We start from the raw sequence: 57,671 nt of genomic DNA on the forward strand, positions 1-57,671 counted from the left end.
GCGCCTTCCGCTGCTGGTCGTCGTGGAGAACAACGGCATCGCCCAGTCGACCCCGACCACCGCGCAGATGGCCGGGAGCGTGGCGAGCAGGGCGGCGGCCTTCGGCGTCACCCACCACCTCGTCGTCTCCACCGACGTCAACGAGATCAGGACCTCCCTTGAGGAGCCGGTCGCCGCGGTGCGCGCGGGCAGGCCACTGGTCGTCGAGTTCGCCACCCACCGGCTCGGCCCGCACAGCAAGGGCGACGACATCCGCCCGGCCGACGCCGTACAGGCCGCGCGGGACAACGACTGGTACGTCCGCTACGCCAACGACCACCCCGACCAGTTCCACCGGCTCGACGGGACGATCAGGGCCCGGGTCGAGGCCATCGCCGAGGAGATCGCCGCCCGCCCGCCGTCCCGCTGGGAGGCGTCTTCTTCGTGGGAGGCGTCGTGAGAGTCGCGGAGAACCTCAACGAGGCCCTGCACGGGCTGCTCGACGACGACCCCACCGCCTACGTGATCGGCGAGGACGTCCTCGACCCGTACGGCGGAGCCTTCAAGATCACCAAGGGTCTCTCTGTGCGCTTCCCCGGCAGGGTGATCGGCACCCCGATCAGCGAGGGCGCCCTGACCGGCGTCGCCGCGGGCCTGGCCCTGACCGGCAACACGGCGGTCGCCGAGATCATGTTCGGCGACTTCGTCGCGCTCGCCTTCGACCAGATCTGCAACTTCGCCAGCAAGTCGGTCTCCATGTACGGCAGCCGCCTGCCGCTGCGGATGATCGTGCGCTGCCCCAGCGGCGGCGGCAGGGGCTACGGCCCCACGCACAGCCAGAGCATGCAGAAGCACTTCATCGGCATGCCCGGCCTGTCGCTGTACGAGATGTCGCCCTTCCACGACAACCGCGAGGTCCTCGCCTCGATGCTGGAGCGCGGCGAACCCTGCCTGTTCTTCGAGGACAAGATCCTCTACACCCGGCAGATGGGTCAGACCGACCCGATGTTCCCCGTGCGCCGCGACGGCGAACTCGCCATCGCCGAGGCCGACGACAGACCCGACTGCGTGATCATCGCACCGGGCGGCATGGCGCACCGGGCCCTGGCCGCGATGCGGACCCTGCTGCTGGAAGACGAGATCTCCTGCCGCCTGCTCGTCCCCTCCCGGCTCTACCCGCTGGACGTCGAGGCGCTGCTGCCGTACGTGAACGGCGTCGTCATCGTCGCGGAGGAGAGCACGGCGGGCGGCACCTGGGGCAGCGAGGTCGCCCACCTCCTGCACGGGCGCGTGTGGGACCGCCTGCGCGGCCCCGTCCGCCTCGTCCACTCGCGGGACAGCGTCATCCCCACCGCTGCCCACCTGGAGAGCGAGGTCCTGGCCGGGGAGTCCACGATCCACCACGCCGTACGAGAGGCCCTGCGTGGCTGACATCCGCGTCCCCAAGCTCAACAACAACGACAGCGAGTACCTCGTCGTGGCGTGGCTCGTCGAGGACGGCAAGCCGGTCAGGGCCGGTGAGCCCGTCGTGGTCCTGGAGACCTCCAAGGCGGCCGACGAGCTGGAGGCCGAGGAGTCCGGCTACCTGCACCACGACGCCGCGCTCAACACCTGGGTCACCCCCGGCGCCCTGCTGGCCAGGATCACCGAGGGCCCACAGGCCGCACCCGCACCCGCGCCTGCTCCGGAGGCCGCCCCGGCTGGCACCTCGGCGCCGCGTGACGCCGTCATCACCGAGCCCGCCCGCGCCCTCATCGCCGAACTCGGCATCACCCCCGAGCAGGTCGCCTCCCTGGGCCTGGGCGTCGTCCGGCGCGCAGACGTGGAACGCCTGGCGGGAGCCGTACCGGAGCAGGAGCAGCCGGCCGTACCCCAGGAGACCAACAGGCACGTGCTCTCCCGGGTGCAGCGGGCCGTGGCCAGGGCCGTCACCACCTCGCACAGCACGATCCCCGCCGCCTACACCGTCGTGAAGTTCGACGTCGGCCCCGCCCTGGCACGCACCAAGGACCTGAGCAGACAGGTACGCAGACCGGTCGGCCTCGCCGAACTGTTCGTGCAGGCCGTCGCCACGCTGCACCCCACCTTCCCGCTGTTCTTCGCCGCGGTCGACGGCGACGGCGCCAGGCTCTCCGACGCCCCGCGCGTCGGCGTCACCTTCGACATGGGGGAGGGGCTCTACGTCCCGGTGGTCCGCGAGACCGGGACGCTCAGGGACATCGCCGACACGCTGATGCGCTACCGCCTCGCGGCGGCGGAGGGCGACTTCAGGGAGCGGGACCTCACCGGCGCCAACATCGCCGTCACCCTGCACACCGACGCCGATGTCGTCCTCGCGGTCCCCTTCGTCTTCCCGGGGACGGTCTGCGCGCTCGCGATCACCTCGCCACAGCCCGAGCTCGCCCTCGGGGAGGACGGCGCGGTGACGACGAGGACCGTCGCCAACATCGGCCTCGCCTACGACCACCGACTGATCAACGGCCGGGACGCCGCGCTCTTCCTCGCCGCCCTCCGGATGGAGCTGCAATGACCGAGACAACGCTGTCGGACGCCAAACGGGCACTGCTCGCCCAGCGGCTCCGGCGCCGGGAGGAGTCCCGGACCATCACGGCCCGGGACCCCTCCGTCACCCCGCCCCTGTCCCACGCGCAGGAACGCCTGTGGTTCCTTGAGCAGTACCGCCCGGGAACCACCACCTACACCGTCCCCGTCGCGGTGCGCCTGTACGGCGAGCTGGACGAGGACGCGTTACGCCGCGCCCTCGACGAGATCGTCACCCGGCACGAGGCCCTGCGGATGCGCTTCCTCACCACCGAGGACGGCACCCCGGAGCTGGTCGTCGACGAGCCCCGCCCCGCCGAACTGCGCGTCACCGAGGCCGCCGACCTGGACGCCGCCGTCGAACTCATCGACGAGGAGGTCGCGACGCCGTTCGACCTGGAGACCGGTCCGCTGTTCAGGACCCTCCTGGTACGGCTCGCCCCCGACGACCACGTCCTGCTGCTGGCCGCCCACCACACCGTCGTGGACGGCTGGTCCATCGACCTGATGATCCGCGAGCTGCTCGCGCTGCACGACGGCAAGACCCTCAAGCCCGCCCAGGTCGGCTACGGCGACTACGCCATCTGGCAGCGCGGACGCGACCACCGCCGCGAGGTCGACCACTGGCGCGACAAGCTCGCCGGGCTGCCCGCCATCGAGCTGCCGACCGACAGGCCGCGCCCCGCCGAGCAGGGCTACGAGGGCGCCTCCCTCGACTTCTCCATCGACGCCGACCTCACCGCCCGTCTGGCGGAGCTGGCCAAGTCCTCCGGCGCGACGCCGTACATGACGTTGATGGCGGCCTTCCAGGTGCTGCTGGCGCGCTACTCGGGACAGTCGGACTTCGCGGTCGGCTCCCCGGTCGCCGGGCGGGGGCTGCCCGAGCTCGACGACGTCGTCGGCATGTTCGTCAACACGCTGGTGCTGCGCGCCGACCTGGCCGACGACCCGGCGTTCACCGACTTCCTGGCCCGCACCCGCGAGACGGCGCTCGACGCCTTCGCCCACCAGGAACTGCCGTTCGACCAGCTCGTCAGCGAACTGAACGTCGTTCGCGACGTCAGCAGGTCGCCGCTGGTCCAGGTCACCTTCGCGCTGCAGAACTACAAGGCGGGCGAGGAGGACGGGCGCGTCTCCTACGTCTCGCTGCCCGTCAGGACCACCCGCTACGACCTGGCCCTGTACCTCTTCGAGAGCCCCGACGGCCTGGTCGGCAACTTCACCTACAACACGGCGCTGTTCGACCCGGAGACCGTCGAGCTGCTCGGCTCCCGCTTCGACACCCTGCTGCGCTCCATCGTCGAGTCCCCGGACACCCGGGTCGGCGAGCTGTCGCTGCTGTCGGAGGAGGAGAGGGAACTCGTCCTGGGCTTCGGGTCGAGCACCGACCTCGTCCCCACCGGCCACGACCTGCTGCACGACCTGGTCACCGCGCAGGCCGCGCTCACCCCGGACGCCCCGGCCGTGACCCACGAGGACGACACCTACACCTACGCCCAGCTCGACGAGCGCTCCGCCCGGATCGCCGCCCTGCTGCGCGGCCGGTACGGCATCGGCCCCGACAGCAGGGTCGGCGTGCTGCTCGACCAGTCCGTGGACGTGGCCGCCGCGCTGCTCGGCGTGCTGAAGTCCGGCGGCGCCTACGTGCCCCTCGACCCCAAGCAGCCCCGCGACCGCCTCGCCTACATGCTTGAGGACTCGGGGGCGGCCGTGGTCGTCACCACCGAGGACCTGGCCGACCTGGTCTCCGGCCCCCCGGTCGTCACGCTCGACGCCGAGACGCTCGACGAGACCTCCTTCGAGGACCCCGGCGTCACCCCGGAGAACCTGGCCTACGTCATCTACACCTCCGGCACCACCGGGCGTCCCAAGGGCGTCGGCGTGCAGCACCGGCAGGTGCTGAACTACCTGGCCGGGGTCAGGGAGCGCTTCGCCGTCGAACCGGCGGGCGTCTACACGCTGCTGCAGTCGCTGTCGTTCGACTTCGGTGTGACGATCTTCTACCTGTCGCTCATGACCGGTGGCGAACTGCACCTGGTCGATCCGCAGGCGCCGGTCGAGGAGCTCGCCGAGCAGCTCGGCTGTACCGACTACATCAAGATGACGCCGTCCCACCTCGCGTCGCTGCTCGCCGACCCCGACGTGAGCCCCGCCGAGCTGCTGCCGCGCAAACTGCTCGTCCTCGGCGGCGAGGCCTCCAAGTGGAGCTGGGCCCGCGAGCTGACCGAGCACACCACGGTCATCAACCACTACGGCCCCACCGAGGCCACGGTCGGAATCTCCACCCACGCCGTCACCGACGAGGCCGAGCGCGCGCTGAACCTGCCCATCGGCAGGCCGCTGCCCGGCGCCAGGCTCTACGTGCTCGACGAGCACCTGCGGCTCGTCCCGCCCGGTATGACCGGTGAGATCTATCTCGGTGGCGACCGCCTCGCCCGCGGTTACCTCGGCCAGCCCGGCCTGACCGCCGACAGGTTCCTGCCCGACCCGTACGGCGAGCCGGGCGCCCGCATGTACAAGACCGGTGACCTGGGCCGATGGCTGCCCTCCGGGGACCTGTGCTTCCTGGGCCGCCGCGACCTGCAGGTCAAGGTCCGCGGTTACCGGGTCGAACTGTCGGAGATCGAGTCCGTCCTCACCGACCAGCCCGGCGTTGCCCACGCCGTCGTGGACCTGCGCGACGACCGTCTCATCGCCTACCTTGTTGGGGAGAAGACGACAGTCGGCGAACTGCGCACCGCGCTCGGCGAACGCCTTCCCGAATACATGATCCCGGCACGCTTCGTCTGGCTGGACGAGCTGCCACTGAAGTCGCACGGCAAGGTCGATCGGGCCAGGCTGCCCGAGCCCGACGAGGAACGCCCCGACCAGGAGGCGGGGTTCGTCCCGCCGGAGACACCGGTCGAGGAGGCCATCGCCTCGGTGTGGGCCGCGGTGCTCGGCCTGGTCCAGGTCGGCGTGCTGGACGACTTCTTCGACCTGGGCGGACATTCGCTGCTCGCCGCACAGGTGGTGGCCCGCCTGCGGAAGGCTCTCCCCGCAGGCGGGCGCCAGGTCAGCATCCTGGACCTGTTCAAGTACAGGACCGTGCGTGAGCTGGCCCAGATCGTCGAGTCGGGCGAGAGCGGCCCGCGCATGCTGCTGCACCGCCTCACCCCGGCCCGCACCACCACCTCAACCCTCGTCTGCGTGCCGTACGGCGGCGGCAGCGCGGCCATCTACCAGCCGCTTGCCGACGCGCTGCCCAAGAAGTGGGCGCTGCACGCGGTCGCGGTGCCCGGCCAGGAGATGGGCCTGATCGAGGAGACCCGCCCGGTGGCCGAGGTCGCCGAGGGGTGTGTCGAGGAGATCCTCAAGGGGGTCAAGGGCCCGCTGACGCTCTACGGCCACTGCGGTCTCGGCGTCATGCTGACCGTGGAGATCGCCAGACGCCTTGAGGCGGCGGGCCGCCAGGTCGACGCCATCTACCTCGGCGGTGTCTTCCCCTTCGCCAGGCCGCAGTCGGCGCTGGCGTGGATGGCGAACCTGACCGACAAGCTCCGCAGCGACCAGGTCTGGGCCAACGCCCTGCAGGCCGCCGGTCTCGACGTCGACGACCTCGGCCGCGAGGAGCTGAAGCTGGTCATCGACAACCGCCGCAAGGGCACCAGGGAGGCCGAGCGCTACTTCACCCGCCTGTTCGAGGAGGGGGTCGAGCCGCTCAAGGCGCCGATCATCTCCGTGGCGGGCGAACGCGACCCGGCTACCGAGTTCTACCAGGAGCGCTTCCGCGAGTGGCACCTGCTGACGAACTCGACCGCGGCGGTCGTGCTCGACGAGGCGGGCCACTTCTTCCTCAAGTACCGAGCCCAGGAACTGTCGGTCATCCTCACCGGCACTCACAAGGCCATCGCCTCCGGCGAGACCGAGCCGCTGCGCCGTACGGCACGCTCCACGTGGTGGCTTGAGGGCGTCTCGGACCGGGACCCCTCCGCGCCCGCCTCTCCCGAGGCCGCGGAAAGCGCGGCGCCGAGGACCGGGCCGAAGCCGAGCATGCGGCGCTTCGCCGCGGTGGCGGCGGGCCAGCTCATCTCGATCGTCGGATCGTCCCTTACCGAGTTCGCGATCCCCCTGTGGATCTACATCCACACCGGCTCGCTCGTCAGGTTCGCGCTGTTCGCGGTGCTGGCGCTGGTGCCCGGCATGCTGGTCGCCCCGATCGCGGGCACCCTCGTGGACCGCTACGACCGGCGAACGATCATGCTCATCGGTGACATCGGGGCCTTCGGCACCCAGTTCATCATGGGCGTGCTGTTGTGGACCGGCAATCTGGACGTCTGGCAGATATACCCGCTCCTGGTGGTGCTGTCGGTCGCGCTCACCTTCCAACGGCTCGCCTACAACTCGGCGATTCCACAGTTGGTCCCCAAGCGGTTCCTCGGCCACGCCAACGGCGTCGTCCAGATGATCACCGGTACCGCCCAGCTCATCGTCCCGCTGGTCGCCGTCGGCCTGATGTCGCTGATCGGCCTGGAGGGCATCCTCGCCATCGACGTCGCCTCCTACGTCTTCGCCATCTCGGTCCTGCTGTTCGTCCGCTTCCCCAAGACCATGGCCTGGAAGCGCAGGGAGACGCTGGTCGCGGAGATGGTCGAGGGCTGGAAGTTCTCCTGGGGCATCAAGGGCTTCCGCGCGATGCTGTTCTTCTTCGCCTTCCTCAACGTCTTCCTGTCCCCGCTGTTCCTGCTCATCTCCCCGCTGGTGCTGGGCTTCGCGACCCTTGAGGACGTGGGCCGGGTCTCCTTCTTCGGCGGCCTGGGCGTCTTCCTCGCCGGAATGGCCATGACGATCTGGGGCGGTCCCAGGCGTCAGAGGCTGCGCGGCGTGATGCTCTCCACCCTCGTGCTGTCGGTCTTCTGCCTGATCGTCGGCTTCCAGCGCAACCTGGTCATCGTCTCCATCGGTGTCTTCGGGATGTCGTTCTGGCTGAGCATGCTCAACGGCGTCTACGCCACGATCATCCAGGTCAAGGTGCCGCAGCGCTTCCACGGCCGGGTCATCGCCCTGAACACGCTCATCGCGTGGTCCACGCTGCCCATCGGCTTCGGCCTGGTCGCGCCGTACGGCAGTGCGATCTTCGACCCGCTGATGATGCCGGGCGGCGCGCTCGCCGACACCGTCGGCGCCGTGATCGGCACGGGCCCGGGACGCGGCGTCGGCCTGATGTACGTCCTGTTCGCCTTCGCCATCGCCGCCATCGCGCTGGTCGGGATGCGGACTAGGACGCTGTCCAGGTTCGACGAGGAGGTCCCGGACGCGCTCCCCGACGACCTGGTCGGCTTCCAGACCCTCCAGCGTCGTCAGGAGTCGCTCGCCGAGGTCGTCCCGATCACCACCAAGAAGCAGCCAACCGGAGTGTGACCCTTCCATCTGTTCTGTCTGTTCGACGCTTTTCGACCGGGCTCCGGCGCGTGATCTGGAGCCCTTGATCCGGACTCCCGTCCGCCGCTTCCCCGCGGAAGTACCTCCCCGCAGGGGGCGGCGGACGGGACCTCCCCCACCGAGCGCCCGGTGGGGGGAGGAGCCTCTGCGGACGGCGAGGACGACGCGGTGTGGGGCACCTGCGCTCGTCCCCGCCTCACCCGACGAGGCAAAGACAGGCACGGCGGGGTGAGGACCTCCCCGGACCCCCTTGCCGGGACCCCCACCCCGCCGCGCCCGTCTCACCCGCCGCCGTCACCGAACCAGACGAGGTCGGAGCGAAGCCGCTTCGCGGCACTCTGAGCGCTGTTCCACAGCCCATGCGCCCCACCGTCGGCCCTCACGGTAGCCGCCTGCCCACCCGGCAGGGTCACCCCATAGGCCAACACCTCCCCCCGAACCAGCGCGAACGCCTGGGGAACGTGCTTCTCGTCGGTGTTCTCCATGTCGGTACTCCTCTTCGATGGACTTCCGATGCGTTTCTCCTGCGACACAGGCAGGTCACCATCCCTCGCCTTTCGAGCGAGGTCAGCTCTATAGTGTTCTAGAGCGGTACTGAAGTCAACGGGTGATTCAGAGTGCACTAGAACAGGGGTTTTGTGATGGGTGACGGTTTTGAGGGGCTGGCACCGTACAGGCGGATCGCCGCGCGGATCAGAGTCAGAATCGAGAGCGGTGAGATCCAGCCGGGCGACCGCATCCCCTCGGTGCGGGAGATCGTGCGAGACGAGGGAGTGGCGACGGCTACCGCCACCCGGGTCGCCGCCGTGCTGAGGGCGGAGGGCTACGCCACGTCGGTTCCGGGCATCGGAACGATCGCCGTACTTCCTAGGAAGCTCACCACGGGTCCGGACCGGCTCCAGATGCTGCGGGCCACGGGAAGTGGCTACCGCCCCGGGGAGCAGGCCGAGATCCTGGGCGCCGATCTCGCTCCCGCGTCAGAGGAAGTCGCCGACGCGTTGGGCGTGGAGACCGAAACTCCCGTGATCCGCCGTCGTCGGGCGTACCGGGACGACGCGGGCATCGTGGCGCTGTCGACGTCGTGGCTTCCCGGAGGCCTGGCTGAGGCGGTTCCGGAACTGCTGGTCACCGAACCACTGCCCGCGATGACCTTCGGCCTGGTCGAGGAGCGGACTGGTCGCCGTGCCGTACGACGGCGTGACGTGATCGCCATCAGGCCAGCGCCTGCAGACGTGGCCGAGCTGCTCGGGGTAGGGGAGGACACGCCCGTCCTGACCATGACCAACCACTACTGGGACCAGCATGGGGAGGTGACCGAATACGCCGTGGACTTCCTCGCCCCCGGCCGGGAGCTCTCCGTTGACCACGACCTTGAGTAGGACACGGGGCGTCTGACATCGTGGGCCTTCCACGGACGTGATTCGGGGCTGGAATCATTTATGTACTACGTACTTCATAAACCGAACATCGGGATGTGGCAAGCGGAATGAAGTACGTAGTACAGCGCTGGCTAGGATCGGACGTATGTCCGCTGCCAGCCAGTACCGTGAGATCGCCAATATCGTCCGGATTCGCGTCCAGGACGGGACCTACGCGCGAGGTGGTCAGCTTCCTCGTGAGGAGGACCTGGCCGCCCAGCTCGGGGTCAACCGGGTGACGGTGAACAGGGCGTTGAAGGTCCTCGTCGCCGAAGGGCTTCTGCGCGTTCACCGGGGGAAGGGAACTTTCGTCCGCGACCTTCCTCCGCTTCCTCGGCACGCCGCCGTCAGGCACAGCCGGGAGCACCGGGAACGCGGAGAATCCCGGGGAGCGTTGGCCGCCGAGTTGACGGAGCTGGGCTACGAGCTGCGCTCGGACAACACGGTCGGTCCCGGTAGGCCGCCGGAGCACGTCGCCGAGATCCTCGGTGTGGCCCCCGGGACGGACAGCGTCATCGTGCGCGGGCGTCACATGAAGGTGATCCCTTCCGAGGGCCGCGGAGAGGTGCCCGTCCAGATCGCGACGAGCTACATCCCGCGTGTCATCGCCGACGGCACGCCGATCGCCGAAGACGACTCCGGTGTGGGCGGCATCTCAAGCCGCCTGGCGGAGCTGGGGTACGGCCAGCGGGAGATCGAGGAGCGCATCACGGTCCGGCCGCCGACCGAGGAAGAGTCCAGACTGCTGGAGATGGCCGACGACCAGCGGGTCTACGACATCACCCACATCGGGTGGACTGCCGACGACCGCCCCGTGAAGGTGACGACCTACGTCATGCCCACCCACCAGTGGGACCTGAGATACCGCTATCCGGTGGATCCGACGGACGGCTGACACGAAAACTTCCTTCCAGGGGGCTGGTCGCGCGGCCTCCTGAGGGCTCTCATGGGAAGAACACGGGGGACGGGAAGCTGTCGGTGGGGGTTCCATGATCGGGCGACTGGACCGTTTCGGCTCTCGGCGGCATCTCAGTTCCCAGCGCCCCGAAGGCACCGGTCCGCTCGAAGCCGAGGCCGCCGACCAGGGTGTTCACCGTGAGCTGTCCTCAGAGAGGTCGAGTCGGCCGCTCCTATGCGGGACATCGCGGATCTGCTGAGGATCGCCGTGGACATTCCGCTCGTCGTGCGGCGCCACCTCGTCGTTCTGGACGGCCATCCGGCGGCGACCGCCGACTCCTACATTCCAGCTCATCTGGTCGAGGGAACCCGGATCGCCCGTCCGGAGAAAATCCCCGGGGGCGTGCACGCCGCCCTCGCCGAGATCCTCGGAGCACCACTCACCCGCGCGGTGGAGACACTCGTGGCCCGGATGCCCACCCTGGTCGAGACGGAGACACTGCAACTCCTGCCGGGTACGCCCGTGGTCGAGCTCGTTCGCACGATCCACGCGGGGGATCGGCCGGTCGAGGTGACGGCCTGGTTGTTCGATGCGAGCCGTCACCGGTTCGTCTATGACGTACCGATGGACTGACGCTCTGCAGGGATCTCAACGGAGGGAAGACGTGAAGCCCGATACCCGAGACCAGTCCGAGCGGATCGCCGCTGATCTTCGTGTTCAGATCACGACCGGACAGCTTCCACCCGGCGCGCGGCTTCCGTCCATTCCGGTGTTGGCCGCTGAACGTGGTGTCTCAACGACCGCTGTGCAGGCCGCCTGGGACATTCTCAAGGCGGAGGGCTATCTCGTCAGCGAGACGGGAAAGGGTGTGTCCGTGCGCGACCATCACCAGTTCACGATGGACGTCACCGCGTATTTCGATCCCGCCGAGCGAGGGATCGAATACAGGGTGCTCGTCGTCGCCGAGGTGGAGGCGCCCGTCGATGTAGCCGCTGCCCTTGGTGAGGAACGAGCCGTTCTGCGACACCGACTGATGCTTCATCAGGATGAGCCCGTGGAACTGTCCTGGTCCTACTATCCGGTCAGCCTTGCCGTGGGGACTCCGCTGGCGGAACAGCGGAAACTTCAGGGAGGAGCGCCCAGGGTTCTCCGAGAACTCGGCTATCCCGAACGCGAGTTCGTGGACCGGTTGTCGGCTCGTCTGCCGACGATCGAGGAGGCGGAGGCCCTCGACATCCCCCAAGGGGTTCCCGTTCTCCGGCAGTTCCGCACGGTGTATTCCACCGATGAACGACCGGTGGAAGTAAGCGTGATCATCAAGCCGGGGCACCTCTACGAACTGTCCTATCGCCAGTCGGTCTCCGTGGATGACCAGAGGTAATCATCACTTGGGTCAGGACGAGGACTTGCGGAGTTCTCGGGTGGCGGCTCGGTAGGCGTGGCCTATGTGGGAGAGCAGGCCCAGGAGCACGGGGATCTGTTCCGGCGTGTAGCGCGCGCCGATCGCGTCCAGGTGGCGTCTCGCGGAGTCGCGGGTGGCCTCGTAGTCGCCTAGGCCGTCTTCGAGCAGTTCCACGGTGACCGTACGGCGGTCGCGTTCGCCGCGCACCCGCCGTACGTAACCCGCCTTCTCCAGGCGGTCGATCAGCCGGGTCGTCGAGGCCGACGGCAGCCCGAGTTCCTCGGCGATGGCCCCGACGGCGAGAGGGCCGCGCATCTCCAGCAGGATGACGGCGGCGACGTCGGCCGGTTGCAGGCCGAGCCGGTTGGCCACCGCCTCGTTGTGCTGCACGACCGCGATCAGGAACTCGCGGTAGATGTCATCTTCCGGGTTTTTGTGGGCCACTCGTCCAACCTACTCCAGCTCGGTATATCTTCATATCGGAGATACTCCGATTTGGGGGAAATATGGACATCATTGTCGTTGGCGCCGGAGTGGGTGGTCTGGCTGTGGCGCGTCACCTGCTGGCCGCCGGTCATCGGGTGCGGGTTTTCGAGCGGGCCGCTGCCAGACGGACGGGCGGGGCAGGATTGACCATGTTCAGCAACGGCGTCGCCGTACTGAACGATCTCGGTGTCAGTCTTGACGGCGCCGGAGGGCGCATCGACAGGATCGACGCGCTCACCTCCGACGGCCGGTTGCGCACCACCATGGACCTGGTCCACACCGCCGCCCATTTCGGGTTCGAGAACAAGTCGGTCTCCCGGAACGTCCTGCTGGACCGTCTCGCCGAGGGGTTGCCCGAGGGACTTGTCCACTACAGGACGGGCTTCCGGAGTGTGACGCAGGACGACGACAGGGTCACCGTGACCTTCGACGACGGCTCGACCGCCACCGGAGACCTGCTCATCGGGGCCGACGGTCACCATTCGGAGGTGCGGCGGCAGCTCTGGGGGGAGGACGTCGTCCGTACGGCGACCTTCGGCACCTGGCAGGCGCTCAGCCCGATCGACATCGACCTGACCCACACCCACCTCCACCTGATGATCACCGGGAAGGAGGGGGCGTGCGGGCTGATCCCCGGGGGCGACGGGCTGTTGCAGTGGTGGTTCGACGTGCGCTGGTCGCCCTCCGACCCACGGCCCACCGCGCCGCTGGCCGAGCTGAGGCGCCGCTTCGGACACTGGGCCTCGCCCGTCCCCGAGGTGCTCGCCGCCGCCCGCGAGGAGGATCTCGGCTTCTTCGGCCACCACTGGAACAGGGTCCGTCCCGTCTGGGGACAGGGCCGCGTCACCCTGATCGGCGACGCCGCCCACACCATGCCGCCGACTCTGGGCCAGGGCGCCAACCAGACCCTTGAGGACGTGTGGGTGCTCGGCCGCGAACTCGCCAAGGGCGGAGATCTTCCGGTACGGCTGCGCGCCTACGAGAAGGACCGCTACCCGAAGGTGTCCCTGGTCTCCCGGCTGGCCAGGCGCAGTCCCGCGAACTGGCGCATCCCTCCGGCGATCGGCCGCCTGTTCCCCGAGACCTCCCAGACCACCATGCTCTCCCGCTTCAGCAACCGCCTCACCGCCGTGACGGGGTGACCCGGAGTTCCTCTTCGAGGGCGTCCAGGATCGCTCTCGTCGCCTGGCGGAGCCGTGCACGGCGGGCGATGAGATCCTCGGCGAACGTCCTGGCCTTCGGCCCCACCCATACCGGCTGACCGGTGAACTGCCGGTGGGCCGGGTCGAGCGCGGCCTCAAGGATGGCGATTCGTGCCTTGACCTCCACCAATGTCTGTTCGAGCATCTGACGCCGGGGATTGGGAATCGCGTCCGCCGGTCCAGAGTTCATGTTCTCCCTCTCCGGATGCGGATTCATTGGACATTATTGGATCTACAACATATCGGCCGGTTCCGGAGGAAACAGTGGGGTGTTCTGTACGGCTCGGCGTCGTGGCCTGTGCGACGGTGCTGCTGACGGTGACCGGCTGCGGCGAAAGCGGCCCCACGGCGGCCCAGGCGGGGGAGACCCTGAAGGCCCACATCACCGAGTTGATGAGACAGCGCCACGCCTTGGACGTCCAGATCACCGACCCTGGAGGGCGTGATATCCGCTGTGGTGAAGGCAGGGCCAAGCGAACCTTCGCGGCAGTTGGGAGAGATCCCGCTCCGGAGACCGGGGGAGACTCACTCAATGACCTTCTACTGGGTGCGCTTTCCAGGGTCGCCCCTTATCGGATCACCGAAGACCGTGGTGATGCTCCCATCTGGCTCGCCAACGACGAATACAAGACGACGATCATTCTGGAGTCGCCAGGTAATGGGCGGTACAGAGTCAGAGGAGAGACCGCGTGTCTCTCAATCTCATGAGCTAACTGTCGAATACCAGGGCGCGTTCCCGTCCTCGTTGGTTACGGCTCTCGAATCTGTCTGCGAACCGACTGGACAGTGTTCCCAGTGAGAGCTTGTCATCGCTTCCCATGCCGTTGGCCACCGTCCACTTCTCGAAAGCCTCAAGTCCCTTGTTGCCCTGCTTGATGAGCTCTGGGAACGGTCTGAGGTTTCCATGGACGTCGGCGATGGCCACACCGTGCGGATAGGCGGCCTGGAACTGGGCGGGTGTCACCTTCGGTTTGAAGCCGTTGGCCATGAGGATCTGGGCGTAGGTGTGCTGACGTCCGAGTGTCGCGATGTCGTCCTCCTTGTTGACCCGGTCCATCCGGGTTTCGTCGTCTCCGCCGAAGGCCCCCTCGGCGGAGAGACCGGTGCTCAGCGCCAGCCAACCGAGAGCCAGGGGCATGGTCGTCGCGGTGAGCGTGCTCGTCACCCCGACGCCCGTGTCACGGATGAAAACCAGCAGGTCATCCCGCTGCTTGTCGAGAAGGTCCAGATTTCCCTGAACTTTCTCGACGGCCGCCAGCTCGAAACCGCGCACGTTGCCCAGAGCCGTGAACACCCGGTCCATGTGCTCGACGTTCCCGGTTCTGCGGGTCGTCGCCGAGGCGTCGGTGATCACCTTCTGGGAGAAGCGGCCCATACCCTCGTCGAACGGCGTCAGGTTCTTCGCCGAGTTAGCGAAGGTCTTCAGAAAGCGGTAGGTGTCCTTCGGGCTCAAAGTGAATGCCGACTTCGTGCCGAACGCCGAGGTGGCGGGCTTCAGGGCGCTGTCCTCGATCATGTTCGCATCGCCGATGTTGGCGCCCTCGGTGATTTCGGTGGCGTACGCGCCCGCGATCTCGGCCAGGTGCTTTCTGACCTCCTCGCCGAGTTCGAGGTCGTCGAACGTCGTCATCACGGTGAAGGCGAACGCGGCGGATTTCTTGCTGTGAGCGCCATCTTCTTCGTCGTAGGCGCCGGAGGCTGCGGCGAGTAGCCGGCCGAAGGCGTCATCGTCGAAGGCGTCGGTCCCCGAGGCGTCATACGGGCCATGAACGTGGTCGTTGTGGTTCTTCAGGAACTCCTTCAGTTTCGAAGGATCCTTCTCGTACGGCCCGACCAGCGCCGTGATCGCCTGGCGCGCGGCGGCGGGATTGTTGCCCAGGGCGTACAGGATTCCAGGGCTGGTCTTTCCGGACTTGGAGAACCCCTGGGCCAGTGCTGCTCCGGCCAGCCATTCGGTGGGGAACTTCCCGGCGCTCAGCAGGAGGCTGGCTCCGAACCGGTCCTCACCTGACTGGCCGGGCTGCCGTACCGCGTCCATGACCTTGGCGAATCCGGGGACGCGCGATCCTCCGGTGACGGCCGTGCCGAGAGCCTGGCTCACGGTGCGGAGGGCCTCGTCATCGGGGCGGGGTGGGCCAAGGGTCGCCTGGGGACGGGAACTGTCCAGGTTCCCGCGCAGCAGTACGGGAAGTCCCAGGGTTCCTTTCACGCCGAGGGCGGCGAAGAAGGCCGCGGTGTAGTCGGCGTCGTTCTTGTTGGCGGCCAGTTGGCCGAGGACCTTCTCGTATTCCTCGGACGAGGTACGTCCGAACCAGGGGACGCTGCCGACAGACTCGATGTCCATCAGGCGTTTGGCGAGATCAGTGCCCTTTTTCCTGGCTTCCTCGGGAGAGAGGTGTTTCCCCTCGTCGTAGGCGAGCAGCCCGGCGCCAGGGAGCCAGGTCAGGTCCTCGCCCGCCTGGATCGTTGCCCCGCGTCTGCGCAGTCCTGGCAGCTCATCGTCGATCCACCCCTCGATCTCCTTGACCTGGCGTAGTGCCGTCGCCGGGACCTCGGCTGCGGTGAGGAGTTGGCGGATGCGTTCCGACTGTTCGGCGATGACGTCGCGGCCGTGTTCCAGGGCGGTGATGAAGGTCTTCATCAGGTCGGGGTCGATGCCGTTGAAGTCCGGTGACAGCGGTCCTGTTCCCGACGTCATCGCCCCACCGTTCTTCTCGCCCTGTTTTCAGTTATTTCACCCTAACCAACGAGCTGCGTGGCGAAGAATGCGGATTTATCCCTTAAATCAGCCTCTATGTCAGGGATCGCCGAGGAGAAGGGCCTCTCCTGACATGGCGGAACCCCCGGAGACCGGGGGTTCCGTTTTCTGTCCTGAGCTGGTGGACCCTGGGACCCGCCTCACCGCGGGGTGGACGGGTCAGGCGCAGAGGTTGATGAACCAGACCGCGTCCCAGTTCGTGATGAACTGGGCTCCGGGCGCTATGTACCTGAGGGTGCGGTGATACTCGTCGCGGAGCTCCACGCGGACGTCCTGGTTGTTGAAATAGGGCGTCGTGCCCTCCCATCTCGCCAGCGCGTACTCGCGGCACTGGTAGAACTGGAAAAGCGTGTAGCCGCTGCCGTTCCTGATCCAGGTGCAGAACCTGCCGGACGCGCAGTCGTTGACCCAGTCGGTGGCCTGCTGCTGGGTCCAGGATTTCGTGTCCCAGTACTCCGGGGCCGGGTTGACCGTGGGCCACGCCAGTGCCGATTTCGCCGTCGTGGATACGTTCCCCACGCTCGCGACATCCGCCCCGGCCGGGCTGGTGAGGCCCGCGAGAGTCGCGACGACAAGGGTCAGCGCTGCCAGGACGCGTTTGATAGCTGACACGTGCACTCCATCCTTGGGCGATTACCTCGCCACCGATCAAATCAGAGGCCGGAGAGCGATATAGGCCGATAAAATGCCATTTTTCGCTGGTTTACTGCCAACCTCGGATCGACGAAAGGAAGGCCCTCTCACAACAGGGGTCAGGCCAGGTCCCACAGGAGACGGTAGTAGGCGATGCGCTCACGGTCGGGGGCGACGCCGTACGACTCGTAGACAAGGTGGTCGTAGCCGGGGCCGTGGTTCCACTCGGTGCTCCAGGCGGCGACGGCGAGGTCGGCCCACCGGTCGGCCACCCCGAGCGAGCCGAGATCGACGTGCGCGGCGAACGTGCCGTCGTCGTTCACCAGCGTGTTGGGGGCGCAGGCGTCCCCGTGACAGACGACCAGGCGGTCGATCGGGGGCGGATCGCCGATGGTGGCCCTGGCCCTGGCGAGGTCGAGGTGGCGGTGTTCGGGGGACCAGTTCTTGGGGCCCTCGCCGTCGGCGATGCGTTCGTCGGCGCGGACGAGCCGCCGCTCGACGCTCCAGTCGAACGGGCACTCCTCGACGGGCAGGGCGTCGTGCAGGACGCGCAGCCCACGGCCGATCGCGCGCGCCGCGGTCGTGGAGGCCTCCGGGGTGACGCGCCAGCGGTCGTCCACCGCGGAACGGCCGGGGATCGCCGTCGTGACCAGCCAGGAGCCGTCGGCGTCACTACCGTGTTCGAGGACCGGTGGGACGTTCACCCAGCGCCGTGCCCAGGTCAGGCGCTCCGCCTCGGCGAGCAGGTCGATCTCCGGGGTGCCGGTCGCGATCCACTTGGCGTATCTGACGCCGCCCCGCCCGTCGTCGAGCCGGAAGGTCAGGCCACCCAGCTCGTTGCGCCACACGGGGATGATGTCGTCGTCCCCGGCGAGTCTCGCCACGACGTCGGGTACGGGCACCGGACCGGTCGGGATCTCGTCGATCTCGGGAAGACTCATGGGTCGCGATGCTCCCAGGCATGCCGTACCAGGGACAAAGGGTTTTCCGCCGAGCGGGTCACGTCCCGGCGCGGGCTGGGATTCCCCGGTCCGTGACCACCAGGACCACGCCGAGCACGGCGGTGACGACCATGATCAGGGCGAGGACGTGCAGGCGGCCGTCGTTCACGGTGGTGTGGGAGGCCAGGGAGATCAGCGCGGTCGAGGCGATCGAGCCGAGGAAGCCCGAGGTGCGCAGCAGTCCAGAGGCGGTGCCGAGCTGGGACGGCGGGGCCTGGGCGTACAGGGTGGTCTGGTTGGCGCTGACGGTCGTGCCCAGGGTGATCCCGAAGGCGAGCGTGATGCCCACGACCCAGATGATCGGGGTGCTCTCGGTGAGGAGGAGGACCCCCACCGATCCGGCCAGGCAGGAGAGCGCGGAGACGACGAGCGGGACGCGGATGAGGTTGCGCCGGGAGATGGGCCGTACGAGCAGGGCCGAGAGCGCGCTCATGGGCAGCAGGAGCAGACCCGCCGCCCTCGACGACACGCCCCGCTCCGCCTGCATCCACTGGGTGAGGCCGTACAGGACGGTGTAGACGCACAGGGACGCCACGGCGAAGCGCAGATAGGTGCGGGTGAGCGCCGGGTCAGCACGCAGCAGGCGCATGTCGATGAAGGGACGGCTCGCCCGCAGCTCCCACCACATGAGCCCACCACCGAGCAGTACGGCCAGGCCAAGGGCGATCCAGTCGGGGTTCGGCAGCCCCGTCAGGAACACCAGCAACGCCGCCGTCGCTCCACCGAATCCGGCGATGCCGACCACGTCGATGCGGGCCGCGAGTTGCTTTGGTGTCACCGGTCCCTCGACGGGTGGGTCGGCGGGGATCCACAGCAGGCCCATGACCAGGGCCGCGAGCGCGACGGGCAGGTTGACCAGGAACGTGGTCCGCCACCCCCAGGCGTCGACCAGGATGCCGCCGATGGGAAGGCCGAGGGCGGCGGTCGCGGCACCGGCGATCATCAGGCCGCCGAGCACGCCACCGGGCGGCGCGGTCAGGCCCGCCGTCTCCGCGCGGCGCCGGATGAGCAGCATCGCCGAGGGGTAGACGGCCGAGCTGCCCACGCCGATCAGTGTCCTGGCCACGACCAGGGCGGTCAGGCTCCGTCCGGTCCCGCCCACGATCCCGCCCGCCAGGACGATGAGCAGGCCGGTCAGGAAGACGCGGCGGGCCCCGAACTCCTCGGCGAGCTTCCCGCCGGTCGGCTGGGCGATGGCCCCGGCCAGGTAGAGCGCGGAGACCAGCACCGCGGTCCGGCCGACCGGGACGTGCACGGCGGCGGCGACCGGCACCAGCGCGGTCGCGATGAGGGAGGTGTTGACGGCGTTGATCGCCGATCCGGTGAACAGCGGCGTCACGAACCGCCAGGAGAAGGCGGAGTCCCGCGTCACAGGCTCTCGCCGAGCCGTTCGATCAGGGGCAGCGCCGCCATCAGGGTCGCCAGCTCGGCGGGGGTGAACCCACCACCGGCGAGCGCGCGCTCCAACTGCTCGGCGCGGGCGTCGCGTCTGGCCCGCAGCGCCCGCAGCCCGGCCTCGGTCACCGACATCACCACCCGCCGCCCGTCCGCGGGGTCGGGACGGCGCTCGACCAGGCCACGCCCTTCGAGCCCGGCGAGCGTCACCCCCATCGCCTGCGGGGTGATCTGCTCGCATCTGGCCAGGTCACTCGCCGTGGCGGCTCCGGCCCGCTCCAGGCGCGACAGGGCGGAGACCTCGGGAAGGGTCAGCTCACCCCGGAGCGGCTGCCGGAGCCGCCGCACGAAAAGTCCCAGGCTCGCCTGGACCGCGGAGGCCACCACCCGCACGTCCGGATCATCGACCATGGTCGAGAACCTAGTTTCATCAACCCAGGTTTTCAAGCTGGGTTTCACATCTACGCGGGACGCCGCCCGGAGAACATGACATAGCCACCCAGAAGTACCAGTCCGGTCACCATCTGCGCCGCCAGGAGGGGCAGCGGATCAGCGGGCCGTACGGCCAGCGCGAGGAAGGCGGGCACGCAGCCGAGCAGGGCGAGATCGACGCCGGTCAGCGCCCACAGCAGCGGCCCCGTGGGGATCGCGCCGCCCGGGGTGTCGATGACCGGCATGGAGTTGTCGATCGGGCGCCTCCTGGCCATCCGCAGCGCCCCGACCGCCAGGACGGGACCGCAGGCCGGGCCGAACAGCGACCACCACGCGCCCGCGCCGCTCAGCCAGAGGGCCGCCCCCAGCCAGCAGGCGCCGAGCAGGGCAGGAGGCAGGGCCCGTACGGCCAGCGCGGCACGGGAGCCGACGGCCAGCATCCGCAGCAGGGCGGGATTGTCGCCGTCACGGCGGGCACCGGAGGTGACGGAGACCGAGGCTATGAGCGCGCCCGCGATCACCAGCGCGGCGGCGACCTGGGGGAGTCCGGCGTTCACGGCCAGGGTGGGCAGCGCGGTGGCGCCGGCCAGCACCGCGAGCCGTACCGGACGGCGGGTGATGCGGCGGGCCTCCTGCCAGGCCAGCGTCCAGGCGCCCGACACCGGCCAGCGGCGCGAGCGCAGCGCCCGGCCCCGCCAGTGGTTGTCCTCGACCGCCCAGGTCAGGGCGCCCGGATCCAGCGTCACGGTCGCCTGCGCCACCCTCCCGGAGCGGGCGGAGGCGGCCAGGATCGCGCGGGCGGGGACACGGTCGAGCGCCGTCCAGGCCCGCCGTACCAGAAAGGCGGCCACCGCTGCGGCGCAGCAGGCGAGCGCGCCGGTCAGCCCGGCGGGGAGAGCGGTCAGCGTCCGGCCAGGGCCCGAACCGGACACGGCGAGCAGTACGGCGGCCGCCAGGGTGACGGCGATCAAAGCCTGTAGCCGGGTGTCCCAGGTGGGGAGGGCCTGACCGAGGACACCGAGCGCCATCCCGCCGAGCCCGGCGCCGAGGCCGACCACCAGCGCGGCCGTCAGCCGCAGGGGAAGCAGGTCGGGGGCTCCGAGCACGGAGACCAGCGCGACGCCCAGCACCAGCCCGCCCAGGACGGAGACCACGAGCAGCGCCCGCGCGGTCCTGCCCAGGACGGTACGGCGAGGCAGCGGGGAGAGCAGGCGCCACGAGGCGTCGGCGGCGCCGAGCACCACGGGACCGGCCATCCTGACGAGCGCCAGATAACCCGCGTAGGCCACGGCGACCAGTGCGAGCCCGGACCCGACCCGCCGGGGATCGGCCTGGTGGGCGAGGTCACCGAGCAGGGAGGCGACCGGCTGACCGACGACCGCGAGGACCACGGCGATGGTCAACAGCGTCGTGTACCAGTCCTGCCAGCGCCTCATCGCACGGCCTCAAGCCTGACCAGGCGGGCACCGCAGGCTTCGGCGAGCCCGAGGTCGTGGGTGGCCATGACGACGGCGCCGCCCCGCACCGCGTATTCGCGCAGGATGTCCGCCAGACGGTCGCGGAAGGCGGTGTCCAGCCCGCGCTCCGGCTCGTCGAGCAACAGCAGACGACTCGGCCTGACCAACGCCGTGGCGAGCGAGACCCGCTGACGCTGCCCGGTCGAGAGGGTCAGCGGGTGCAGATCGGCACGTCCTCCGAGGTCGAAGGCGGCAAGAGCCGCCCCGACATCCATCCGCCCGTCACGGTGGGTCGTCGTCACCAGTTCCAGGTGTTCCTGGACGCTCAGACCCGGGTACCAGGCGGGTTCGTCGCCGGTCAGGGCCACCTCGCGCCAGAACGTCGCCGTGTCCGTCGGCGGGTCGCCCAGCACCAGGATCCGGCCGGTCGCGGGGGTCTCCAGGCCTGCCAGGCAGCGCAGCAGGGTTGACTTGCCCGCGCCGTTCTCGCCGATGACGGCCACGATCTCTCCCGGGGCCGCCGTCAGATCCACTTCGCGCAGTACGGCCTGGCCGCCGAGATCCACCTGGATGTCGTGGGCGGCGATCGTCGGTTCCACGGTCACGAACCCAGGGTGGCGTTGACGCCGTGGACGCGGCCGAGGTGGTCGAAGTCGGCGGTCGCGGTGAAGGCCGGGCCGGTGAGGGTCAGCCTGGTGTGGTTCGCGTCGAAGGCCGCGCCCAGGCCGCGCCGTACCGCGTAGCCGTACAGGGCGCGGCGGTGGTCGCTCAGGTGGAGGTCGGTGAGGGCCTGCTGGATGACGCGCACCACGCGGGCGGGCTCCGGAGGCGGCAGCAGGAAGGCGGGGTGTTCGACGAGGAACGCGACGCGGGTGCCGCCGCCCGCGTCGCCGCCGTAGGAGGTCCAGAGTCCGGTCACGGCCTTGGCGGCCTCGGTGAGGACGGCGGCGGCGAGGTACGGCTCGGCGGGGGAGCCGGGCAGCGCGGAGAAGGGCACCTCGGGCGAGGAGAGTTCCGCGATGCCGTACCGGTGGCCGAAGTCGCGCAGCGTCAGGGACGCCTGCGTCACCGGCGCCGGGAAGCCGGACGGGTTGGCCCAGGCCCACAGCCACGAGCCCGTGCTGGGGGCCGCAGTGCCGAGCAGGTGGAACCGGGAGCAGGCGATCGGTCGGCTCCCGGTGAACTCGAACCGCTGTTCGCGCAGGTCGACGTTCCAGTCGTGGTCGCCGAGGACCTCCGCCAGGTGCAGCTGGTGTTCGAGGGAGAGCAGCGCCGCGTCGTCGAGGAGGTTCGCCAAGGTGAGTGATTCCGGCACGCCCGCAGACTAGGGGGTCTCGCTGAGGGAGTCCACTTCGTGTGGATTGTCGGGAATTCTCCCGCCGCTCATGGTGCAGGGGAAGGGACATGCGGTTGGCGGTGGCATGGATGCGTCCCACGGCGCCTGGACACGTTCCACAGAACCCCAGGAGGGGACGCGGTGCGTTCAGTGCGAACGTGCCTCATGGCGCTTGGGTGGGGGTGCGAACGTGTTCCACGGTGTCCGGGAGGGTGGGCGTGCCTCATGGCGCTTGGGTGGGGGTGCGGCGCGTGCGTTTGCGGTTGGTGGGGGTGCGAACGTACTCTTCCGGCAACGCGTTGACGGAGACGAGTAGTCCCCGGGTGAGGACAGGCGGAGAGAGCCGCCGGAAGCTGCGAAGGCGGACCTGTCCCCGGGGGTGAAGACCCTCCCGAGCGCGGGGAGGAACGACGTGCGTCCAAGCGTGCGCCCAATGCCCTGCCGGCCGGCCCCCGTGATCGGGCCTTCGAGGCCGTCGTGACGGCGGCGAAAGTGCGGTGGCACCGCGAGTTCCCTTCTCGCCCGCACTCCCAAGGGATCACCACTCACTGAGCTGAGGTTTGTGATGATCTCCACCTCCACCACCCGTGTCCTGGCCGCGGAACTCCCGCTACGGATCGGCGACCGGGTCACCGTCCAGGGCTGGCTGCACCGGGGACGGCCCCTGAAGTCCGTGGTCTTCCTCGTCCTGAGGGACCGCTCCGGCCTGGCCCAGGCCGTGTTCACCGAGCCGGAGGCCATGGCCGCGGCCTCCGGTCACCCCGAGGAGACGGTTCTGAGCGTCACCGGGACCGTGACCGCCAACCCCCAGGCCCCCGGAGGGGTCGAGCTGACCTCTCCCGAGGTCGTCGCCCTGTCGGGGCCCGCAGAGGCCCCGCCGTTCGACCTGTACCGGCCCGGCGTGCCCGCCACGCTGCCGACCGTCCTGGACCACGCGCCGGTCACCCTGAGGCACCCGCTGCTGCGCGCCCCGCACGTCATCTCCGCCGCCTCGGTGGCGGGGTTCAGGGCGGCGCTGGACGGGCTCGGCTTCACCGAGATCCACACGCCGAAGGTGGTGGCCTCGGCGACCGAGTCCGGCGCCAACGTCTTCGCGATCGACTGGTTCGGCACCCCCTCCTACCTGGCCCAGTCCCCGCAGTTCTTCAAGCAGGCCATGGTCGGCGTCTTCGAGCGGGTCTACGAGACCGGCCCGGTCTTCCGCGCCGAGCCACACGACACCGCGCGGCACCTGGCCCAGTACACCTCGCTGGACGCCGAACTCGGCTTCGTCGGCGACCACCGGGACGTGATGGCCGTGCTGCGCGAGGTGCTCGCGGGCATGACGGAGACCGTCGCGCGCCAGGCGGGCCAGGAGTGCGCGCTGCTCGACGTCACGCTTCCCGAGGTGCCCGAGCGCATCCCGGAGATCCACTTCTCCAGGGCGCAGGAGCTCATCGCCGCAGGCACCGGCGAGGACCCCAGGGGGGAGCCGGACCTCGCCCCGGCGCACGAGCGCTGGCTGTCGGAGTGGGCGCTGCGCGAGCACGGCAGTGAGTTCCTGTTCGTCACCGGCTACCCGATGGTCAAGCGGCCGTTCTACACCCACCCCGAGCCGGGCAGGCCGGAGTACTCCAACAGCTTCGACCTGCTCTTCCGGGGACTTGAGCTGGTCACCGGGGGCCAGCGCCTGCACCGGTACGAGGACTATCTCGCCGCCCTGGCCGCCAGGGGCGAGTCCGCGCGGCCGTACGAGGGCTATCTGTCGGCGTTCCGGCACGGCATGCCGCCGCACGGCGGGTTCGCCTTGGGGCTCGAACGGTGGACGGCCAGGCTGACCGGGGCGGACAACATCCGCCGCGCCACCCTGTTCCCCCGTGACCTGCACCGCCTGACGCCCTGACGCGTGTGGCCCGCCTCTCGTCGGCGAATTTCAGGGGCGGGCCGTACGGCCCTCCGCGGGGGGTTCCCCCGTCACACCGCCGAGCAGGTGTTTCCTGCCCCAGGCGCCGAGCGGGTCCAGGGCCTCGTTGAGGGAGTAGCCCAGCGGGGTCAGGGAGTACTCGACGCGGGGTGGCACCTCGGCGTACACCTCGCGGTGCACGATGCCGTCCCCCTCAAGCTCGCGTAACTGGGAGGCGAGCACCTTCTCGGTCACCCCCGGCACCAGCCTGCGCAGCTCGCCGAAGCGGCACGCCTGTTTGTCGAGTGCCCAGATGATCAGCACCTTCCACTTGCCGCCGATCACGTCCATCGCCGCGTCGATCCCGCAGACGTACGCTCCCGGCCTCGGTACGGTCGCCATCCCACGCCCTCCTGCCTGCTCGCTCACCCCGGGGTAAGCACCCACTTCGAAGTGCGTACTTGTTCGCCAGGGGAACCGTGACCAGCCTGGACGACATGGAAGAGAACATCTCGGGCCTCACCCTTCTCGGACTCGGCACCATGGGCACCGCGCTGGCCCACGCCTGGCTGGCTGCGGGTCACCCGCTGACCGTCTGGAACCGTACCCCAGGCAGAGCGAAACCGCTCGTCGGGCGGGGCGCGCGGATCGCCGCGAGCGCCGCGGAGGCGGTGGCCGCCAACCGTCTCGTGGTCACCTGCCTGCTCGACGACGCCTCGGTCGGCGAGACGCTGGACGGCGTCGACCTGGCGGGCAGGGACCTGGTCAACCTCACCACCGGCACCCCCGCCCAGGGACGCGCCCGCGCCGTGTGGGCGGCGGAGCGCGGCGCCCGCTTCCTGGACGGCGGCATCATGGCGGTCCCGCCGATGATCGGCGTCCAGGAAGCGGGCGCCTTCGTCCTCTACAGCGGCTCACACGACCTCTTCGACGAGCACCGGGACACGCTGGCCGTACCGGCACATCCCGTCCACGTCGGCGAGGACGCCGGATACGCCGCGCTGCACGACGTGGCGCTGCTGAGCGCGATGACCGGGATGTTCGCCGGGATCGCGCACGCCTTCGCGCTGCTGCGCAGGGAGAAGGAGATCTCGCCGAGGGAGTTCGCCCCCATGCTGGCCGGGTGGCTCACCGCCATGACCTCCTCCGCGTACAGCACCGCCGACCAGCTGGAGAGCGGGGACTACACCAGGAACGTGACCTCCAACCTCGCCATGATGGTCGAGGGCAACGCGACGATGCTGCGCACGGCCGAGGAGCAGGGGGTCAGCGCCGAGTTGCTCACCCCGTTCATGACGCTGATGGAACGCCGGCTGGCCGACGGGCACGGCGACGAGGACACCACGGGGGTGATCGACCTGATCCTCCACTGACCCCTGGGTGATTTGTGGGGGTTTGGGTGGGTAATCCTCACGGGACAAAGGGCGAAGGAGGGGACATGTCAGCGACGAAGAAGATCCTGGTCGTCGTCACCAACGTCGGCGAGTACGAGAAGGCGGGCATGCGCACTGGCCTGTGGCTGGGGGAGCTGACGCACTTCTGGGACTACGCCGAGCGGGCAGGGTTCTCCATGGACATCGCGAGCCCGTCCGGCGGCACGATCCCGATCGACCCGGAGAGCCTGGCCCACGACGTGCTGGCCGAGCTGGGTACGGAACGGCGCTATCGGGACAGAAGGTTCATGAACCTCCTCGACGACACTGTGCGGGTGGCCGACGTCGACGTCGAGGACTACGACGCGATCTATCTCACCGGTGGGCACGGCGTCATGTTCGACTTCCCGCGCAGTGACGACCTGGAGTCGCTGGTCGCCAGGTTCCACGAGAGCGGGCGCGTGGTCTCGGCCGTCTGTCACGGTCCCTGCGGGCTGCTGAACGTCACGCTCTCCAACGGGGAGCCACTGGTCAGGGACCGGGACGTCACCGGCTTCTCCTGGCCGGAGGAGGAGGCGGCCGACCGCGAGGACGCCGTCCCCTACAGCCTCCAGGACGAGCTGAAGAAACTCGGGGCCCACTACAGCGTCGCGGACAGGCCGTTCGAGACCCATGTCGTCGAGGACGACCGGCTGATCACCGGCCAGAACCCCGGCAGTGCCAGGGGCGTCGCCGAGGCCGTCGTCAGACGCCTGCAACCCGCCTGAGCACGTCCACGGCGCTCACCAGCGAGCATGCCGTACGGCATCGCGGCCGGGTTCTCACAGCGGCAGCAGCCGGTCGAAGAAGCGGTCGAGTGGTGCCACGTGCCGTTCCCGGTCCTGCCAGCGGGCGGTCACGCTGCCGGGCAGGTGCACCTCGCTCGTCAGCGTGCCATTCCTGAAGACCCGGACCGCCGGGTGGATGGCCCCGCTCTGTCGCAGGCCGACGGTCACCAGGTCCCCGAAGCGCTCGACGGCGTAGTCCTCCGGCAGGTCCTCGTAGCGCTCGATGCCGTGCTCGGTGATCACCAGGGCGTCGACGAGGTAGTCCGCCTGCGCCCACAGCGCCGAACTGCTGTTGACCCGGTCGAGAACCGTCCCGGTCAGCGCGGGCCGGGGAACGTGGGTACGCGGGAGCCGTACCCCGTCGTAGCGTTCGGCGAGCAGGCGGCTGAGCGTCCGCAGGTTGTAGCGGAAGCCGTAGATGAACGCCGAGGAACCCCGCCTGGCGTCACGGGCCTGCATCATGGTGCCCGCGACGTAGAGCCCGGGAAGGCTCTCCGACTCCCAGTCGGAGGTGAGCGCGGGCAGCCTCCCGCCGGGGAGGGTCCGCAGCTCGTCGGCGAAGACCTCGGTGTCCATCCGGAAGCCGGTGCAGCGCAGCACCGCGTCGTACTCCAGCCGCTCGCGCCCGCCGTCCGCGTGGTTGTGGACGATGTCCACGGTGTAGGCCGCGCCGTCGAAGGAGATCCGCTCGACCGCGCAGTCGAGCAACGCGTGCGGCGCGCCGAAGCGGTGGCTGTCGAGCAGCGCGCCGTGGCAGCCCCGCACGTCCCCCGGGTGCCGGGAGTTCCAGGCGAGCCTGACCGGTCTCGGGCTGGCCAGGTGGATCGTCGAGGCGTGGTCGTGCAGGGCGTTCGCCGTCTCGAACGCCGCGTTTCCCTTGCCGAGGATCAGCACCCGCTTCCCGAGGAACCGCTCGGGATCGACCGTCATGTCCTCATACCCCTCGGCGTGCTCGATGCCAGGAATATCCGGAATGTACGGCCCGCCCCACCCGCAGGCCCAGATCAGGCACTCGGCCTGGAACGGGTCCCCGTCCTCGGTCTCCAGCCGGAACCCCTCCTCCTTGCAGGTCACCCGGCTGATCCCGGTGCCGAAGGCGATCCGCAGGTCGTGGGTGGTGTGGAAGTCGGTGAGGTAGCGCCGCAGGTCGTCGGGGGAGGGGAAGGAGTCGTCGCTGTAGGCGGGGAACAGCAGGGATGGGTCGTCGCTCAGCAGCGAGTTCCAGTCCCAGCGGAGCCTGGTCTCCGGATCGCCGGACCAGGTCCGCGCCCTGTTGGGCGAGATCAGCCGCCCGTGCCGGGGGAAACGGGCGAAGAAGCCGCCCGCCGACCGCTCCCGTTCGACGATCACGTAGTCGGCGCCCCGCTCCTGCAGGAAGTGGCCGATCTGCAACCCCGCCGGTCCGGCGCCGACCACGACGTAACGATGTTCCTGGATCACGGAGCCGGCCTTTCCTGAGGTTGCACGGGCCCAAGGGGGATACCCACCTCCGGTGAAGGTCACGTCAGCAGCGCGACCAGGGCCTCCCCCTTCGCGGTCGCCCGGATACGAACGTTGCGGCCGTGGCGTTCACGGTCCAGGAGCCCCGCCGCCTCAAGCTGGGCGCAGTGGTAGGTCGCGGCGGCGGGGGTCGAGCGCAGCAGGGTGGCGACCTCGCTCATGGTCAGCGACGCCGCGGCGGCCCGCAGGATGGCGGCGCGGGCCTGTCCCAGGGTGAGGGCCAGGGAGTCGGGCGAGACCTCGTCCGGGCCGCCGTCGTCCCACAGCACACCGAGCGCGGGCAGCGGGTAGCCGATCCACACCATCCTCGGATCGTCGAAGGCGAAGATGCTCGCGCCGTTGCCGGACACGATCGGCACCAGGGAGAGCCGCCGTCCGCCCAGGTCGAACCGCTTGGCCTGCTGGTCGGGAAGGCCGAGCGTGGTGCCCGAGAAGTGGAAACGCGGGCTGAGATTGCCCATGACCAGCTCAAGACGGTCGGTGACCGCGGCGGCCCCGATCCGCTCCCGCTCCCGTTTGAGCAGGCTGTCCGCCCGGCGCCAGACCGGCCTGAACTCCTTCCACAGCACGCGCATGAGATGCGAGTAGGCCTGGATCCACGCGCCGGGCCGCTCGACGACGGGCCGCCACTGGGCGGGTACGGCGGGCGGGAACTCCGCCTCAAGCTCGGCCAGCAGGGTCTCCGGGGAGAGGTCGGCCAGCCGTTCGAGGTGGCTGTCGGCGTCGGCCTCCGACATCGAGACCGTGGGGCTGACGCAGTCGGGGATGACGGAGAAGGACGGGGCGAACAGCGGGCGCAGCACCTCGGCCGCGTTGCGCGGGGCGGCGGACATGACCGCCCGCTGCCAGTGCCTGGGGACGCCGTGCGGACGGCCGCCCAGGGTCCCGGCCGTCAGCGACAGCAGCGTCGCCCCGGGATGGAGCACGACCGAGACTTTGACCTCGTCCAGGTCCCCAAGCTGGAGTTCGGAGAATCCCTGCATACGGCGCCCCCCTTTCGGTGCTTCCGCGGTGGGTGTCCCCTCCCGCTGAGGCCATAGTTTTGTCCCAATCCCAGGAGTGCGCACCTTTTAAGGATCATTTTAATGATTGTGGTTGATTTCGCTGTTCGCGATGCTTGTTCTGCGTGACCGGAACGGGGGCACGTGGGGGCGCGGAGTAGGGGGAACCATGCGTTTCACGGGGGTACGTACGGTTTCCTGAGCTCCGGGGGCGCTCACCGGGGGATGACGGTGAGTGCCGTCCGATGCCGGAGATGACCGTTCCGCCTGACGTATCAGTACAGCCGTGCCAGGACAGCGATTCCGGTACGGCCATGCCGATGCGACGTGCGGCGGAACGGATGGGCGGGGCGCCGGTCGCCAAGGCCCGGCGAGCGTGCGGCCCCACCGCGCGCCCGATCACGGCACCGGCGCCGCAGGGGACGGCGGATCGCCCGCCCATGAGGGATGCGGCGGGTCCGCTCCGCCGTCCACGGCCGTGTCAGCCGCCTGACGACGTGAGTCCCGAGGGAACCGTCAAGCAGGACACGGCCGAGCGGTACGGCCCCGCGGGGGCGTGGGGGCCGTACCGCCTGAACGGCGCCGCTTCAGCGAGCGGCGCCGTTCAGCTGTCTCCGGGGCCATGCGCCAGGGGCGCCTGTCGGGGCGTCGTGGGGCTGGGGCTCCTTTGGTCGGGGCTCCGAGGACTGGGAAAGCCTGGGGTTTGGGGACGCCGGGCATTCACAACCAGACTTTCAGGGATATATCACGAAATCACGTATTAAAAGCCCTGTCGGGGCGGTGGTGTCCGGGGGCATAAATCCGTGGATAGCGTTTCCTGGGGTACATATCCGAGAAAAGATCACGAATATCCTTACGTCAATATATAAAAGTGATCATGAAGGTTGTGAGCCCGGAGGGGAAGAATGGCCGCGTCAGGCCGTGGACCCCATCACCAGGACGGCATCGTCTCTTCCTGACCGTCCTGCTGGTCGCGGTCGCGCTGCGCGTCCTCACCGTCATGGGCTACCCGCCGGTCGTGTGGTTCGAGGACTCCTTCGACTACGTGGGCGTCGCCGAACGGCCACAGCCCTACGCGGTCCGCCCCAGCGGCTACCCCCTGCTGCTGTGGCTCCTGCGGCCACTGCACAGCTTCGCCGCCGTCGCGATCCTTCAGCACCTGATGGGACTGGCGACCGGGGTGACGGTCTACGCGCTCGTCCGCCGCAGGGCACCCGGGGCGCGGGCCGGATGGGCGGTGCTCGCCGCCGCCCCCGTCCTCCTCGACGCCTACCAGATCTTCTTCGAGCACACCGTGCTGAGTGACGTCCCCTTCACGTTCCTGGTGGTCACCGCCGTGGCGGTCGTGCTCTGGTCGCCCGGGATCACCCCCGGCCGCGCCGCCACGGCCGGACTGCTGCTGGCCGTCGCGACGCTCACCCGCTCCATCGGCCTCGTACTGCTCCCCCTCCTCGCCGCCCACCTCCTACTGACCCGCCCCCACCCCGCCCCTCCCACAACCACCCGCCTCCCGACCACCCGTCCTGGGACCGGACGTTTTCCGAGCGCCCGGCTCCTGGGTGCCCGCCTCGTACCCGCCCGTCTTCTGACCGGCCGCCTCTCGACCACCCACCCCCTGCCCACCGCCCGTCCTGGGACCGGCCGTTTTCCGAGCGTCCGGCTCCTGGCCGATCGTCTTCTGGGCACCCGCGCGGGCGCACAAACCCCGGCCACCCCCCTCCGACCCGCCCCCGCCACCCGTCCAGGCGCGCGAGCCCTGCTCACGACCCTGCTCGCGGTCACGGCCGCGGTGGCGGTCCCGCTCGGCGGCTACGCCGTGTGGTACGGCACCTGGCACGGCACTCCCTCGCTCAACGGTGGCAGCGGGGTGTGGCTGTGGGCCAGGACCATGCCGTTCGCCGACTGCCGGAGGATCAGGCCGCCCGAGGAGGAGGCCGTCCTGTGCCCGCCCCAGCCGGTCGGCTCGCGTCCGGCCTCGCCGTACTTCATCTGGTCGGACTGGTCACCCCTGCGCCGGGTACCCGGGCACCCCGTCGGCACCCGTGCCGACCTGTTCCAGCCGGAGATCGACGGCCTGGCGGGAAGCCTCGCCCGGCGCGCCATCACCGCCCAGCCACTGGACTATCTCCGGTTGGTCGGCACCGACCTGCGCAGAACGCTGAACTGGAGAAGGGGCCCGGTGCCGGGGGCCACGCCGGTTGTCTACAACCGCTACGTCTTTCCCAACGCCGAGGGCCCACTACCCGACGAGGTCAGGATCCCCGGCGGAAGCATCGGGGAGGACCTGCTGTCCTACGGACGTGAACGGCCGACAACCCGGGTCGTCGAGCCCGCGGCGGGAGTGATGCGCGCCTACCAGTCCTTCGGCTTCCTCCCCGGCCCCCTGTTCGGCGCCCTCAGCGCGGTAGCCCTCCTGGTGTGCGCGACCCATCTCATCCCACGCCCCCGAATCCCACGCCAACGAACCTCGGACGCCCGAACCCCGAACCCCGGGACCCCGAACCCCCAGAACTCGGACGCCCGGACCTCGAACTCCGTAGCCCAGCCAACGACCTCCCGATCCTCACCCGCGCAGACCGTGAATCCTCCAGCCCCCGACACCCAGCACACGGACACCCGCCCCCCGGGCGACCGGAGCCCGGATCCCCGGGTCCGGAGGAGAGCCGCTCTGGCCGGGGCGTTGCCGTTGGCCATGGCGTTCGCCCTCATCGTGGGGCCGGTGGCCGTCACCGCCTACGACAGTCGATATTGGCTGCCCGCCATCCCCCTGCTCTGCCTGGCCCCGGCTCTCACCCTCGCCGAGCGCCACTCTCGAACCACCCCCGGCGACAACCCCTGACCCACGCCTCGCCGTACGGGAACTCACCGGACCCCCAGCTCAGGCACGCAGGCGCAGTCCCCGGGGGGTCGGGTGGAATCCGGCGGACTCAAGGGCGGCGCCGAGGGGGGAGCCGTTGATGGCGGTGCCGTCGGCTCGCTCGACGGTCAGCTTGCCGAGGGCCCCGTCGCGTACGGCAAGCGCGAGGGCGTCCACCGCGGGCCGCAGGGCGTCGCCGTCGGTGAAGGACAGCAGGGTCCTGCCGCCGCGCTCCACGTAGAGGATCAGGTGACCGTCGACCAGGACCACCAGGGAGCCCGCCTTCCTGCCCGGCTTGTGGGACACCTCGCCCGGGTGCGCGGGCCACGGCAGGGCGGCGCCGTACGGATTGGCCGGGTCGGTCGCCGCCAGCACGACCGCCCGCCGCGCTCCCTCACGCCGGGCCGTCCCACCCCGCGCCCCCACGCCTCGGACTCCCGAAGCTCCCGGGTGCCGAGTCCCTTCGCCCCATGCACTCTCGTCCCGGACATCCGCACCCTGGGGACCGCTCTGCCACGGGTCCGCGAACGGCTCGGTGGCCGGATCGTCCAGCGGTGGGACGGACGGGGCGGCAGAGGGGACGGGTGCGGTGCCGCGCATCCGGTCGACCGCTCCCGCCAGCGCGAACTGCGCCCCGCCCAGACCCTCGACGAAGTAACCCCTGCGGCAGCGGCCACTCTCCTCGAAGGCCCGCAGCACCGGATAGACCGCCGCGAACCCACCGGGCAGCCGTTCTGCGGCGACCGCGCCGCGGGTCACCACGCCGTGCCGTTCCAGCAGGACCTCCGCCTGGGCGTGCGCCCGCTGGGTCGCGTCCTGCGACGGGGCCGGGAGTGTCCACCAGCGTCCGCCGACGGTCGGTGGGCCACTCCGGCTGGGAAGCACCGCGCGCCGTCTGCGCGAGGGCGCCCTGCGGTGGGCGGGACGCCCGGTGCCGAGGGTGGCGCGCAGCGGCGCGAGCGTGTCGCCGGTGATCCGCCCCGCCCACACCAGGTCCCACAGCGCGGCGGCGAGGGCGCCGTCGTCCGGGACCGCGCCCGGCATCAGGGAACCGACCCGGCCCGCGAGGTCGCGGAAGAACAGCGCGCCACCACCGCCCAGGACGTCGAGCACCCGCTCGTGCACCGGCGTCATCGTGATCTCCACCGGGTCGGGCATCAGCAGCGGGGCGGTGTCGGCGAAGTAGAGCGCGACCCAGCCGTCCCCGCCCGGCAGCGACCCCTGGCCCGCCCAGACGACCTCGCCGGAGGAGGTCAGCTCATCGAGCATCGAGGGGTCGTATCCGGGCACCCGCGAGGGCAGGATCAGCGTCTCCAGCGCGGAGGCGGGCACCGCGGCCCCCTGGAGCTGCTCGATCGCCCCGGTCAGCGCGTCGATGGGCGGTCTGCCCCGCCCCGGGGCGCCGGTGATGCCGTGCCAGGCGGGGGCGAAGGCGGCCAGGGCCTCCGGCGGGACCGGTTCGACCTCCTTGCGGAGCCTGGCCAGCGACCTGCGGCGCAGCATCCGCAGCACCCCGCTGTCACACCACTCCTCGCCACGGCCTCCCGGCCTGAACTCCCCGCTCACCACCCTGCCGGGGACGGTCAGGCGGCGCAGCGCGTCGGTGACGACCGCGGGTCCGAGCCCGAACCTCGCGGCGGCCGTGTCCGCGGCGAACGGCCCGCGTGTGCGGGCGTGTCTGGCGACGAGGTCACCGAGCGGATCCTCGACCGGTTCGAGGAACACATGCGGCACCCCGACGGGCAGCGGCACCCCGAGCGCGTCACGCAGCCGGGCGGCGTCCTCGATCGCCGCCCACTGCTCCTGCCCGGCGATCCGCACCCTGATGGCCCGTCTCGCGGTCTCAAGCGTGCCGAGCCAGGCCGGATCGCCCTCGCGCAGGCTCACGTCCGCCGCGACCAGCGGGCCGTGCGAGCGCAGCAGGTCGGCCAGGTCCTCGGCGTCGCGCAGCGGCCGGTCCAGCCGCGCGAGCTCCCGCTCGGTGTCGGCGATCACGTCGGGGTCGAGCAGCTCCCGCAGGTCGGCCTGGCCGAGCAGCTCGGCCAGCAGGCTCGTGTCGAGGGCGAGCGCCTGGGCGCGGCGCTCCGCGAGGGGAGCGTCTCCCTCGTACATGAACGCGCCGACGTAGTTGAACAGCAGCGACGCCGCGAACGGCGACGCCTGTCCGGTCTCGACCTCGACCAGCCGCACCCGCCTGGCCGCGATGTCGCGCATGAGCGCGGCCAGCCCCGGAACGTCGAACACGTCCTGCAGGCACTCGCGCATCGTCTCGAGCACCACCGGGAAGGAGGCGTATCGCCCCGCGACGTTGAGCAGGTGCGAGGCCCGCTGCCGCTGCTGCCACAGCGGGGTGCGTCTGCCCGGCGTGTGTTTGGGCAGGAGCAGCGATCGGCCAGCGCACTCGCGGAAGCGCGCCGCGAACAGCGCGGAGCCGCCGAGCTCCTCGGTGACGATCCGCTCGATCTCGTCAGCGTCGAAGACCGCGAGGTCCGAGGGCGGTCCGGAGAGCGTGTCGGGGACGCGCAGCACGATGCCGTCGTCGGAGTGCACCGCCTGGACGTCGGTGCCGTAGCGCTCCCGCAGCCGCCGCCCGATCGCCAGGGCCCACGGCGCGTGCACCCTGGCACCGTACGGCGAGTGCACGACGACCCGCCAGTCGCCCAGCTCGTCGTGGAAGCGCTCGACCAGCAGCGTCCGGTCGTCGGGCACGTATCCGGTCGCCTCCCGCTGCTCGGCCAGGTAGGACAGCAGGTTCGCGGAGGCCAGGTCGTCGAGCCCGGCCGCCTTGATGCGGGCCAGGGCCGCCTCGCGCGCCCCGGCGGCCTCCTCCTTCGGCTTCCGCGCGGCACCGGAATCCGCTCCCGCGGTGGACATCTCACGGAGGAACGCGCCGATCGCCCTGCCCAGCTCGGCGGGGCGGCCCGCGCTGTCGCCGTGCCAGAACGGCAGCTTGCCCGGCTGGCCCGGGGCGGGAGAGACCAGGACCCGGTCGGCCGTGATGTCCTCGATCCGCCACGAGGTCGCGCCCAGCACGAACACGTCCCCGGCGCGGGACTCGTAGACCATCTCCTCGTCCAGCTCGCCCACCCGGGAGGACTTCTCCCCGACGAGGAACACGCCGAACAGCCCGCGGTCGGGGATCGTGCCCCCGTTGGTCACCGCGAGACGCTGGGAGCCGGGCCGCCCGCTCAGCGTGCCGGTGACCCGGTCCCACACGACGCGCGGCCGCAGCTCGGCGAACTCCTCGCTGGGGTAGCGCCCTGCGAGCATGTCGAGCGTCGCCTCAAGCGCGCTGCGGGGCAGCCCGTGGTACGGCGCGGCACGCCGTACCACCGTCTCCAGCTCGTCGACCGTCCAGTCTTCGAGCGCGGTCATCGCCACGATCTGCTGGGCCAGCACGTCGAGCGGGTTGCGCGGGTAGCGCAGCTCCTCGATCAGCCCGTCGCGCATCCGCTCGGCCACCACGGCCGTCTGGACCAGGTCGCCACGGTACTTGGGGAAGATCACGCCACGGGAGACCGCTCCGACCTGGTGACCGGCCCTGCCGATGCGCTGCAGGCCGCTGGCCACGCTCGGCGGCGACTCGACGCACGCCACCAGGTCGACGGAGCCCATGTCGATGCCGAGCTCCAGGCTGGAGGTCGCGACGACCGCGGGCAGCCGCCCCGACTTCAGCGCCTCCTCGATCTGGGAACGCTCCTGCTTGGAGACCGATCCGTGGTGGGCCCGGACGATCTCGGGGAGCGCGCCCTTCGAGGCACCGGCCTGCGCCATCATCTCGGCCGGGGTCGCCAGGGAGACCGGGGGAGCGGGTTCCTGCTGGTCCTCCGCGGCGGCGCCGTGCTGCCAGGCCAGCTCGTTGAGGCGGGTGCACAGCCGCTCGGCCAGCCGCCGCGAGTTGGCGAACACGATCGTCGAGCGGTGCCGCCCGATCAGGTCGAACAGCCGCTCCTCGACGTGCGGCCAGATGGAGCGTCTGGGCGCGGGGCCGGTCAGCCACCGCTCCTCGTCGCCGGGCTCGGCGGGCCGTACGGGGGCGTCGAGCTCGGTCATGTCCTCGACGGGCACGACGACCTCGACCTCGATCACCTTGTCCGAGGGCGGCTGGACCACCACGGCGGGTCGCCGGCCGCCGAGGAAGGTCGCGACCTCGCCCACCGGGCGCACGGTCGCCGACAGGCCGACACGCTGGGCGGGCTGGGCGAGCAGGGCGTCGAGCCGTTCGAGACTGAGGGCCAGGTGCGCGCCGCGCTTGGTCGCCGCGACCGCGTGCACCTCGTCGAGGATGACGGTCTCGACGCCGCGCAGCGCCTCGCGGGCTTGGCTGGTCAGCAGCAGGAACAGCGACTCCGGGGTGGTGATGAGGATGTCGGACGGCTTGGCGGCGAAGCGCCTGCGCTCCTCGGCGGAGGTGTCGCCGGAGCGGATCGCCACCGAGATCTCCGGCACCGGCAGCCCGAGCCGCCGCGCGGTCTGCCGCAGCCCGGCCAGCGGCGCCCTGAGGTTGCGCTCGACGTCGACCGCCAGCGCTTTGAGCGGGGACACGTACAGCACCCGGCACCGCCGGGGTGACTCCTCCTCTTCCTCGCGCGCCGCGAGCCGGTCGAGCGACCACAGGAACGCGGCCAGCGTCTTGCCCGACCCGGTCGGGGCGACCACGAGGGTGTTGTCGCCCTTGGCGATCGACGTCCACGCCCCCTCCTGGGCGGCGGTCGGGGCGGAGAAGGCCCCGGTGAACCACTGCCTGGTCACGGGGGTGAAAAGGTCGAGCGCCCCACCCGCGGGATCGCCGGTCTCACACACGTGGATCGCCCCCTCGTCCTCGCCGGACCGGACGGCCCGGCCCACCGCTCCATAGTGCAGGGCCCCACCGACAGAATCCGTCCCCCACCCTCCAGCCCACCGGTGGGGGAAAGATCACCATAAGTCGCCCTTAATGCCTGATGTTCGGTTCTTGAAGGGCAGGAGTAAGAAAAGGTTCATCCATCGCCAAGGCGGAGATAGATCCCGGGTGAGCAACCAAGCCGGTGAGCGTGAGCGATGAGCGTCGACCACCCCGCCATCGAGGCGGCACGTGAGCGGATCAGGGTGGAGCACCTCAGGGAGCACCGCCCGCGGAGCAGCGTCAGGGGAGTGCACCACGTCGCGCTGCTCTGCTCGGACGTCGAGACCACGATCGCCTTCTACCAGGACCTGCTGGAGTTCCCCCTCACCGAGATCGTCGAGAACCGCGACTACCGGGGGTCGAACCACTTCTTCTTCGACGTCGGCAACGGCAATCTGCTGGCCTTCTTCGACTTCCCCGGCCTGGATCTCGGTCCCTACCGGGAGGTGCTCGGCGGCCTGCACCACATCGCGCTGTCCGTCGATCCGGCGACCTGGGAACGGCTGCGCGGCAAGCTGGAGGCGGCGGGCGTGCCGCACCAGATCGAGAGCGGCGCCTCCATCTACTTCCGCGACCCCGACGGCGCCCGTCTGGAGCTGCTCGCCGACCCCCTCGGCGAGATGTACGGCTCCCGCGTCCTATGACCAAATAGGATTTATCCGGTAAATTCCGGGCCGACGTTTACCGTGGGTCGAAGCCGCCCTTATCAAGGGGTATCCCGGAAAGGCATGCTTGGTCCCCCGGAAGTCGATCAAGTGTCGCTATACTGACCCATGCCGGGGGGCCGTTCGTCGCTGAGAGTGCCGTTTCCGGCAGTTTGACGAAGGACGCGGGCCGTACCCACCGGGGCCACGGATATCGGCATGGTCAAGTCTTGATATGTCGTGTGATTTCAGGGTGAGGGAAGCAGGGGAACGGTGAGAACGACCCATCCGGCCGTCCGAGCCGAGACCGACCTGGAACCCTGATGTCCTTCTCGTCCCCGCTGTTCCTGTGGTTCTTCATGCCCGCGACCCTGCTCGCCTACTGGGTGCTGCCAAGGCACTGGCGCAACGGGCTCGTCGCCGTGGTCAGCCTGGTCTTCTACACCTGGGGCGCCGGGCCGTACGTCGTGCTGCTGCTTTCGGCGATCGCCGTCAACTACGGCGCGGGACTGGCGGTCGGCTCGGCGTGGGCGCGCGAGCGGCCACGCGCGCGCAGGGGGCTGCTGGTCGCGGCGGTCGGCTGGGACCTGGCGATCCTGGCCGTGTGGAAGTACGGCGGGTTCGCCAGCAGGCAGGCGGACGCGCTGTCGAGCGCGCTGGGGCTCGGGCACACCCCGATCGTGGAGATCGCCCTGCCGATCGGGATCTCGTTCTTCACCTTCCACCACCTGTCCTACGTGGTGGACGTCTACCGGGGCAGCAGGCCCGCCCAGCGCAGTCCGGTCGGGTTCGTCACCTACATCGCGATGTTCCCCCAGCTCGTCGCCGGGCCGATCGTCCGCTACCACGAGATCTCCGAGCAGCTCACCGAGACGCGGCGCGACCGGTTCGGCGACTTCGCCGCAGGTTTCCCCCGGTTCGCGCTCGGCCTGGTCAAGAAGGTGGTCGTCGCCGACACGATCGCCCCGGTCGCCGACGCCGCGTTCGCCCAGGCGGGCGGCCAGATCACGACCCCGACCGCCTGGCTGGCCGCGCTGTCCTACACCGTCCAGATCTACTTCGACTTCTCCGGCTACTCCGACATGGCCATCGGCCTGGGCACGATGCTCGGCTTCCGGCTCCCGGAGAACTTCAACCGGCCCTACTCCGCCTACTCCGTCACGGACTTCTGGCGGCGCTGGCACATGTCGCTCTCGCGCTGGTTCCGCGACTACGTCTACATCCCGCTGGGCGGCAACCGCGGCGGCACCCTGGCGACCTACCGCAACCTGCTGGTCATCTTCGTGCTCTGCGGCTTCTGGCACGGTGCCGACTGGACCTTCCTGGTCTGGGGGCTCTACCACGGCGCTCTCCTGGTCGTCGAACGGCTGCTCGGCTGGGACCGTCCCCCGGGAACCGCACTGGCCACGCTGGCGCGTCGCGCGGTGACGTTCCTGCTGGTCGTGGTCGGCTGGGTGTTCTTCCGCGCGGAGAGCATGACCGAGGCGGGGGAGGTGCTGCGGGCGATGTTCGTCTGGACGCCGGGTGAGCTGGACGAGTTCGCGGCCTTCGCGCTCACCCACCAGCGGGCGCTCACCCTCGCGCTCGCGCTGACGGTCGTGCTGCTGCCCGCCTCGCTCACGCTCGGCCCGCTGATCGAGTCGGGCAGGGGAGGCGCGGTGCGGGTGGTGCGGGCCGCGATGACCTGGGTAGCTGCCCCCTACGCGGGGGTGCTGGTCGCCGCGGGCACCTTCAGCCCTTTCCTGTACTACCAGTTCTGAGGGGAGACGGAAGATGACCGCCGTCAGGACCGAGGCGACGTCCTCCGAACGGCGTGGCCGTCCCCTCGCGAGGCGGCGGCTGCCGAGACTGCTGGTCGCGGGGCTGTTCTTCTTCGGGCCCGCGCTGGCCTTCGCCCTGGGGGAGCGGGCCGTGGAGATCGAGAACAGGAAGCTGCCCGAGTTCCCCTCGCTGTCGAAGGGCTGGGACTTCATCCCCGAGACCGAGTCATGGGCCGTGGCGCACCTGCCGCTGCGGCAGCACGCCGTACGCGGAAACGTCACCCTGTCCGAGGGGGTGTTCGGCCAGCCGCCGTCGTACAACACCGGTAGGAAACCGACCTATCCCCACGTCGTCGAGGGCCGTGACGGCTGGCTCTACTTCGGCGACGACGTGATCGAGGCGTGCGGGCCGCGCTGGAGCGTCGCCGAGACCCTGGAGCGGACCCGCAGACTGGCCGAGACCGTACGGAGGTCGGGCAGGAGGTTCGTCCTCACCGTCGCCCCCGACAAGACCACGGCCCACCCCGACGAGCTCCCCGGGCGCTTCCTCGGCCAACGGTGCCTGGAAAGGCGCAAACAGGAGTTCTGGACGGCACTCCAGCGGGCCGACCTGCCCGGATACGTGGACCTGCGGGGCCCGCTCGAACGGCTGCGCCGGGAGACCGGCGCGCCGACCTACTGGCGGACCGACAGCCACTGGAACGAGCGCTCTTGCGGACTGTACGGCGCGACCCTGGCACGGGCGCTCGATCCGAAGCTGGAGCGCGGGACCCGCCTGGTGCGGATCGGGCAGGCACCGAGGGTCGGTGACCTGGGGCCGATGCTGGGCACGCCACGCGAGGAGACCATCGACCGATGGTCCCTGGTCAGGCAGGGGGTACGGCGCACCGGACAGGACGACACCCAGCTTCCCACCTCGTTCACCACCGCGAACGCCTCCACCGGGGCGCCGCTCTACAAACCCAGGACTCTCCTCGTGGGTGACTCGTTCACCCGTAACTCGCTGCCGTGGGTCACGCCGTACTTCGCGGACCTGACCTATCTGCGCAGCGACGCCTCCGCCAAGGCGGGGCCCGAGTACGTCGCGGAGAAGGTCGCCGGGAGCGAGACCGTGGTGTTCGAGATGGTCGAGCGCTACTTCGTCGGCGGGCACGGGGAGATGCTGGAGGAGGAGACCCTCGCCGCGATCGAGAGGGCGCTGCGGAGTTAGGGACGTCCGGGGGTGTCCCATACTGGAGTGATGCGCCTGTCGGAGTTTTGGAGCCGGATGAACACGCACTTCGGTGCCGGATACGCCGAGTCGTGGGCCCAGGACTACGTCATCGCGGCCCTGGGCGGCAGGACCGTCAACCAGGCGCTGGCCGACGGTGTCGCGGCCAAGGAGGTCTGGCGGGCCGTGTGCGTCACCGCCGACGTCGCCGCACGGCTGCGTTGAACAACCCTCGACGCCACGGCCCCCGGCGCGAAATGTCGAACGATATGGTCATCCCTTTCCTGGGGCCGATCTTGAACGCCCGCGCCCGGGGGACTTGCCCTCCTTTCCCCGATGCGGCGTTCAGCAGGGTAAACCCGCAAGTCATGTGTCATGCCCTACTCATCGGCGGCGGCCTGTTCCGTTGAGTCCTGTCGGATTCCGTATGGTTCGATACGTTGATCGACTTTTCCCGTAAGGCCGCCACCTGGCCGAATATCGTTCCGGTCGCAAATAGCGAGGGTTAAGTCACAAAAATTGGTAGATACATTGCGATCGCGCTGTTGTATACCCGAGGTATGAGTATCCGGATAGTGGGGGTCTGTCCGCTGTGTCTCTTGTCGACCGCGAGCCGACCCACCCCATGACCCCTGGTTCGCTCGTCAGGGACGGGCCCACCAGGAGGACGGCCCGTCCGGCCCCCGCCGGCGGCGGCCGTACCCCATGCTCTGGAACGTCCGTGACCTCCCGCCGTGTCCCCGGGCGCGCGGGAAAAGAGCCGCCGAAACCGCGATTTCCCAGGCCAGATACGGTGACGATGAAGAATGCCACCCCGAAGAAAACGGTCCTTCTGGCCGAGAGCCGCACGCTTCTCCGGATCGGACTGAGGGAGATCCTCGACGAGACCGGAGACATGGCGGTGACCGGTGAGACGACCGACTCGGCGGACACCATCCGCAGCATCCGCGACCTGTGCCCCGAGGTCGTCGTGATGGGACCGCTCAGCGACTGCGCCGACTCCCTTGAGGCGGCCAGGAAGATCGCGGCCGAGCTGCCCGGCGAGGCCCCCCGCTTCCTCGCGCTCGTCGACGTCTGGGACGCCCGCTCCCTCGACGTGGCCGAACCGGAGGTCGGGGGGCTGCTGTTCACCAACGCCTCCGCCGAGGAACTGCGCGCCGCGATCAGGATGCTGTCGGCCGGATACTCCCTCCTCGCCCCCGAGGCGTGCCAGCGGGCCGTCAGGACCGTGGCGGCCGGGTCGCCGCGGACGCCGCCGGTCGCCGACATGACGAACAGGGAACTGGACGTGCTGCGCCTGCTGGCCCGCGGCTACACCAACGCGGAGATCTCCAGGGACCTGTCACTCAGCGAGAGCACCGTCAAGTCCCACGTCCAGAACGTGCTGCACAAGAAGCATCTGCGCAATCGTGCGGGAGCGGTGATCTACGCCTACGAGACGGGCCTGATGAAGGTGGGGGAGAACCCCGCCCACCTGTCCCGCAGGAGGTATCCACAGGAGGAACGCAGCCGGGCGGCCAACGCGTAACGGGAGGTCAGTCCACTTGTCCGCCCATTGGCACTTCCACAAGATCGCCGTGCTTGCCACGATGGCACTCCGTGACGTTCATACGAGACAAGGCCGACAGGCGGCGCGGCATGATCGGCGCCGCGACCGCGATGTTCTGCGTCGGCACGCTGACGGGGGTCTCTCCTGCGCTTCACGGCTACCCGGTGTACGGCGGGCAGGCGGTGCGCTACGCCGTCGGCGCGGTCCTGCTGTTCGCCGTCGCGAGGGCCAGGCGGCTGCCGCCGGTCAGGCTGAACCGCCGCGAGATCCTCCTCGTCGCGCTCCTGGCCCTGGTCGGGCTCGCGGCGTTCAACGTGTTCATCGTCGAGTCGACCCGCTACGCCGACCCGGCGATGGTCGGCACGATCGTGGCCACCGTCCCCATCGTCTTCGCGGTGGCGACGCCGCTCATGGAGGGCAGGAGACCGACCCCGCACGTCGTGGTCGCGGCGGTCGTGGTCGCCACCGGGGCGGCTGTCACCATCGGCCTCGGCGGCGCGACGCTCGTCGGGGTGCTGCTCGCGCTGGGAGCGCTCGGCGGGGAGGTCGGCTTCTCGCTGCTGGCGATCCCGCTGCTGCCGAAGCTCGGCGCCATCAGGGTCGCCGCCTACTCGGCCGCCGCCGCCGTGCCGCTGCTGCTGGTCGCCGGGGCCGTCGTGGACGGGCCACGGATGCTGCGGATGCCCACGGCCTCCGAGGCCGCGGCGCTGGCCTACCTCGCCGTGGTCGTGACCGCCTTCGCGTTCTTCTGCTGGTACGACGCGCTGCCCCGCCTCGGCGCCGAGCGGGCGGGCCTGTTCTCCGGCTTCCTGCCGCTGGGCACCATCGTCGCCGCCGTCGTCCTGGGCACGGGCCACCCCGGCTGGCCGGAGTTCGCCGGGGCCGCCCTGGTCGTCGTGGGCCTGCTGGTCGGGCTACAGCCGGCGGGCCCCTCCGTCCCGCTGACGGGCCGTCAGACGGCCGAGCAGCGAGAGTAGCGGGGCCGTCGCCGCGGTCGTCACCAGCGCCATGGCGACCAGCACCACGAACAACCGCTCGCTGAGCAGCCCCAGGGCGAGACCGAGGTTGAGCACGACCAGCTCCGTCAGCCCCCTGGCGTTGAGCAGCACGCCAAGAGAGGCGGAGTCCGGCCAGCTCAACCCGGTCGAACGGGCCATCAGCATCGGGCCCGCCAGCTTGCCCAGCATCGCGACCGCCACGACGAGCGCGGTGACGCCCACCAGCGAGGCGTCGAACCCGCTGCGCCAGACGTCGGTGCGCAGCCCCGTGCCAACGAAGAAGAACGGCAGCAGCAGAAGGCCGGAGACGGAGTTGATCCGCTCGGTCAGCCGGGTGAGGGACCCCGCCGGGCAGCACAGGCCGTACAGGAACGCGCCGAAGATCGCGTGGATCCCGATCGCCGACGTCACCGCGGAGGAGGCGAGCAGACCCGCCAGCAGCACCAGCAGGCGGATCTCCGCACGGCCTTCGAGCGCGGTGAGGACCCTGGCCAGCCAGGGCCGGACCAGCCAGGTCATCGCGACGCCGTACACGATCACCAGCGTCACGGTGAGCACCGCCCTGGCCGGGGTGTCCCGGCCGGCCACCGCGGTCATCGCGGCGATCAGGCACCAGGCGACCACGTCGGCGATGGCCGCGCACAGCATGCTCAGCCGCCCCAGCGGGGTGCGGAACATGTTCCGCTCGACCAGGATGCGGGCGAGCACCGGGAAGGCCGTGATCGACAGGGCGGAGCCGAGGAACATCGCGAAGACCACCGGGCTGGCCTGCGGACCCGCCCAGTCGCGGTAGAGCAGGCTCGCCAGGAGCGCGCCGCCGAGGAAGGGACCCGCGATGCCCGCGTGGGCGATCGTCACGGCGGCCCCGCCCTGCCCGCGGAAGGAGGTCTGCTTCGTCTCCTGGCCGACCACGAACATCAGGGCGATCAGCCCCAGGTCGGCCAGTCCCTGCAGGACGGGACGCACCTCCGTGGGGAAGAGCCAGGCGCTCGCGCCGGGCAGGAGCGCGCCGAGCACCGAGGGGCCGAGGCAGAGCCCGGCGAAGATCTCCCCGACGACGGGCGGCTGCCCCACGCTCCTGGCCAGCCGCCCGAAGAGCCTGGCGGCCAGGATGACCACGGCTATCGCGGCGAACAACTGGACGCTGTGGTCGAGGGGACCCGACCCCGGGGGCGTCCGCGCGGAATCGGTGGAGGTCCCCAGCATCACCAGCAGACCGAGGGCCGCCAGCGCGGGCAGGACCGCGGTCAGGACATAGGTGAGGGTGCCCTTCCCGCGACGCGGGGTCTGGGACCCGGACGGGCGGGGATCGAGGTCGACCGTGCCCGTGGGAGTCGGCGTCATCGTGCCTCCGCGGCGAGCAGGCGACGGTGGACCTTGCCGTTCGGCGTCCTGGGCAGCTCCTCGACGTGCCGGACGGCATCGACGATCATGTGCCGGGGCAGTACGGCGGCGCAGTGGCGCTTGATCTCCAGCAGGTTCGGGCGCTCGGTCCCCGAGGGCACCAGATAGGCGACGAGCCTGGCGTCGATCCCGCTGCCGGTCACCACGACGGCCGCGTCGCCGACGGCGGGATGGGCCTGCAGCGCCGCCTCGATCTCCCCGATCTCGACCCGGTACCCCCGGATCTTGACCTGTCCGTCACTCCTGCCGAGGAAGTCGTACTCGCCGTCCTCCCGCAGCACCACCCGGTCTCCCGTCGCGTACGGCCCGGCCTGCGGTGGGGCGCCCCAGTAGCCCAGCATCACCGTCGGCCCCTCGACGACCAGTTCCCCCTCCTCGCCGGGACCGGCAACGCCCCCGTCCTGCCTGACGGCCCACACCCGGTCGCCGGAGCAGGCCCGCCCGATCGGCACCGGCAGCGTCTGGTCCTTGGGAACCTCACCGACCTCGTGGAAGGTGCACACGTTGGTCTCCGTCGGGCCGTACAGATTGAGCATGCGCACCCCGGCCAGGTGCTCGCGCAGCCCGCGCAGATGCGTCACGGGGTACGGCTCGCCCGCGAACAGCAGCGCGCGCAGCGCGGTCGGGCGCGTGTCGAGCAGCCCGCCGTCACGGGCCATCAGGATCAGCGCCGAGGGTACCGAGTACCACACGGTGATCCGGCGGCCGAGCAGGAACTCGACCAGCAGGCGCGGCGCGTAGGCCGTCTCCTGCGGGATCAGGTGCACCGAGGCCCCCGCGTGGAAGGCGACGTACAGGTCGAGCACCGACAGGTCGAAGTGGAAGGGGGCGTGGTTGGCGAACCGGTCGCCGGGGACGGCCTCCAGCTCGGCGGCGGCCCAGCCGACGAAGGCCAGCGCGTTGCGGTGCGACAGGCAGACCCCCTTCGGCACGCCGGTCGAGCCCGAGGTGTAGAGGATGTAGGCCAGGTCGTCGGCCGTCCCCTCCGGCTCGGGCAGCGGCGGTGGCGTCCCCTCGGGCCCCGGACCGGGCGCGGGCACCTCGACGCCGTTGAGTTCGAGCGTCCGCAGCCGCTCGGGCGTGGTGACCACGGCACGCGGCGCGCAGTCACGCACGAGGTGCACGGCCCGCTCGACCGGGCTGAGCGGGTCGACGGGCACGTAGGCGGCCCCAAGGCGCAGCACCGCCTGGGTCGCGACCACGGCCCGCGCCGACTTGTCGAGCCAGAGCGCCACCCGGTCGCCCCGCCGTACACCGGTCGCGGCCAGCGCGTGGGCCAGGCGGTCCGCCTCGGCGTCCAGCTCGCCGTAGGTCAGGGAGGCGTCGGGCCCGGCGACGGCGAGCGCGGTGGGGTCGCGGCGGGCGCTCTCACGGACGAGTTCGTGCAGTCTCACAGCCCCAGCTCCTTGACGATCTGTTCGAGCTGGATCTCCGAGGTGCCGGAGAAGACGGTCGAGGGCAGCGCGTCCCGCAGCGCGCGCTCCACCCCCGCCGCACCGCGGATGCCCGCCCCGCCGAAGATCTGCACGGCGTCGAGACCGGCCCGCACCGCGCCCTCGCTGACCGCCAGCTTGGCCATCGCGACGTCGAGCACGGCCCGCTCACCCCGGTCGAGCCGCCAGCAGGCCCGCCACAGCAGCAGCCGCGCCGCCTCAAGGCGCAGCCGCAGCCGCGCGACGCGGTGGGAGACCGCCTGGTTGTCCGAGATGCGGCGGCCGAACTGCCTGCGTTCCCCGGCGTGCTCGACCACCGCGTCCAGCAGCCGTTCCGTCAGGCCCACGTATCCGGCGAACAGGCAGGTGCGCTCCCAGCGCATCGACGACTGGAAGATCGCCGCCCCCTGCCCCCGCACGCCGAGCATGGCGCTCGCCGGCACCCGGCACCCGTCGAAGGTGACCTCCGCCGCAGGGACGCTCTCCAGCCCCACCTTGCGGAACGGCTCGCCGACGGTCAGTCCCGGCGTACGGCGCGACACGGCGAAGGCGCTCACCCCCATGTGCCCGAAGGCCGGGTCGGTCGAGGCGTAGACCGTGAAGACGTCCGCGATCGGCGCGTTGCTCACGAAGGACTTGACCCCGGTGATGACGTAGTCGTCGCCGTCGGCGACCGCGCGCGTCGTCATCGCGGTGACGTCGGAGCCCGCCCCCTCCTCGGTGATCGCGTTGGCGCCGACGAGGTCGCCGGAGCACAGCCCGGGGAGCGTCGCCGCCCGCAGCTCCTCGCGGCCGTGCTCGGCGACGGGCATCGCGCAGGCGAAAAGGTGCGCCATGGTGGCGAAGACCAGCCCCATGTCCTGGCAGCCCCTGCCGAAGGCCTCGACGGTCAGCGCCGTGTCCAGGAAGCCGAGTCCGCCGCCGCCGTACTCCACGGGCACGGACAGGCCCGTCAGCCCGAGCGCCGCGCACCGCCCCCAGTCCTCACGGGTGAGGAACCCGTTCTCGGTCACCGGCCATGTACGTGTCTTTTCCCGGACCAGCTCGTATCGCTCCCGCTGGTCGGGATCCCAGGCGAAATCCACTCTCGGAAGCTTAGGATCGGCCGCTTTCGGCTGTCCTCATCATTCCAGCGGAAGCCGTACTCAACCCTTCTGTCCCGGAAACCGGGAAACGTGGGGAGGCTCGTCCTTTCCACCCCCTACGAAAGGAGGAGAAACCCTGTCCCCCGGAGGGCTCGCGGAGGGTGAAGTTCAATATTTGTCAGGAGGACAGTCAGAGCGCCGCTTCGTAGTCTCGTGCCGGTGGTCGTGCCCAGATCCACGGCCACGGCGGCGTGACCGCCCGATGGGTCACCCACGAGACGGGAGCTGCTAATGAACGGTTCGGAGGTCTCCGACGTACTCCGCAAATACCTGCAGGAAAGAATCCTTGACACCTCGGACGTGGAGATCGAGCCGGAGACCCCGTTGCTCGAATGGGGAATTCTCAATTCGCTCACGACCACCCGGCTCGTCGGATTCATCAGGGAACAGTACGGGATCGAGATCCCCATGGAGGAGATGGTCGGCGGGAACTTCAAGGACCTGCGGAGCATCAGCGCCCTCGTCGTACGGCTCGGCGGCGAGTGAGCGAGTGAACGTGTACCGGTGTGCCCGTGAACGTGTCCACGAGGGGAAGGCCAATCATGTCTGACGTTGACTTCGACATCGCGATCATCGGGGGCGGTCCCGCGGGATCCACGATGGCCTCCTACCTGTCGCAGGCCGGGCTGTCCTGCGGTGTGTTCGAGAGCGCGATCTTCCCGCGTGAGCACGTGGGGGAGTCCCTGATCCCCGCGACCACCCCCGTGCTGTCCGACATCGGCGCGCTGCCGAAGATCGAGGCCGCGGGCTTCCCCAGGAAGTACGGCGCCGCCTGGACCTCGGCGATCGACTCGAAGATCCCCACCCTGGGCTTCGAGGTCTCCCACGGCTTCGGCACGGCCGAGATCGACTTCAGCGAGCGTGACCAGGCGGGGGTGAACCAGGACTACACCTACCACGTGGACCGCGGGCTGTACGACCTGATCCTGCTGCAGCACGCCGAGTCGCTCGGCGCCAAGGTCTACGAGGGCATCCGCGTGCGCCGGGTCGACTTCTCCGAGCCCGAGCCCAAGCTGGTCTTCAGCATGGGCCGCAGGGAGACCGACATCCGGGCCAGGATGGTGATCGACGCCAGCGGGCGCAACACCTTCCTCGGCAGGCAGCTCAAGCTCAAGGTCTCCGACCCGGTGTTCAACCAGTACGCGGTGCACACCTGGTTCGACGGGCTCGACCGTGGCGCGCTGTCGGTCAGCAAGGAGCAGAGCGACTACATCTTCGTCCACTTCCTGCCCATCACCGACACCTGGGTGTGGCAGATCCCCATCACCGACACGGTCACCAGCATCGGGGTCGTCACCCAGAAGAAGCACTTCAGCGAGTCCGGGTCCGACTGGGAGACCTTCTTCTGGAGGTGCGTGGAGAGCCGCCCCGAGCTGGCCGAGGCGCTGCGCGCGAGCAAGCAGGTCAGGCCGTTCAAGCCCGAGGGCGACTACAGCTACGCCATGCGGGAGATCTGCGGCGACGGCTGGCTGATGATCGGCGACGCCGCCCGCTTCGTCGACCCGATCTTCTCCAGCGGCGTCAGCGTGGCCATGAACAGCGCCAGGATCGCCTCCTACGACATCCTCGCGGCGGCCGAACGGGGCGACTTCACCAAGCCCTCCTTCGCGAACTACGAGGGCAAGCTGCGCAACGCCGTGAGCAACTGGTACGAGTTCATCTCGATCTACTACCGCCTCAACATCCTGTTCACGGCCTTCGTGGCCGACCCGAGATACCGCCTCGACGTGCTGAAGATGCTCCAGGGCGACGTCTACGACGGCGGTGAGCCGGTCGCGTTGACCAAAATGCGAGAGATCACCCGCCAGGTCGAGGAGAATCCTGATCATCTCTGGCACAAGCACCTCGGCACGCTGCGCGCCCCCAGTGCCGCGCCGCAGTTCTAGCCGCAGTTCCGAACGGAAGGACCGGTAGATCCGTGAAGAAGTTCATCCTGGCGGAGAACGACCTGCCCCAGCAGTGGTACAACATCCTGCCCGACCTGCCCACCCCGCTGCCGCCGTACCTCAACCCCGTCACCCACGAGCCGCTGCGCCCCGAGGACCTCGCGCCGCTGCTGCCGCAGGCGGTGATCGAGCAGGAGTTCTCCCCGGAGCGCTGGATCGACATCCCCGAGCAGGTTCGCGACATCTACCGGATGTGGCGGCCGAGCCCCCTGGTGCGGGCCGACCGCCTGGAGAAGGCGCTGGACACCCCGGCGAAGATCTACTTCAAGTACGAGGGCGTCTCGCCCGCGGGCTCGCACAAGCCCAACACCGCGATCCCGCAGGTCTACTACAACGCCAACGAGGGCGTACGGCGTCTCACGACGGAGACCGGCGCCGGGCAGTGGGGCTCGGCGCTGTCCTTCGCGGGCAGCCTGTTCGGCGTCGCCGTCACGGTCTACATGGTGCGTGCCTCCTACCACCAGAAGCCCTACCGCCGCTCGCTCATGCACACCTGGGGCGCCGAGGTCTTCCCGTCCCCGACCGAGCGCACCCAGGCGGGCCGCGACATCCTCGCCAAGGACCCCGAGTCGTCCGGCAGCCTGGGCATCGCCATCAGCGAGGCCGTCGAGGACGCCCTGGCCCACGACGACACCAAGTTCGCCCTCGGCTCGGCCATGAACCACGTGGTGCTGCACCAGACCGTCATCGGTCTTGAGGCCAAGCGCCAGCTGGAGATGGCGGGCGACTACCCCGACGTCGTGGTCGGGTGCGTCGGCGGGGGCTCCAACTTCTCCGGGCTGGTCTTCCCCTTCATGGCCGACCGGCTCTCCGGGGAGCGGCCGCAGACCAGGTTCGTCGCTGCCGAGCCCACCGCCTGCCCGACGCTCACCCGGGGCACCTACACCTACGACTACCCCGACTCCGCGGGGCTCGGGCCGCTGCTGCCCATGCGCACGGTCGGCCACGGCTTCATGCCCGCGCCCATCCACGCGGGCGGGCTGCGCTTCCACGGTGACGCCCCTACCCTGTGCGCGCTGCACGAGCAGGGCTACATCGAGGCCCGCGCCTACGAGCAGGGCGAGGTGTTCGCCGAGGCCGTCCGGTTCGCCAGGAGCGAGGGCTTCGTCATGGCGCCGGAGTCGTCGCATGCGCTGCGCGGCGCCGTGCAGGAGGCACTCGCGGCCAAGGAGGAGGGCCGCGAGCGCACCATCCTGTTCGGTCTGTCCGGGCACGGCCACTTCGACCTGGGCGCCTTCGACGCCTACCTGGCCGGTGAGCTGGAGGACTACACGATCCCCCAGGCCCAGCTCGACGAGGCGCTGAGCCAGCTGCCGAAGATCGCGAAGATCTGAGATGGGCGGCGGCTGGATCGATGTGCACCACCACAGCTACCACCCGCCGCTGATCGCCGAGCTGCGCCGGAGAGGGGTGACGCACATGGCACCGGGCGTCCCCCTCCCCGAGTGGACGGTCGAGGACTCCCTGCGGGTGATGGACGCCAACGGCGTCCGGGCGGCGATCCTGTCGATACTCCTGCCGGACGCCGCGCTCGGCCAGGGCGCTTCCTCTCTGGTACGGCAGGCGAACGAGTGGTCGGCCGAGCTGGTGCGCGACTTCCCCGGCAGGTTCGGCGCCCTGGCCGTCCTGCCCCTGCCCGACGTCGAGGCGGCCCTGGCTGAGATCGAGTACGCGCTCGACGTGCTCGGCCTCGACGGGGTCGTCATGAGCGCGAGCCTGGCCGACGGCCGCTATCTGGGCGACCCGGCGTTCGCCCCGGTCTTCGACGAGCTCGACCGGCGCGGGGCCGTGGTCTTCGTCCACCCGAACCCGGCGTACCGGTGCGACTGCGTCGGCGGGCCGGGATTCGCCGCCAAGGTCCCGCCCCCGCTCGTCGACTTCGTCATGGACACCACGCGGGCGGTCGCCGACCTGCTCTTCGGCGGCACCCTCACCCGCTGCCGCGACATCCGGTTCGTCCTGGCCCACGCGGGCGGCACGGTGCCGTACCTGGCCTGGCGCCTGGAGCTTGCGGCGACCTGGGTGCTGCCCGGGGCGGGCGAGGTGGACGTGGCGGGTGAGCTGCGGCGGCTGTACTACGAGACGGCCCAGGCCGCCTCACCCGCGACGCTGGCCTGCCTGGCGGAGGTGACGGGCAGGGAGAACGTCCTGTTCGGCACGGACTTCCCGTTCATGCGGGACGCGGTCGTCGCCGAGACCCTGCGCCACCTGGCCGAGGCGGGACAGATCCCGTTCGAGGACAACACCCTGGCCCTGTTCCCCCGGCTGGCGGACAGGCTCGCCTCGGCGCGGGAAGGGGCCGCCGATGCCGCGCGCCTTTGAGGACTTCCAGGTCGGGGACGTCTTCGAACTGGGCAGCCAGAAGATCACCCATGAGGAGATCGTCGGGTTCGCCCGGATGTACGACCCGCAGCCCCGCCATCTCGACGACGAGGACCTCATCGCCAGCGGCTGGCACGTGACGGCGCTGTTCATGAGGCTCTACGCGGAGGGGGTCCTGCTGCACGCCGAGGCGGAGGTCTCTCCCGGTGTGGAGGAGCTTCGCTGGCTGCGGCCGGTCAGACCGGGGGACGTCCTGACCGGCAGGGCGACGGTCGTCGGGCTCGCGGCCTCCCTGTCCAGGCCTGACTGCGGCATCCTCCAGCAGCGCGGGGAGTTCCTCGACGCCCAGGACAGACCCGTCATGCGCATCACGTTCTACGGCCTGATGCGCAGGCGGGGGGCCGCAGGGCCGTAGCGGTCCTCACACGACGACCTGTACGGCGGGCGCCGGCCCGTGCCTGGCGATCTCCGACCAGGCACGGGCGAGCCGGTGGACGAGCTCGTCGAGGACCTCGGGGGAGAAGGTGAACGGCAGCCTGATGTGGTTGGCGTGCCCGCCGTCCGGGTCCATCACCGCGCCGGGCACTACGTCCACGCCGTGCCGTACCGCGACCTGGGCGAAGGCCATGGCGTCCACGCCGGGCAGCTCCACCCACAGGGCGCCGCCCCCGTCGGGGCGCTGCCAGCGCCAGCTCGGCAGCCGGTTCCGCAGCAGGGCGTCCATGTGGTCGAGCTGCAGCCCCAGCTCCTTGGACCGATCGGCGAGGATCCGGTCGAGACGGGGCATCAGCCTCGCCGCCAGAGCCTGGTCGATCACCGGGCTGCCGATGTCGGCCAGGACCTTGCGCCGGGAGAGCCGCTGCACGATCTCCGCGGGCCCGCGGACCCACCCGATCCGCAGGCCACCCCAGACGGCCTTGGCGAGCGAGCCGAGCGAGAGCATCTCCGTGCCCGGCGGCGCGTAGGCGGCCAGCGGCGCGGGCACGACCCCCGACTCGGGGTGGTAGGTCATGTAGGCGTTGTCCTCAAGGACGGGCACCTCGTGCTCGGCGGCGAGTTCGGCGATCCTGCGCCTGCGCGCCGCCGACATGAGCACCCCGGTCGGGTTGTGGTAGGTCGGCATCACGTAGAGCAGCGAGGGCTTGCGCTCCCGCAGCACGGTGCCGAGCGTGTGGATCTCCGGGCCCTCCTCGTCGAGCGGCACGGTCACCAGACGCGCCCCCGCGGAGCGGAACACGTCCAGGCAGCCGGGCCAGTTGGGCGTCTCGACGATCACCGTCGCGCCCTGGCTGACGTACAGCTCCGTCGTCAGGACCAGGCCCTGGTGCGCGCCCGTGGTCACCACGACCTCGTCGTGCGCGGTCGGCAGGCCGTTCCTCGTCAGGTAGTCCGCGATGGCCTCACGCAGCTCGGGCAGCCCCGAGGGGTGGTAGCCGGGTCCAGACAACAGCTCGTCCAGGTCGTCGCGGACCAGCTCGCGCAGCGTGACGGCCAGTTCCGGCGCCGCCCCGCCCGCCGCGACCGCGACGGAGATCAGCTCGCCGGGCCCGTCGATCAGCCGCTGGAAGATCGTCATCGCGGTGCCGCCCGGCACCCGCCCGTCGGCGGTCGGCCTGGGCACCTTGACGTCCGAGGCGATCCTGGTGCCGCTTCCCTGACGGCTCGACAGCAGCCCCGCGCCCCGCAGCTCCTGGTAGGCCGCGACCACGGTCGCCCTGCTCACCTGGAGCGCCTCGCCGAGCCCGCGCTCGGAGGGCAGCCGGTCGTCGGGGAGCAGCAGCCCGTCCTCGACGGCCCGCGTCAGCGCGTCCGCCAGCTTGCGGTAGAGGGGCCCCCGGCCCGACGCCCAGTCACCGAGGAGCGCGACGATGTCACGTTCGGTGGAAATACGGTCCATTTGGTCCTCTACTGGATCTGGCCACTTGCCCCAAGCGTGCCAAGAATGGACGCAGTGGGCAATGGAAGTGGACTGGAAAAATGACCAATTTTCTGTTTTTCCTGGCCGCGGCCGTGTTCCTGGCCGTGGTCGTACCGCGCTACGGCGCGGACAGCCGCGACAGCCAGGACTGGCGACCCGCCGATCCCTATCCGCCGGAGCGCGCGGTCACCGCCGCCGTAACCGGCAGGCAGACCGGGCGGGCGCGGGCCGGACGACGTACGCCACGGCGGAGGGCGACGACGGTAAGGGCGTCCGGCCCGCGCGGGACGATCGGGATACGCCACCCCTGAGCTCTCCGGGCTTCCCGTACGGCCGGGCCCTGCCGTGACGGGTCAGTCCGAGAGGGCCGAGGCGTTCAGCAGGCGTTCCAGGGAGTCGGCGACCCGCCGGAGCTCTCCCGCCCTCTCCTGGCCGTCCGGGGACCACAGGAAGAGCCATCCCTCCCTGGCCGGGGTGGCGAAGACGATCGTCTGCCTCAGGCTCTCCGGATGCCACACCCACAGCACCGGGTCGTCCCCGCCGACCATGCGGCTGCCCAGCCCTCGCTGGGACAACTCGGCGGACAGGGACCCAAGGTAGGTCAGGCGTTGCTGGCTGAACGTGCTGGTCACGTCGGCACCTCGGGGTCGGCTGCCTTCAGGATCGCCCCAGGTCAGCCCCCTGACAACAGCCGTAGGGGAATTCTCGGAAATGTCGCCTTCCGGATGGGGTTGGCCGTCTCGACAGGCCCGGGACATGTGTCGTCGTTGAGCCGCGCTCGAACAGTCGTTCGGCTATATTGGACCCCGCCGACGCTGCTCGGCGTGCTCTCCGGAAAATGTCGGTGGCACCCCGTAGCTTTCTGGCAACCGATCCAACCCGCGACCCTCCAGGGGGGCTCCCATGGCAGCTAACGACCGCGAGAAGGCGCTTGAGACCGCCCTCGCCCAGATCGAGCGGCAGTTCGGCAAGGGCTCCGTCATGCGTCTCGGCGACGACGCCCGCGCGCCCATCGAGGTGATCCCGACCAGCTCCATCGCGCTCGATGTGGCCCTGGGCATCGGCGGTTTCCCGAGGGGCCGCATCGTCGAGGTCTACGGTCCCGAGTCCTCCGGCAAGACCACCGTCGCCCTGCACGCCGTGGCCAACGCCCAGCGGGCCGGTGGCATCGCGGCCTTCATCGACGCCGAGCACGCCCTCGACCCCGAGTACGCCAAGAAGCTCGGTGTCGACACCGACGCGCTGCTGGTCTCCCAGCCCGACACCGGTGAGCAGGCGCTTGAGATCGCCGACATGCTGATCCGCTCCGGCGCCGTCGACCTGCTGGTCATCGACTCGGTGGCAGCCCTGGTGCCGAAGGCCGAGATCGAGGGCGAGATGGGCGACAGCCACGTCGGCCTCCAGGCCCGCCTGATGTCCCAGGCGCTGCGCAAGGTGGCGGGCGCGCTCAACAACACCGGCACCACCGCGATCTTCATCAACCAGCTCCGCGAGAAGATCGGCGTCATGTTCGGCTCGCCCGAGACCACGACCGGTGGAAAGGCGCTGAAGTTCTACGCCTCGGTCCGTCTCGACATCCGCCGCATCGAGACGCTGAAGGACGGCACCGAGGCCGTGGGCAACCGCACCCGCGTGAAGGTCGTCAAGAACAAGATGGCCCCGCCCTTCCGCGTGGCCGACTTCGACATCCTCTACGGCGTCGGCATCTCCCGCGAGGGCGGTCTGATCGACATGGGTGTCGAGCACGGCTTCGTCCGCAAGTCCGGCGCCTGGTACACCTACGAGGGCGACCAGCTCGGCCAGGGCAAGGAGAACGCCCGTAACTTCCTGAAGAACCACCCCGACATCGCCAACGAGATCGAGAAGAAGATCAAGGAGAAGCTCGGCATCGGCCCGCGCCTGGACACCCCCGCGACCCCGCCGCCCGCCGCTCCTGCTCCCGCCGCCTCCTCGGGCCGTGGCTCCAAGGCCTCGACTCCCAAGCCGGGTGACGTCTGATCCGGGCTGACCGATGACGACGGGACCCGATTCCGGTCCGGCCGGTGAGGCCGGACCGCGGGACTGGGGTGCCTGGCCCGACTCCGAGGAGACCCGGCGGGGGCGGCGCGGCCGGGGTGCCCGGAGCGGGCGTGCCCGGGGCAGGCGCGCCGGACGCTTCGGAGAAGGGCGCGAAGAAGGCTCGGGGCAGGGGAGCGGCTTCCTGCCCGACGGCCCGGTCGAGGGGTCAGCGGCGGCCAGGGGGCCCGGTGCCGACCCGCAGGCGGTGGCGCGGGCGATCTGCCTGCGGTTGCTGACCATGGCGCCACGGACCCGGGCCCAGCTCGCCGAGGCGCTCCAGCGGCGCGAGGTGCCGCAGGAGGCCGCCGAGGCCGTGCTTGAGCGGTTCTCCGAGGTCGGCCTCATCGACGACGAGGCGTTCGCCGAGGCGTGGGTGACCTCCCGCCACGCGGGCCGGGGGCTGGCCAGGAAGGCCCTCGCCTCCGAGCTGCGCCACCGGGGGGTGGACGAGGACATCGTCAAGGACGCGATCGAGCAGCTCGACCCCGAGCAGGAGGCCGAGACGGCACGCGCGCTGGTCATGCGCAAGCTGTCCTCGACCCGTGGCCTCGACCCGGCGGTCAGGACCAGGAGGCTGGCGGGCATGCTCGCCAGAAAGGGATACGGCCCCGGCCTGGCCTTCCGGGTGATCCGTGAGGCACTGGAGAGCGAGGAGGCGGACAATTTCCCCTCTTCATCCCCTTCCATGGAAGAACGCGATTATCCGGAAGACTGACACGTATCCAGAAGCCCGCCCCGGAGTTTCGTGACCCTCGGTGTCCCTCCGATTTCGTACGGCTGCCGCCCCGGAGTTGACGGACATCGTCGCCGTTGACGGGCCGGGGCGACGAAACCCGGACTGCCAGGTCGGCGCGGTGCCCCGGCCGTGCCGTACGGGAGAAAGAGGAGCCTCTTCACGTTCGGGCGTTTCCCAGCGCCTCTTTGCTTGCCCGTTACCTCTTTGACGCTTAACCTCGACGGCAGTGAGGAGTTACTCCGCGCAGTGCGGATTGTCATAACGGTAAATTGCGGACGAACAAGCTTGATGGATGCGGGCAGGCGACAGGGCCGGTGGGATGGGCTGATGCGGCGTCGCTCCCGGATCAACATATGTCCTGGTGATACCACCATGTGGACTTTCCGTGCCGTGCGTGTGACCCCTCGTGTCTTGCTATTGGCAACGCGAGGAGGGCGGGGCGCGCATGAATTCGGTTGTGGTCGTCACTTTGACGGTCGCGGTCGCGGTTCTCGCCTTGGCGACGATAGCCGCGCTGATCGTGTTGCTACGCCGTACCGGCGGAGCAGTGGGACGGCCAAGCGGCCCCTCGCCCGAACAGCTTGAGGAGATCCAGACGGAGCTCGACGCGGCCAGGCAGGAGGCCGACGAGATCCGCGCCAAGGCGGAGAACGAGGCGGGAGACATCCTGCGCAGGTCCGAGGCCGCCGTGGAGGCCGCCACCGGGCTGCGCAAGGAGGCGGAGGCCGAGAGCAGGCTCCTGAAGCAGGAGCTCAAGGAGTTCCGCTCCGACCTCGAACGCAGGGAGAAGCGGCTCGCCGAGCGGGAACAGCGGCTCGACGAGGAGGCCAGGCGCCAGGCCGAGCGGGCCCGCAAGCTCGCCGAGACGGAGACCGAGCTGGCCGACCGCCGCGAGGACCTCGACCGGGCCGCCCAGGAACGCAGGGCCGTCCTGGAGCGGGTGGCCGGGCTCACCGGCGAGCAGGCCAAGTCCGAGCTGGTCAAGGAGATCGAGAACCAGGCGAAACGCGAGGCGGCCCTGATCGTCAGAGAGATCGAGGGCCAGGCCCGCAAGGAGGGGGAGAAGCGCGCCACCAAGATCGTGACCCTGGCGGTCCAGCGGGTGGCGACCGAGCAGACCGCCGAGTCCGTCGTCAGCGTCCTGCACCTGCCGGGCGACGAGATGAAGGGGCGCATCATCGGCCGTGAGGGCCGCAACATCCGCGCCTTCGAGTCGACCACCGGGGTCAACCTCATCATCGACGACACCCCGGAGGCGGTCCTGCTGTCGTGCTTCGACCCGGTCCGCAGGGAGACCGCCCGGCTGACGCTGGAGAAGCTCGTCCTCGACGGCCGCATCCACCCGCAGCGCATCGAGGAGGCCCACGAGCGCAGCAGGGCCGAGGTCCAGGACCTGTGCGTGCGCGCGGGCGAGGACGCCCTTGTCGAACTGGGCATCACCGACATGCACCCCGAACTGGTCACCCTCCTCGGCCAGCTCCGCTACCGCACCTCCTACGGGCAGAACGTGCTCGGCCACCTGGTCGAGTCGGCCCACATCGCCGGCATCATGGCGGCCGAGCTCCGCCTCGACCCCGTGCTGCTCAAGCGCTGCACGCTCCTGCACGACATCGGCAAGGCGCTCACCCACGAGGTCGAGGGCAGCCACGCGCTCATCGGCGCCGAGATCGCCAGACGGTACGGCGAGCACGAGGACGTGGTCCACGCCATCGAGGCCCACCACAACGAGGTCGAGGTCAGGACCGTCGAGGCCGTGCTCACCCAGGCCGCGGACGCGATCAGCGGCGGCAGACCGGGGGCCCGGCGCGAGTCCCTTGAGGCCTACGTCAAGCGCCTTGAGCGGCTTGAGGAGATCGCCACCTCC

48 protein-coding genes and 1 pseudogene (2 of these 49 only partly in view) are annotated in these 57,671 nt (G+C 70.1%); 29 read left to right on the forward strand and 20 right to left on the reverse strand.

Features of this window, described 5'->3' with window-relative positions:
• The 4 genes in view from FHS44_RS26345 to FHS44_RS26360 are tightly spaced (each overlapping or abutting the next) and all read left to right on the forward strand, a layout consistent with a single transcriptional unit that may run on beyond the window.
• Nucleotides 1-439: the 3' end of a thiamine pyrophosphate-dependent dehydrogenase E1 component subunit alpha gene (locus FHS44_RS26345; RefSeq protein WP_184719320.1), read on the forward strand. The gene continues 497 nt to the left of window position 1, outside the view; only the last 439 of its 936 coding nucleotides appear in the window; its start codon lies beyond the left edge, outside the window; its stop codon occupies nt 437-439.
• The gene (locus FHS44_RS26350) at nt 436-1,410 is read left to right on the forward strand and encodes an alpha-ketoacid dehydrogenase subunit beta (RefSeq protein WP_184719322.1); all 975 of its coding nucleotides are present in this window, start codon (nt 436-438) and stop codon (nt 1,408-1,410) included. The genes FHS44_RS26345 and FHS44_RS26350 overlap by 4 nt, the downstream gene beginning before the upstream one ends.
• A complete protein-coding gene (locus FHS44_RS26355) occupies nt 1,403-2,509 on the forward strand; it encodes a 2-oxo acid dehydrogenase subunit E2 (RefSeq protein ID WP_184719324.1) in 1,107 nt (368 codons plus the stop codon). The genes FHS44_RS26350 and FHS44_RS26355 overlap by 8 nt, the downstream gene beginning before the upstream one ends.
• Nucleotides 2,506-7,920, forward strand: coding sequence for a non-ribosomal peptide synthetase/MFS transporter (locus tag FHS44_RS26360; RefSeq protein WP_184719326.1), 5,415 nt, complete (start codon nt 2,506-2,508; stop codon nt 7,918-7,920). Before FHS44_RS26355 ends, FHS44_RS26360 begins: the two co-directional genes overlap by 4 nt.
• A 302-nt stretch (nt 7,921-8,222) precedes the next feature.
• On the opposite strand, the gene FHS44_RS26365 is transcribed toward FHS44_RS26360, so the two are convergent.
• Nucleotides 8,223-8,426 (reverse strand): hypothetical protein, encoded by a 204-nt coding sequence (locus FHS44_RS26365; protein ID WP_184719329.1) that lies wholly within the window; start codon nt 8,424-8,426, stop codon nt 8,223-8,225.
• 156 nt (nt 8,427-8,582) lie between these two features.
• Between FHS44_RS26365 and FHS44_RS26370 the strand changes: the two genes are divergently transcribed.
• From FHS44_RS26370 to FHS44_RS26385, 4 genes and pseudogenes are all read left to right on the forward strand, one after another.
• Nucleotides 8,583-9,320 carry a GntR family transcriptional regulator gene (locus FHS44_RS26370; protein ID WP_184719331.1) on the forward strand — a complete coding sequence of 246 codons (738 nt, stop codon included), beginning with the start codon at nt 8,583-8,585 and terminating at the stop codon, nt 9,318-9,320.
• A gap of 145 nt (nt 9,321-9,465) precedes the next feature.
• Complete coding sequence (locus FHS44_RS26375) at nt 9,466-10,254, forward strand: GntR family transcriptional regulator (protein ID WP_184719333.1); 789 nt, start codon at nt 9,466-9,468, stop codon at nt 10,252-10,254.
• A gap of 228 nt (nt 10,255-10,482) precedes the next feature.
• Nucleotides 10,483-10,890 (forward strand): annotated as a pseudogene (locus tag FHS44_RS26380) (UTRA domain-containing protein); the annotation flags it as partial.
• 31 nt (nt 10,891-10,921) lie between these two features.
• Nucleotides 10,922-11,638 carry a GntR family transcriptional regulator gene (locus tag FHS44_RS26385; protein WP_312863820.1) on the forward strand — a complete coding sequence of 239 codons (717 nt, stop codon included), beginning with the start codon at nt 10,922-10,924 and terminating at the stop codon, nt 11,636-11,638.
• A 12-nt stretch (nt 11,639-11,650) separates the two neighbouring features.
• On the opposite strand, the gene FHS44_RS26390 is transcribed toward FHS44_RS26385, so the two are convergent.
• Complete coding sequence (locus tag FHS44_RS26390) at nt 11,651-12,103, reverse strand: MarR family winged helix-turn-helix transcriptional regulator (RefSeq protein ID WP_184719339.1); 453 nt, start codon at nt 12,101-12,103, stop codon at nt 11,651-11,653.
• A gap of 62 nt (nt 12,104-12,165) precedes the next feature.
• Between FHS44_RS26390 and FHS44_RS26395 the strand changes: the two genes are divergently transcribed.
• Entirely contained in the window at nt 12,166-13,287 is a 1,122-nt protein-coding gene (locus tag FHS44_RS26395) for an FAD-dependent oxidoreductase (RefSeq protein WP_184719341.1), read from the forward strand.
• Here FHS44_RS26395 and FHS44_RS26400 read toward each other — a convergent pair.
• Nucleotides 13,268-13,537, reverse strand: coding sequence for a hypothetical protein (locus FHS44_RS26400; RefSeq protein WP_184719344.1), 270 nt, complete (start codon nt 13,535-13,537; stop codon nt 13,268-13,270). The genes FHS44_RS26395 and FHS44_RS26400 overlap by 20 nt on opposite strands.
• Nucleotides 13,538-13,653: 116 nt before the next feature.
• Here FHS44_RS26400 and FHS44_RS26405 point away from each other — a divergent pair, with 116 nt between their 5' ends.
• On the forward strand, nt 13,654-14,055 hold the full coding sequence (locus FHS44_RS26405) for a hypothetical protein (RefSeq protein ID WP_184719346.1): 402 nt from the start codon (nt 13,654-13,656) through the stop codon (nt 14,053-14,055).
• A gap of 1 nt (nt 14,056) precedes the next feature.
• On the opposite strand, the gene FHS44_RS26410 is transcribed toward FHS44_RS26405, so the two are convergent.
• The 8 genes from FHS44_RS26410 to FHS44_RS26445 form a co-directional block, all read right to left on the reverse strand.
• Nucleotides 14,057-16,045, reverse strand: coding sequence for a DUF6571 family protein (locus FHS44_RS26410; RefSeq protein WP_184719349.1), 1,989 nt, complete (start codon nt 16,043-16,045; stop codon nt 14,057-14,059).
• 219 nt (nt 16,046-16,264) lie between these two features.
• Entirely contained in the window at nt 16,265-16,717 is a 453-nt protein-coding gene (locus FHS44_RS26415; RefSeq protein ID WP_184719351.1) for a hypothetical protein, read from the reverse strand.
• 140 nt (nt 16,718-16,857) lie between these two features.
• Nucleotides 16,858-17,679, reverse strand: coding sequence for an aminoglycoside 3'-phosphotransferase (locus FHS44_RS26420; RefSeq protein ID WP_184719354.1), 822 nt, complete (start codon nt 17,677-17,679; stop codon nt 16,858-16,860).
• Between the two features lie 58 nt (nt 17,680-17,737).
• Entirely contained in the window at nt 17,738-19,111 is a 1,374-nt protein-coding gene (locus FHS44_RS26425) for an MFS transporter (protein ID WP_221461328.1), read from the reverse strand.
• Nucleotides 19,108-19,545, reverse strand: coding sequence for a MarR family winged helix-turn-helix transcriptional regulator (locus FHS44_RS26430; RefSeq protein ID WP_184719356.1), 438 nt, complete (start codon nt 19,543-19,545; stop codon nt 19,108-19,110). Before FHS44_RS26430 ends, FHS44_RS26425 begins: the two co-directional genes overlap by 4 nt.
• Before the next feature lie 50 nt (nt 19,546-19,595).
• Nucleotides 19,596-21,002 (reverse strand): DUF6297 family protein, encoded by a 1,407-nt coding sequence (locus tag FHS44_RS26435; protein ID WP_184719358.1) that lies wholly within the window; start codon nt 21,000-21,002, stop codon nt 19,596-19,598.
• Nucleotides 20,999-21,628, reverse strand: a complete 630-nt coding sequence (ccmA, locus tag FHS44_RS26440; protein ID WP_312863821.1) for a heme ABC exporter ATP-binding protein CcmA — start codon at nt 21,626-21,628, stop codon at nt 20,999-21,001. Before ccmA ends, FHS44_RS26435 begins: the two co-directional genes overlap by 4 nt.
• On the reverse strand, nt 21,625-22,338 hold the full coding sequence (locus tag FHS44_RS26445; protein ID WP_184719360.1) for a DUF6882 domain-containing protein: 714 nt from the start codon (nt 22,336-22,338) through the stop codon (nt 21,625-21,627). Before FHS44_RS26445 ends, ccmA begins: the two co-directional genes overlap by 4 nt.
• Nucleotides 22,339-22,924: 586 nt before the next feature.
• Here FHS44_RS26445 and aspS point away from each other — a divergent pair.
• Nucleotides 22,925-24,241: an aspartate--tRNA(Asn) ligase gene (gene aspS / locus FHS44_RS26450; protein ID WP_184719362.1), complete on the forward strand. Its 1,317-nt coding sequence runs from the start codon at nt 22,925-22,927 to the stop codon at nt 24,239-24,241.
• 30 nt (nt 24,242-24,271) lie between these two features.
• Here the strand turns inward: aspS and FHS44_RS26455 are convergent, their stop codons facing one another.
• Complete coding sequence (locus FHS44_RS26455) at nt 24,272-24,643, reverse strand: winged helix-turn-helix transcriptional regulator (RefSeq protein ID WP_184719364.1); 372 nt, start codon at nt 24,641-24,643, stop codon at nt 24,272-24,274.
• Nucleotides 24,644-24,738: 95 nt separating this feature from the next.
• On the opposite strand from FHS44_RS26455, the gene FHS44_RS26460 reads away from it, so the two are divergent.
• Together FHS44_RS26460 and FHS44_RS26465 are read left to right on the forward strand one after the other, a co-directional pair.
• Entirely contained in the window at nt 24,739-25,614 is an 876-nt protein-coding gene (locus tag FHS44_RS26460; protein WP_184719366.1) for an NAD(P)-dependent oxidoreductase, read from the forward strand.
• Nucleotides 25,615-25,679: 65 nt separating this feature from the next.
• The gene (locus FHS44_RS26465) at nt 25,680-26,381 is read left to right on the forward strand and encodes a type 1 glutamine amidotransferase domain-containing protein (RefSeq protein WP_184719368.1); all 702 of its coding nucleotides are present in this window, start codon (nt 25,680-25,682) and stop codon (nt 26,379-26,381) included.
• Nucleotides 26,382-26,435: 54 nt separating this feature from the next.
• On the opposite strand, the gene FHS44_RS26470 is transcribed toward FHS44_RS26465, so the two are convergent.
• Nucleotides 26,436-27,881 carry an NAD(P)-binding domain-containing protein gene (locus FHS44_RS26470; RefSeq protein WP_184719370.1) on the reverse strand — a complete coding sequence of 482 codons (1,446 nt, stop codon included), beginning with the start codon at nt 27,879-27,881 and terminating at the stop codon, nt 26,436-26,438.
• Between the two features lie 59 nt (nt 27,882-27,940).
• The gene (locus FHS44_RS26475; protein ID WP_184719372.1) at nt 27,941-28,924 is read right to left on the reverse strand and encodes a helix-turn-helix domain-containing protein; all 984 of its coding nucleotides are present in this window, start codon (nt 28,922-28,924) and stop codon (nt 27,941-27,943) included.
• Between the two features lie 895 nt (nt 28,925-29,819).
• On the opposite strand from FHS44_RS26475, the gene FHS44_RS26480 reads away from it, so the two are divergent.
• Nucleotides 29,820-31,781, forward strand: a complete 1,962-nt coding sequence (locus tag FHS44_RS26480; RefSeq protein WP_184719374.1) for a hypothetical protein — start codon at nt 29,820-29,822, stop codon at nt 31,779-31,781.
• A 39-nt stretch (nt 31,782-31,820) separates the two neighbouring features.
• Here FHS44_RS26480 and FHS44_RS26485 read toward each other — a convergent pair whose 3' ends face one another.
• Nucleotides 31,821-36,602, reverse strand: a complete 4,782-nt coding sequence (locus tag FHS44_RS26485) for an ATP-dependent helicase (protein WP_184719747.1) — start codon at nt 36,600-36,602, stop codon at nt 31,821-31,823.
• 237 nt (nt 36,603-36,839) lie between these two features.
• On the opposite strand from FHS44_RS26485, the gene FHS44_RS26490 reads away from it, so the two are divergent.
• The 6 genes from FHS44_RS26490 (at nt 36,840) to FHS44_RS26515 (ending at nt 42,824) form a co-directional block, all read left to right on the forward strand.
• Complete coding sequence (locus tag FHS44_RS26490) at nt 36,840-37,328, forward strand: VOC family protein (RefSeq protein WP_184719376.1); 489 nt, start codon at nt 36,840-36,842, stop codon at nt 37,326-37,328.
• 323 nt (nt 37,329-37,651) lie between these two features.
• Complete coding sequence (locus tag FHS44_RS26495) at nt 37,652-39,088, forward strand: MBOAT family O-acyltransferase (protein WP_184719378.1); 1,437 nt, start codon at nt 37,652-37,654, stop codon at nt 39,086-39,088.
• A 13-nt stretch (nt 39,089-39,101) separates the two neighbouring features.
• Nucleotides 39,102-40,298 (forward strand): alginate O-acetyltransferase AlgX-related protein, encoded by a 1,197-nt coding sequence (locus tag FHS44_RS26500; protein WP_184719380.1) that lies wholly within the window; start codon nt 39,102-39,104, stop codon nt 40,296-40,298.
• A gap of 30 nt (nt 40,299-40,328) precedes the next feature.
• The gene (locus tag FHS44_RS26505; RefSeq protein ID WP_184719382.1) at nt 40,329-40,523 is read left to right on the forward strand and encodes a DUF3046 domain-containing protein; all 195 of its coding nucleotides are present in this window, start codon (nt 40,329-40,331) and stop codon (nt 40,521-40,523) included.
• Nucleotides 40,524-41,097: 574 nt separating this feature from the next.
• Nucleotides 41,098-41,826 (forward strand): response regulator transcription factor, encoded by a 729-nt coding sequence (locus FHS44_RS26510; RefSeq protein WP_246436105.1) that lies wholly within the window; start codon nt 41,098-41,100, stop codon nt 41,824-41,826.
• A gap of 71 nt (nt 41,827-41,897) precedes the next feature.
• Nucleotides 41,898-42,824: a DMT family transporter gene (locus tag FHS44_RS26515; RefSeq protein WP_312863822.1), complete on the forward strand. Its 927-nt coding sequence runs from the start codon at nt 41,898-41,900 to the stop codon at nt 42,822-42,824.
• Here FHS44_RS26515 and FHS44_RS26520 read toward each other — a convergent pair.
• The 3 genes from FHS44_RS26520 to FHS44_RS26530 are packed head-to-tail and all read right to left on the reverse strand — an operon-like array spanning nt 42,762 to nt 46,767.
• Nucleotides 42,762-44,189, reverse strand: coding sequence for a cation:proton antiporter domain-containing protein (locus tag FHS44_RS26520; protein WP_184719386.1), 1,428 nt, complete (start codon nt 44,187-44,189; stop codon nt 42,762-42,764). The genes FHS44_RS26515 and FHS44_RS26520 overlap by 63 nt on opposite strands.
• Entirely contained in the window at nt 44,186-45,643 is a 1,458-nt protein-coding gene (locus FHS44_RS26525; protein ID WP_184719388.1) for an amino acid adenylation domain-containing protein, read from the reverse strand. Before FHS44_RS26525 ends, FHS44_RS26520 begins: the two co-directional genes overlap by 4 nt.
• Nucleotides 45,640-46,767: an acyl-CoA dehydrogenase family protein gene (locus FHS44_RS26530; RefSeq protein ID WP_184719390.1), complete on the reverse strand. Its 1,128-nt coding sequence runs from the start codon at nt 46,765-46,767 to the stop codon at nt 45,640-45,642. The genes FHS44_RS26525 and FHS44_RS26530 overlap by 4 nt, the downstream gene beginning before the upstream one ends.
• A gap of 291 nt (nt 46,768-47,058) precedes the next feature.
• Here FHS44_RS26530 and FHS44_RS26535 point away from each other — a divergent pair, with 291 nt between their 5' ends.
• From FHS44_RS26535 to FHS44_RS26555, 5 genes are read left to right on the forward strand one after another with little or no spacing between them, the layout of a single operon-like run.
• The gene (locus tag FHS44_RS26535) at nt 47,059-47,313 is read left to right on the forward strand and encodes an acyl carrier protein (protein ID WP_184719392.1); all 255 of its coding nucleotides are present in this window, start codon (nt 47,059-47,061) and stop codon (nt 47,311-47,313) included.
• Between the two features lie 56 nt (nt 47,314-47,369).
• Nucleotides 47,370-48,713, forward strand: a complete 1,344-nt coding sequence (locus tag FHS44_RS26540) for an NAD(P)/FAD-dependent oxidoreductase (RefSeq protein ID WP_184719394.1) — start codon at nt 47,370-47,372, stop codon at nt 48,711-48,713.
• Between the two features lie 32 nt (nt 48,714-48,745).
• Complete coding sequence (locus FHS44_RS26545; protein WP_184719397.1) at nt 48,746-50,107, forward strand: TrpB-like pyridoxal phosphate-dependent enzyme; 1,362 nt, start codon at nt 48,746-48,748, stop codon at nt 50,105-50,107.
• Between the two features lies 1 nt (nt 50,108).
• Nucleotides 50,109-51,095 (forward strand): amidohydrolase family protein, encoded by a 987-nt coding sequence (locus FHS44_RS26550; RefSeq protein ID WP_184719399.1) that lies wholly within the window; start codon nt 50,109-50,111, stop codon nt 51,093-51,095.
• A complete protein-coding gene (locus FHS44_RS26555; protein ID WP_184719401.1) occupies nt 51,079-51,510 on the forward strand; it encodes a MaoC/PaaZ C-terminal domain-containing protein in 432 nt (143 codons plus the stop codon). Before FHS44_RS26550 ends, FHS44_RS26555 begins: the two co-directional genes overlap by 17 nt.
• Before the next feature lie 6 nt (nt 51,511-51,516).
• Here FHS44_RS26555 and FHS44_RS26560 read toward each other — a convergent pair whose 3' ends face one another.
• Nucleotides 51,517-52,992 carry an aminotransferase-like domain-containing protein gene (locus FHS44_RS26560; RefSeq protein WP_184719403.1) on the reverse strand — a complete coding sequence of 492 codons (1,476 nt, stop codon included), beginning with the start codon at nt 52,990-52,992 and terminating at the stop codon, nt 51,517-51,519.
• Nucleotides 52,993-53,072: 80 nt separating this feature from the next.
• Between FHS44_RS26560 and FHS44_RS26565 the strand changes: the two genes are divergently transcribed.
• A complete protein-coding gene (locus FHS44_RS26565) occupies nt 53,073-53,324 on the forward strand; it encodes a hypothetical protein (protein ID WP_184719405.1) in 252 nt (83 codons plus the stop codon).
• 42 nt (nt 53,325-53,366) lie between these two features.
• Here the strand turns inward: FHS44_RS26565 and FHS44_RS26570 are convergent, their stop codons facing one another.
• Complete coding sequence (locus FHS44_RS26570; protein ID WP_184719407.1) at nt 53,367-53,645, reverse strand: hypothetical protein; 279 nt, start codon at nt 53,643-53,645, stop codon at nt 53,367-53,369.
• 271 nt (nt 53,646-53,916) lie between these two features.
• On the opposite strand from FHS44_RS26570, the gene recA reads away from it, so the two are divergent.
• From recA to rny, 3 genes are all read left to right on the forward strand, one after another.
• A complete protein-coding gene (recA, locus tag FHS44_RS26575) occupies nt 53,917-55,011 on the forward strand; it encodes a recombinase RecA (RefSeq protein ID WP_184719409.1) in 1,095 nt (364 codons plus the stop codon).
• Nucleotides 55,012-55,024: 13 nt separating this feature from the next.
• Entirely contained in the window at nt 55,025-55,786 is a 762-nt protein-coding gene (recX, locus tag FHS44_RS26580; RefSeq protein WP_184719411.1) for a recombination regulator RecX, read from the forward strand.
• 466 nt (nt 55,787-56,252) lie between these two features.
• Nucleotides 56,253-57,671, forward strand: partial view of a ribonuclease Y gene (rny, locus tag FHS44_RS26585; protein WP_184719413.1) — the 5' portion only. Its footprint extends 201 nt past the window's final position; only the first 1,419 of its 1,620 coding nucleotides appear in the window; its start codon is at nt 56,253-56,255; its stop codon lies off the right edge, out of view.

Origin of the sequence: Streptosporangium saharense, assembly GCF_014203715.1 — a bacterium.
Classification (GTDB): Bacteria; Actinomycetota; Actinomycetes; order Streptosporangiales; family Streptosporangiaceae; genus Streptosporangium; species Streptosporangium saharense.

Excerpts from the sequence above, each read along its gene's own strand:
- FHS44_RS26565 (WP_184719405.1), top strand. The coding sequence starts at position 53,073 with ATGACCAATTTTCTGTTTTTCCTGGCCGCGGCCGTGTTCCTGGCCGTG.
- FHS44_RS26510 (WP_246436105.1), top strand. The coding sequence starts at position 41,098 with ATGAAGAATGCCACCCCGAAGAAAACGGTCCTTCTGGCCGAGAGCCGC.
- FHS44_RS26430 (WP_184719356.1), bottom strand. The coding sequence starts at position 19,545 with ATGGTCGATGATCCGGACGTGCGGGTGGTGGCCTCCGCGGTCCAGGCG.
- recA (WP_184719409.1), top strand. The coding sequence starts at position 53,917 with ATGGCAGCTAACGACCGCGAGAAGGCGCTTGAGACCGCCCTCGCCCAG.
- FHS44_RS26395 (WP_184719341.1), top strand. The coding sequence starts at position 12,166 with ATGGACATCATTGTCGTTGGCGCCGGAGTGGGTGGTCTGGCTGTGGCG.
- FHS44_RS26475 (WP_184719372.1), bottom strand. The coding sequence starts at position 28,924 with ATGCAGGGATTCTCCGAACTCCAGCTTGGGGACCTGGACGAGGTCAAA.
- FHS44_RS26560 (WP_184719403.1), bottom strand. The coding sequence starts at position 52,992 with ATGGACCGTATTTCCACCGAACGTGACATCGTCGCGCTCCTCGGTGAC.
- FHS44_RS26495 (WP_184719378.1), top strand. The coding sequence starts at position 37,652 with ATGTCCTTCTCGTCCCCGCTGTTCCTGTGGTTCTTCATGCCCGCGACC.
- FHS44_RS26460 (WP_184719366.1), top strand. The coding sequence starts at position 24,739 with ATGGAAGAGAACATCTCGGGCCTCACCCTTCTCGGACTCGGCACCATG.
- aspS (WP_184719362.1), top strand. The coding sequence starts at position 22,925 with ATGATCTCCACCTCCACCACCCGTGTCCTGGCCGCGGAACTCCCGCTA.
- FHS44_RS26465 (WP_184719368.1), top strand. The coding sequence starts at position 25,680 with ATGTCAGCGACGAAGAAGATCCTGGTCGTCGTCACCAACGTCGGCGAG.
- FHS44_RS26360 (WP_184719326.1), top strand. The coding sequence starts at position 2,506 with ATGACCGAGACAACGCTGTCGGACGCCAAACGGGCACTGCTCGCCCAG.
- FHS44_RS26490 (WP_184719376.1), top strand. The coding sequence starts at position 36,840 with ATGAGCGTCGACCACCCCGCCATCGAGGCGGCACGTGAGCGGATCAGG.
- FHS44_RS26520 (WP_184719386.1), bottom strand. The coding sequence starts at position 44,189 with ATGACGCCGACTCCCACGGGCACGGTCGACCTCGATCCCCGCCCGTCC.
- FHS44_RS26555 (WP_184719401.1), top strand. The coding sequence starts at position 51,079 with ATGCCGCGCGCCTTTGAGGACTTCCAGGTCGGGGACGTCTTCGAACTG.
- FHS44_RS26455 (WP_184719364.1), bottom strand. The coding sequence starts at position 24,643 with ATGGCGACCGTACCGAGGCCGGGAGCGTACGTCTGCGGGATCGACGCG.
- FHS44_RS26505 (WP_184719382.1), top strand. The coding sequence starts at position 40,329 with ATGCGCCTGTCGGAGTTTTGGAGCCGGATGAACACGCACTTCGGTGCC.
- FHS44_RS26370 (WP_184719331.1), top strand. The coding sequence starts at position 8,583 with ATGGGTGACGGTTTTGAGGGGCTGGCACCGTACAGGCGGATCGCCGCG.
- FHS44_RS26435 (WP_184719358.1), bottom strand. The coding sequence starts at position 21,002 with ATGAGGCGCTGGCAGGACTGGTACACGACGCTGTTGACCATCGCCGTG.
- FHS44_RS26550 (WP_184719399.1), top strand. The coding sequence starts at position 50,109 with ATGGGCGGCGGCTGGATCGATGTGCACCACCACAGCTACCACCCGCCG.
- FHS44_RS26410 (WP_184719349.1), bottom strand. The coding sequence starts at position 16,045 with ATGACGTCGGGAACAGGACCGCTGTCACCGGACTTCAACGGCATCGAC.
- FHS44_RS26540 (WP_184719394.1), top strand. The coding sequence starts at position 47,370 with ATGTCTGACGTTGACTTCGACATCGCGATCATCGGGGGCGGTCCCGCG.
- FHS44_RS26420 (WP_184719354.1), bottom strand. The coding sequence starts at position 17,679 with ATGAGTCTTCCCGAGATCGACGAGATCCCGACCGGTCCGGTGCCCGTA.
- recX (WP_184719411.1), top strand. The coding sequence starts at position 55,025 with ATGACGACGGGACCCGATTCCGGTCCGGCCGGTGAGGCCGGACCGCGG.
- FHS44_RS26480 (WP_184719374.1), top strand. The coding sequence starts at position 29,820 with ATGAAGGTTGTGAGCCCGGAGGGGAAGAATGGCCGCGTCAGGCCGTGG.
- FHS44_RS26535 (WP_184719392.1), top strand. The coding sequence starts at position 47,059 with ATGAACGGTTCGGAGGTCTCCGACGTACTCCGCAAATACCTGCAGGAA.
- FHS44_RS26400 (WP_184719344.1), bottom strand. The coding sequence starts at position 13,537 with ATGAACTCTGGACCGGCGGACGCGATTCCCAATCCCCGGCGTCAGATG.
- FHS44_RS26365 (WP_184719329.1), bottom strand. The coding sequence starts at position 8,426 with ATGGAGAACACCGACGAGAAGCACGTTCCCCAGGCGTTCGCGCTGGTT.
- FHS44_RS26375 (WP_184719333.1), top strand. The coding sequence starts at position 9,466 with ATGTCCGCTGCCAGCCAGTACCGTGAGATCGCCAATATCGTCCGGATT.
- FHS44_RS26500 (WP_184719380.1), top strand. The coding sequence starts at position 39,102 with ATGACCGCCGTCAGGACCGAGGCGACGTCCTCCGAACGGCGTGGCCGT.